Annotated in this window: 49 protein-coding genes and 1 pseudogene; 18 read left to right on the top strand and 32 right to left on the bottom strand. The window is 63.0% G+C overall.

All coding sequences use genetic code 11. The features are described 5' to 3' along the window. Positions 1-128: 128 nt before the first annotated feature. Positions 129-1,178 (bottom strand): threonine aldolase family protein, encoded by a 1,050-nt coding sequence (locus NKH97_RS25600; protein ID WP_352799045.1) that lies wholly within the window; start codon positions 1,176-1,178, stop codon positions 129-131. 494 nt (positions 1,179-1,672) lie between these two features. On the opposite strand from NKH97_RS25600, the gene gltB reads away from it, so the two are divergent. Next, entirely contained in the window at positions 1,673-6,409 is a 4,737-nt protein-coding gene (gene gltB, locus NKH97_RS25605; protein WP_352775020.1) for a glutamate synthase large subunit, read from the top strand. 140 nt (positions 6,410-6,549) lie between these two features. Beyond that, entirely contained in the window at positions 6,550-8,004 is a 1,455-nt protein-coding gene (locus tag NKH97_RS25610) for a glutamate synthase subunit beta (RefSeq protein WP_128303125.1), read from the top strand. A gap of 161 nt (positions 8,005-8,165) precedes the next feature. Here NKH97_RS25610 and NKH97_RS25615 read toward each other — a convergent pair whose 3' ends face one another. After that, positions 8,166-9,380, bottom strand: coding sequence for an SGNH/GDSL hydrolase family protein (locus NKH97_RS25615; RefSeq protein ID WP_352799046.1), 1,215 nt, complete (start codon positions 9,378-9,380; stop codon positions 8,166-8,168). A 126-nt stretch (positions 9,381-9,506) separates the two neighbouring features. After that, positions 9,507-10,727, bottom strand: a complete 1,221-nt coding sequence (locus tag NKH97_RS25620; protein WP_352794850.1) for a lytic murein transglycosylase — start codon at positions 10,725-10,727, stop codon at positions 9,507-9,509. Positions 10,728-10,936: 209 nt separating this feature from the next. On the opposite strand from NKH97_RS25620, the gene galU reads away from it, so the two are divergent. Beyond that, on the top strand, positions 10,937-11,842 hold the full coding sequence (gene galU, locus NKH97_RS25625) for a UTP--glucose-1-phosphate uridylyltransferase GalU (RefSeq protein ID WP_352799047.1): 906 nt from the start codon (positions 10,937-10,939) through the stop codon (positions 11,840-11,842). 40 nt (positions 11,843-11,882) lie between these two features. Here galU and NKH97_RS25630 read toward each other — a convergent pair whose 3' ends face one another. Next, positions 11,883-13,673 carry an outer membrane beta-barrel protein gene (locus NKH97_RS25630; protein WP_352799048.1) on the bottom strand — a complete coding sequence of 597 codons (1,791 nt, stop codon included), beginning with the start codon at positions 13,671-13,673 and terminating at the stop codon, positions 11,883-11,885. 250 nt (positions 13,674-13,923) lie between these two features. Between NKH97_RS25630 and NKH97_RS25635 the strand changes: the two genes are divergently transcribed. Next, positions 13,924-14,925, top strand: a complete 1,002-nt coding sequence (locus tag NKH97_RS25635) for a KpsF/GutQ family sugar-phosphate isomerase (protein ID WP_352799049.1) — start codon at positions 13,924-13,926, stop codon at positions 14,923-14,925. A 65-nt stretch (positions 14,926-14,990) separates the two neighbouring features. Here NKH97_RS25635 and NKH97_RS25640 read toward each other — a convergent pair whose 3' ends face one another. From NKH97_RS25640 to NKH97_RS25675, 8 genes are all read right to left on the bottom strand, one after another. Further along, positions 14,991-15,455: an NfeD family protein gene (locus NKH97_RS25640; RefSeq protein ID WP_352632051.1), complete on the bottom strand. Its 465-nt coding sequence runs from the start codon at positions 15,453-15,455 to the stop codon at positions 14,991-14,993. Between the two features lie 11 nt (positions 15,456-15,466). Further along, positions 15,467-16,417, bottom strand: coding sequence for an SPFH domain-containing protein (locus tag NKH97_RS25645; RefSeq protein WP_128303119.1), 951 nt, complete (start codon positions 16,415-16,417; stop codon positions 15,467-15,469). 121 nt (positions 16,418-16,538) lie between these two features. Then, positions 16,539-17,750, bottom strand: a complete 1,212-nt coding sequence (locus NKH97_RS25650) for an NAD(P)/FAD-dependent oxidoreductase (RefSeq protein WP_128303118.1) — start codon at positions 17,748-17,750, stop codon at positions 16,539-16,541. A 52-nt stretch (positions 17,751-17,802) separates the two neighbouring features. Further along, positions 17,803-18,867 carry a ferrochelatase gene (hemH, locus tag NKH97_RS25655; protein WP_023810064.1) on the bottom strand — a complete coding sequence of 355 codons (1,065 nt, stop codon included), beginning with the start codon at positions 18,865-18,867 and terminating at the stop codon, positions 17,803-17,805. A 236-nt stretch (positions 18,868-19,103) separates the two neighbouring features. Further along, on the bottom strand, positions 19,104-21,089 hold the full coding sequence (locus NKH97_RS25660) for a 5'-nucleotidase C-terminal domain-containing protein (protein WP_352799050.1): 1,986 nt from the start codon (positions 21,087-21,089) through the stop codon (positions 19,104-19,106). A 187-nt stretch (positions 21,090-21,276) separates the two neighbouring features. Then, positions 21,277-21,654 carry an outer membrane lipoprotein Omp10 gene (gene omp10, locus NKH97_RS25665; protein ID WP_127259982.1) on the bottom strand — a complete coding sequence of 126 codons (378 nt, stop codon included), beginning with the start codon at positions 21,652-21,654 and terminating at the stop codon, positions 21,277-21,279. Between the two features lie 183 nt (positions 21,655-21,837). Continuing rightward, positions 21,838-23,283, bottom strand: a complete 1,446-nt coding sequence (locus tag NKH97_RS25670) for a homospermidine synthase (RefSeq protein WP_352799051.1) — start codon at positions 23,281-23,283, stop codon at positions 21,838-21,840. A 219-nt stretch (positions 23,284-23,502) separates the two neighbouring features. After that, positions 23,503-24,534, bottom strand: coding sequence for a LacI family DNA-binding transcriptional regulator (locus NKH97_RS25675; RefSeq protein ID WP_164892874.1), 1,032 nt, complete (start codon positions 24,532-24,534; stop codon positions 23,503-23,505). Between the two features lie 213 nt (positions 24,535-24,747). Here NKH97_RS25675 and NKH97_RS25680 point away from each other — a divergent pair, with 213 nt between their 5' ends. Both NKH97_RS25680 and NKH97_RS25685 read left to right on the top strand, forming a co-directional pair. After that, positions 24,748-25,077, top strand: a complete 330-nt coding sequence (locus tag NKH97_RS25680) for a MoaF-related domain-containing protein (RefSeq protein ID WP_023810059.1) — start codon at positions 24,748-24,750, stop codon at positions 25,075-25,077. A 90-nt stretch (positions 25,078-25,167) separates the two neighbouring features. Then, positions 25,168-25,611, top strand: a complete 444-nt coding sequence (locus tag NKH97_RS25685) for a hypothetical protein (RefSeq protein ID WP_031212814.1) — start codon at positions 25,168-25,170, stop codon at positions 25,609-25,611. On the opposite strand, the gene NKH97_RS25690 is transcribed toward NKH97_RS25685, so the two are convergent. From NKH97_RS25690 to NKH97_RS25710, 5 genes are all read right to left on the bottom strand, one after another. Beyond that, entirely contained in the window at positions 25,608-26,528 is a 921-nt protein-coding gene (locus NKH97_RS25690) for a heme-dependent oxidative N-demethylase family protein (protein ID WP_352799052.1), read from the bottom strand. The genes NKH97_RS25685 and NKH97_RS25690 overlap by 4 nt on opposite strands. Before the next feature lie 3 nt (positions 26,529-26,531). Next, the gene (locus NKH97_RS25695) at positions 26,532-27,194 is read right to left on the bottom strand and encodes an aminotransferase class IV family protein (protein WP_352799053.1); all 663 of its coding nucleotides are present in this window, start codon (positions 27,192-27,194) and stop codon (positions 26,532-26,534) included. Then, complete coding sequence (locus NKH97_RS25700) at positions 27,143-28,288, bottom strand: aminodeoxychorismate synthase component I (protein ID WP_352799054.1); 1,146 nt, start codon at positions 28,286-28,288, stop codon at positions 27,143-27,145. Before NKH97_RS25700 ends, NKH97_RS25695 begins: the two co-directional genes overlap by 52 nt. A 181-nt stretch (positions 28,289-28,469) precedes the next feature. After that, the gene (locus tag NKH97_RS25705; RefSeq protein WP_352799055.1) at positions 28,470-29,228 is read right to left on the bottom strand and encodes a helix-hairpin-helix domain-containing protein; all 759 of its coding nucleotides are present in this window, start codon (positions 29,226-29,228) and stop codon (positions 28,470-28,472) included. A gap of 361 nt (positions 29,229-29,589) precedes the next feature. Next, positions 29,590-31,422 carry a M3 family oligoendopeptidase gene (locus NKH97_RS25710; protein WP_127290769.1) on the bottom strand — a complete coding sequence of 611 codons (1,833 nt, stop codon included), beginning with the start codon at positions 31,420-31,422 and terminating at the stop codon, positions 29,590-29,592. A 177-nt stretch (positions 31,423-31,599) separates the two neighbouring features. Between NKH97_RS25710 and NKH97_RS25715 the strand changes: the two genes are divergently transcribed. The 3 genes from NKH97_RS25715 (at position 31,600) to NKH97_RS25725 (ending at position 35,727) form a co-directional block, all read left to right on the top strand. Continuing rightward, on the top strand, positions 31,600-33,135 hold the full coding sequence (locus NKH97_RS25715) for a sigma-54-dependent transcriptional regulator (protein WP_352799056.1): 1,536 nt from the start codon (positions 31,600-31,602) through the stop codon (positions 33,133-33,135). 408 nt (positions 33,136-33,543) lie between these two features. Further along, complete coding sequence (locus tag NKH97_RS25720; protein ID WP_128303108.1) at positions 33,544-35,370, top strand: peptidoglycan L,D-endopeptidase MepK; 1,827 nt, start codon at positions 33,544-33,546, stop codon at positions 35,368-35,370. 165 nt (positions 35,371-35,535) lie between these two features. Continuing rightward, entirely contained in the window at positions 35,536-35,727 is a 192-nt protein-coding gene (locus NKH97_RS25725; RefSeq protein ID WP_352799057.1) for a hypothetical protein, read from the top strand. A 73-nt stretch (positions 35,728-35,800) separates the two neighbouring features. Here the strand turns inward: NKH97_RS25725 and NKH97_RS25730 are convergent, their stop codons facing one another. Beyond that, positions 35,801-36,439 (bottom strand): 2-dehydro-3-deoxy-phosphogluconate aldolase, encoded by a 639-nt coding sequence (locus tag NKH97_RS25730; RefSeq protein ID WP_128303107.1) that lies wholly within the window; start codon positions 36,437-36,439, stop codon positions 35,801-35,803. A 308-nt stretch (positions 36,440-36,747) separates the two neighbouring features. Between NKH97_RS25730 and trhO the strand changes: the two genes are divergently transcribed. From trhO to NKH97_RS25745, 3 genes and pseudogenes are all read left to right on the top strand, one after another. Continuing rightward, a complete protein-coding gene (trhO, locus tag NKH97_RS25735) occupies positions 36,748-37,668 on the top strand; it encodes an oxygen-dependent tRNA uridine(34) hydroxylase TrhO (RefSeq protein ID WP_128303106.1) in 921 nt (306 codons plus the stop codon). 116 nt (positions 37,669-37,784) lie between these two features. After that, positions 37,785-38,521: pseudogene (locus NKH97_RS25740) on the top strand (tellurite resistance TerB family protein). Positions 38,522-38,779: 258 nt separating this feature from the next. Continuing rightward, positions 38,780-39,535: an SDR family oxidoreductase gene (locus tag NKH97_RS25745; RefSeq protein ID WP_023810046.1), complete on the top strand. Its 756-nt coding sequence runs from the start codon at positions 38,780-38,782 to the stop codon at positions 39,533-39,535. Here NKH97_RS25745 and NKH97_RS25750 read toward each other — a convergent pair whose 3' ends face one another. Beyond that, positions 39,536-39,901 carry a YciI family protein gene (locus tag NKH97_RS25750; RefSeq protein ID WP_352677079.1) on the bottom strand — a complete coding sequence of 122 codons (366 nt, stop codon included), beginning with the start codon at positions 39,899-39,901 and terminating at the stop codon, positions 39,536-39,538. Between the two features lie 150 nt (positions 39,902-40,051). Beyond that, entirely contained in the window at positions 40,052-41,236 is a 1,185-nt protein-coding gene (locus tag NKH97_RS25755; RefSeq protein ID WP_352799058.1) for a pyridoxal phosphate-dependent aminotransferase, read from the bottom strand. Between the two features lie 83 nt (positions 41,237-41,319). Here NKH97_RS25755 and NKH97_RS25760 point away from each other — a divergent pair, with 83 nt between their 5' ends. Genes NKH97_RS25760 through denD form a run of 4 tightly spaced genes read left to right on the top strand, consistent with a single transcriptional unit; the run spans position 41,320 to position 44,297 of the window. After that, the gene (locus NKH97_RS25760; protein ID WP_352799059.1) at positions 41,320-42,006 is read left to right on the top strand and encodes a GNAT family N-acetyltransferase; all 687 of its coding nucleotides are present in this window, start codon (positions 41,320-41,322) and stop codon (positions 42,004-42,006) included. Positions 42,007-42,016: 10 nt separating this feature from the next. Further along, positions 42,017-43,000, top strand: a complete 984-nt coding sequence (locus tag NKH97_RS25765; protein WP_352799060.1) for a cation diffusion facilitator family transporter — start codon at positions 42,017-42,019, stop codon at positions 42,998-43,000. A 14-nt stretch (positions 43,001-43,014) separates the two neighbouring features. Continuing rightward, entirely contained in the window at positions 43,015-43,299 is a 285-nt protein-coding gene (locus tag NKH97_RS25770) for a hypothetical protein (RefSeq protein ID WP_502895926.1), read from the top strand. Positions 43,300-43,319: 20 nt separating this feature from the next. Then, positions 43,320-44,297: a D-erythronate dehydrogenase gene (denD, locus tag NKH97_RS25775; RefSeq protein WP_352799061.1), complete on the top strand. Its 978-nt coding sequence runs from the start codon at positions 43,320-43,322 to the stop codon at positions 44,295-44,297. 25 nt (positions 44,298-44,322) lie between these two features. Here the strand turns inward: denD and NKH97_RS25780 are convergent, their stop codons facing one another. The 4 genes from NKH97_RS25780 to NKH97_RS25795 all read right to left on the bottom strand — a co-directional run bounded on the left by NKH97_RS25780 (position 44,323) and on the right by NKH97_RS25795 (position 48,347). Beyond that, the gene (locus NKH97_RS25780; RefSeq protein WP_128303099.1) at positions 44,323-45,501 is read right to left on the bottom strand and encodes a nickel/cobalt transporter; all 1,179 of its coding nucleotides are present in this window, start codon (positions 45,499-45,501) and stop codon (positions 44,323-44,325) included. After that, a complete protein-coding gene (locus NKH97_RS25785) occupies positions 45,498-46,166 on the bottom strand; it encodes a DUF1007 family protein (protein WP_023810039.1) in 669 nt (222 codons plus the stop codon). Before NKH97_RS25785 ends, NKH97_RS25780 begins: the two co-directional genes overlap by 4 nt. Before the next feature lie 82 nt (positions 46,167-46,248). Beyond that, on the bottom strand, positions 46,249-47,148 hold the full coding sequence (locus NKH97_RS25790; protein ID WP_023810038.1) for a LysR family transcriptional regulator: 900 nt from the start codon (positions 47,146-47,148) through the stop codon (positions 46,249-46,251). 2 nt (positions 47,149-47,150) lie between these two features. Continuing rightward, positions 47,151-48,347, bottom strand: coding sequence for an amidase (locus NKH97_RS25795; protein WP_023810037.1), 1,197 nt, complete (start codon positions 48,345-48,347; stop codon positions 47,151-47,153). Between the two features lie 540 nt (positions 48,348-48,887). Between NKH97_RS25795 and odc2 the strand changes: the two genes are divergently transcribed. Then, a complete protein-coding gene (gene odc2 / locus NKH97_RS25800) occupies positions 48,888-50,021 on the top strand; it encodes an ornithine/lysine decarboxylase (RefSeq protein WP_352799062.1) in 1,134 nt (377 codons plus the stop codon). Positions 50,022-50,191: 170 nt separating this feature from the next. Next, entirely contained in the window at positions 50,192-50,761 is a 570-nt protein-coding gene (locus tag NKH97_RS25805) for a GNAT family N-acetyltransferase (protein WP_352799066.1), read from the top strand. A gap of 96 nt (positions 50,762-50,857) precedes the next feature. On the opposite strand, the gene NKH97_RS25810 is transcribed toward NKH97_RS25805, so the two are convergent. The 8 genes from NKH97_RS25810 to NKH97_RS25845 form a co-directional block, all read right to left on the bottom strand. Beyond that, positions 50,858-51,142 carry an SCP2 sterol-binding domain-containing protein gene (locus NKH97_RS25810; protein WP_013529756.1) on the bottom strand — a complete coding sequence of 95 codons (285 nt, stop codon included), beginning with the start codon at positions 51,140-51,142 and terminating at the stop codon, positions 50,858-50,860. A gap of 197 nt (positions 51,143-51,339) precedes the next feature. Next, complete coding sequence (locus tag NKH97_RS25815; protein ID WP_023810033.1) at positions 51,340-51,855, bottom strand: hypothetical protein; 516 nt, start codon at positions 51,853-51,855, stop codon at positions 51,340-51,342. Positions 51,856-51,952: 97 nt separating this feature from the next. Then, positions 51,953-52,378, bottom strand: a complete 426-nt coding sequence (locus tag NKH97_RS25820) for a hypothetical protein (protein WP_127290460.1) — start codon at positions 52,376-52,378, stop codon at positions 51,953-51,955. A gap of 12 nt (positions 52,379-52,390) precedes the next feature. Then, the gene (locus tag NKH97_RS25825) at positions 52,391-53,002 is read right to left on the bottom strand and encodes a rod-binding protein (protein ID WP_352441887.1); all 612 of its coding nucleotides are present in this window, start codon (positions 53,000-53,002) and stop codon (positions 52,391-52,393) included. A gap of 129 nt (positions 53,003-53,131) precedes the next feature. Beyond that, positions 53,132-54,025 carry a carbohydrate ABC transporter permease gene (locus NKH97_RS25830; protein WP_023810030.1) on the bottom strand — a complete coding sequence of 298 codons (894 nt, stop codon included), beginning with the start codon at positions 54,023-54,025 and terminating at the stop codon, positions 53,132-53,134. Position 54,026: 1 nt separating this feature from the next. Beyond that, positions 54,027-54,878, bottom strand: coding sequence for a carbohydrate ABC transporter permease (locus tag NKH97_RS25835; RefSeq protein ID WP_372337954.1), 852 nt, complete (start codon positions 54,876-54,878; stop codon positions 54,027-54,029). 193 nt (positions 54,879-55,071) lie between these two features. Next, positions 55,072-56,397: an ABC transporter substrate-binding protein gene (locus NKH97_RS25840; protein WP_352677083.1), complete on the bottom strand. Its 1,326-nt coding sequence runs from the start codon at positions 56,395-56,397 to the stop codon at positions 55,072-55,074. 37 nt (positions 56,398-56,434) lie between these two features. Continuing rightward, positions 56,435-57,520, bottom strand: a complete 1,086-nt coding sequence (locus NKH97_RS25845; protein WP_352722611.1) for an ABC transporter ATP-binding protein — start codon at positions 57,518-57,520, stop codon at positions 56,435-56,437. Positions 57,521-57,671 lie beyond the last annotated feature (151 nt).

Consider the following 57,671-nt stretch of genomic DNA (forward strand, 5'->3'; position numbering starts at 1 on the left):
CCTTCGCCCGTCCGCCCCCACCCCCACCCCCTCCCCCCCCCACCCCCCCCACAACCACACCCCCCCCCCCCCCGCCGCCCCGCCGCCCCGCCCCCCCCCCGCTTTTTTGTTGTCGGGGATATCCGTTATCAGGCGATCAGCTGGCCAAAACGGTCGACTTCATCGGCTGTCGTCGCAAAGCTGGTGACGAAGCGGTAGAGCAACTCGTCCTCACCGATGTGGCCGTCAAAGCCATGCGGCTTGTGCCAGTCGTAGAAGGCGGCCCCCGCGGCCTGCAGCCCCTCGGCCTCGGCTTTCTTGATCACCGCGAAAACCTCGTTCGCCTGCGGCAGCCATGCCAGCTTGGCCGTGGCCGAATCCTCGATCGCGGCGGCAAGGCGTGCGGCCATAGCGTTGGCGTGGCGGGCGGTGTCCAGCCACAGTCCATCCTTGAAATAGGCCTCGAACTGCGCCGCCACGAAGCGCGATTTCGAAAACAGCTGGGCGGCGCGCTTGCGCAGGAAGGCCAATTCCCTGGTACGATCAAGATCGAACAGCACGACCGCCTCGGCGCACCAGCAGCCGTTCTTGGTGCCGCCGAAGGAGAGGATGTCGACGCCGCGTCTCCAGGTCATTTCGGCCGGTGTCGTCTCGAGTGCGACCAACGCATTGGCAAAGCGGGCGCCATCCATGTGCAGGGGCACCGAATATTGTTTGGCGATCGCGGAGATCGTCTCGATCTCATCCAGGCCGTAGATGGTGCCGACCTCGGTCGACTGGGTGATCGAAACGGCCATCGGTCGTCCCCAATGGACGATTTCCGGTGCGAAACGGCCGATGGTCCTTTCCAGATTGTGCGGATCGATCTTGCCCAGCGCGCCATCGATCTCATGCAGGCGAGAGCCGCCGGAAAAATACACCGGCGCGCCGCATTCGTCCTCGATGACATGCGATTCGCGATGAGCAAAGGAAATGCCGCCCGGCTTGTTGTAAGCGGTGAGCGCCAGCGAATTGGCGGCCGTGCCGGTGGCGACGAAGAACACCGCGACCTCTCGTTCGAAAATCTCGCTGAAGCGCTGGTAGACTGCCCGGTCGAGCGCACCGTCGCCATAGGCGGTGGAAAAGCCGCCGGCATTGGCCGACAGGCCGGCGGCAATATTGGGATGGGCGCCTGCCCAATTGTCGGAAGCGAAGAACATGCATCTGCCTATGTCTTGGGAGATCGGGGCTTTGGGGAAATCAGCCTGAAGTTGACCGGTTTCGCGAGCGGACCGCAAGGGGCCAGGCGCCGGAAAAATGGTAAAGCCAGCCAACCGACAAAGCCCAGGTCGAAGACTGAAGCTTACGTTTTTCCTCAACTTCACGACATTTTCTGTCGCGGAAAGCCCAAGTTTTTTGTGAATCGGTCTTGTGTGCGTCCCAGATTTCTGCGATAAAAATTTAGGACAGTAGTGCTGTCTTATTTTGTCGCACAAAACGAGCTGGATTGGCGTATCATTTGGGCCTCTCCGGCTGTTGCCGCGAGCGACAGGTGGACAGCCAGACTCTGGCCTGTACGATTACCAGATGCGATCCATGCGGAAAGCCGCCTGGTTCGGCAAGGATTTCGCAAGACGTGCCACAAGGATCAGGGTGAGCCAAGCGCTTGCCGAGGCAAACCAGCGCCTGAATGGCTGGGAATGGAGGACAGGAGATGACGGACATGACGCACTCTGCGACGAACGGCCAGGCCGCGCAGACGAAAGCGGCAACCGTCAAAACCATGTCCCGGACCGATATTGGCCGAACCGCCAACGGCCTTTCCGCCCAGGGCCTTTACGATCCTCGCAACGAGCATGACGCCTGCGGCGTCGGCTTCATCGTCAATATGAAGGGCGTGAAGTCGCATCAGATCGTCAAGGACGGGCTGGCTGTGCTCGAAAACCTGACGCATCGCGGCGCCGTTGGCGCCGATCCGCTGGTCGGCGATGGCGCCGGCGTGCTGGTGCAGCTTCCCGACCAATTCTTCCGTGAGGAGATGGCGGCCCAGGGCATCGACCTGCCGCCGGCCGGCCAGTACGGCGTTGGACACTGGTTCATGCCGCAGGACGCGGCCCTTCGCGCCCATATCGAGGACATCATTGCCGAATCGGCGCAATCCGAGGGGCTTCCGCTCATCGGTTTCCGTGACGTGCCCGTCGACAATTCGTCGCTGTCGAAGGCGCCTGACATCGTGGCATCCGAGCCGTTCCATCGGCAGATATTCATCGGCCGCACGCCAGACATTACCGATGACGAGGAATACGAGGCCAGGCTCTATCTGCTGCGCAAGGTGATATCGGGCCGCATCTACGCCGAGAACGACAACAAGGACATCGGCGCCTATTGCGTGTCGCTGTCGGCGCGCACCATCGTCTACAAGGGCATGTTCCTGGCCTACCAGGTCGGCGCCTATTACAAGGACCTGATCGATCCGCGCTTCGAGACCGCGCTGATCCTCGTCCACCAGCGCTTCTCGACCAACACCTTCCCGTCTTGGAAGCTGGCGCATCCCTACCGCATGGTCGCCCACAATGGCGAGATCAACACCGTGCGCGGCAACAACAACTGGATGGCTGCGCGCCAGGCGTCGGTCGATTCCGAACTGTTCGGCAACAACATCTCGAAGCTGTGGCCGATTTCCTATGACGGCCAGTCCGACACCGCCTGCTTCGACAATGCGCTCGAGTTCCTGTTCCAGGGCGGGTACAGGCTCAGCCACGCCATGATGATGCTGATCCCGGAAGCCTGGGCCGGCAACAAGCTCATGGATGCCGATCGCAAGGCCTTCTACGAATACCATGCGGCACTGATGGAGCCGTGGGACGGGCCGGCGGCGGTGGTTTTCACCGATGGACGCCAGATCGGCGCCACGCTCGACCGCAATGGCCTGCGCCCGGCACGCTACATCGTCACCGACGACGACCGCGTCATCATGGCCTCGGAAGCCGGCGTGCTGCCGGTGCCCGAGGAGAAGATCGTCAAGAAGTGGCGGCTGCAGCCAGGCCGGATGCTGCTGATCGACCTGGAGAAGGGGCGTATCGTCTCCGACGAGGAGCTCAAGTCGGAGATCGCGACCAAGCATCCCTACAAGACCTGGCTCGCCAACACACAGCTCATCCTCGAAGATTTGAAGCCGGTCGAGCCGCGCGCGCTGCGCAAGGATGTCAGCCTGCTCGATCGCCAGCAGGCGTTCGGCTACAGCCAGGAAGACACCAAGCTTTTGATGTCGCCGATGGCGACAACAGGCCAGGAGGCGGTGGGCTCGATGGGCACCGACACGCCGATCTCGGCGATGTCGGACAAGTCGAAGCTGCTCTACACCTATTTCAAGCAGAATTTCGCCCAGGTCACCAATCCGCCGATCGACCCGATCCGCGAGGAGCTGGTGATGAGCCTGGTGTCCTTCATCGGGCCACGGCCCAACATCTTCGACCTGGTCGGCAATTCGCGCCGCAAGCGGCTTGAGGTGCGCCAGCCGATCCTGACCAATGGCGATCTCGAAAAAATCCGTTCCATCGGCCACACCGAGGACCGCTTCGACACCAAGACGATCGACATCACCTATGGCTCGGCCGAAGGGGCCGCGGGCATGCAGGGCGCCATCGACCGGTTGTGCGAGCGGGCGGAGGCGGCGGTCGCCGGCGGCTACAACATCATCATCCTGTCCGACCGCCAGGTCGGGCCGGACCGCATCGCCATACCGGCGCTGCTGGCTACGGCTGCGGTCCATCATCACCTCATCCGCAAGGGGCTGCGCACCTCGGTCGGGCTCGTCGTCGAATCCGGCGAGCCGCGCGAAGTGCATCATTTCTGCTGCCTTGCCGGCTATGGCGCCGAGGCGATCAACCCTTACCTTGCCTTCGACACGCTGCTCGACATGCACAAGCGCGGGGAACTGCCGAAGGAGGTGGACGCCTACGAAGTCGTCACGCGCTACATCAAGTCGATCGGCAAGGGCATCCTCAAGGTGATGTCCAAGATGGGCATCTCGACCTATCAGTCCTATTGCGGCGCGCAGATTTTCGACGCCATCGGCCTGAAGACCGATTTCGTGCAGCAATATTTCACCGGCACCGCGACGCTGATCGAAGGCGTCGGGCTGGACGAGATCGCGGCCGAGACGCTAAGCCGCCACAATGACGGTTTCGGCAACGACCCCGTGCTGCGCAACAGCCTCGAGGTCGGCGGCGAGTACATGTACCGCATGCGCGGCGAGGCCCATATCTGGTCGCCCGACGCTGTCGCCACCTTGCAGCACGCCGTGCGCCAGGGATCGTGGGAAACGTTCAAGGACTATTCCGCCCAGATCGACAGCGAGACGGCCCGCGCCCAGACCATTCGCGGCCTGTTCAAGATCAAGCTGGCCGGAGAAACCGGCCGCAAGAAAGCGGCGCTCGACGACGTCATGTCAGCGGCCGACATCGTCAAGCGGTTCTCGACCGGGGCGATGTCGTTCGGTTCGATCTCGCGCGAAGCGCACACGACGCTGGCGCGCGCGATGAACCAGATCGGCGGCAAGTCGAACACCGGCGAGGGCGGCGAAGAGGCCGACCGCTATCTGCCGCTGCCCGGCGGCGGCAAGAACCCCGAACGCTCGGCGATCAAGCAGATCGCCTCGGGGCGTTTCGGCGTCACGGCCGAATACCTCGTCAATTCCGACATGATGCAGATCAAGGTGGCGCAGGGCGCCAAGCCCGGCGAGGGCGGCCAGTTGCCCGGCCACAAGGTCGACGCGACCATCGCCAAGGTCCGGCATTCGACGCCGGGCGTCGGCCTGATCTCGCCGCCGCCGCATCACGACATTTATTCGATCGAGGATCTGGCACAGCTGATCTACGATCTGAAGAACGTCAATCCGGCGGCCGACGTGTCGGTCAAGCTGGTGTCGGAAGTCGGCGTCGGCACGGTTGCGGCGGGCGTTGCCAAGGCACGCGCCGACCACATCACCATTTCGGGCTATGACGGCGGCACGGGCGCCTCGCCGCTGACCTCGCTCAAGCATGCCGGCAGCCCTTGGGAAATGGGCCTTGCCGAGACGCACCAGACGCTGGTGCTGAACGGCTTGCGGTCGCGCGTCGCGCTGCAGGTCGACGGCGGCTTGCGCACCGGGCGCGACGTGATCATCGGCGCGCTGCTCGGCGCCGATGAATTCGGCTTCTCGACCGCGCCGTTGATCGCGGCCGGCTGCATCATGATGCGCAAGTGCCATCTCAACACCTGCCCGGTCGGCGTCGCGACGCAGGATCCGGTGCTGCGCAAGCGCTTCAAGGGCACGCCCGAGCATGTCATCAACTTCTTCTTCTATGTCGCGGAAGAGGTGAGGGAGCTGCTCGCCGAGATGGGCTACACCCATCTCGACCAGATCATCGGCGACACCGATCTTCTGGAGAAGCGCGACCTGATCGTGCACTGGAAGGCACGCGGGCTCGATTTCTCGAAGATGTTCTTCAAGCCGGATGCGCCGCATGAGGCGGTGCACTGGACCGAGCGGCAGAAGCACCCGATCGACGACGTGCTCGACCGCAAGCTGATCGAGTTGGCCAAGCCGGCGCTTGAGAGCAAGCTGCCGGTCAAGATCGAGGTCGACATCCGCAATGTCGACCGCTCGACGGGCGCCATGCTGTCGGGTGAAGTGGCCAAGCGCTTCAAGCACAAGGGCCTGCGCGAGGACACGATCCAGGTGAAGCTGACCGGCACTGCCGGCCAGTCCTTCGGCGCCTTCCTGGCGCGCGGCATCTCGTTCGAGCTTGTCGGCGCCGGCAACGACTATGTCGGCAAGGGCCTGTCGGGCGGCCGCATCGTCATCCGGCCGCCGGAAGGGGCCAAGATCGTCGCGGCTGAGTCCATCATCGTCGGCAATACGGTGCTCTATGGCGCAACCGAGGGCGAGGCCTACTTCGCCGGCGTCGCAGGCGAGCGTTTCGCCGTGCGCAATTCGGGCGTCGCCGCCGTCGTCGAAGGCGTTGGCGACCATGGCTGCGAGTACATGACCGGCGGCATCGTCGTCGTCATAGGCAAGACCGGCCGCAACTTCGCCGCCGGCATGTCGGGCGGCGTCGCCTATGTGCTCGATGAGGCAGGCGACTTCGCCGAGCGCTGCAACATGGCGATGGTCGAGCTGGAGCCGGTTCCCGAAGAAGACGATTTGATGGAGAGGCTGCTGCACCATGGCGGCGACCTCGACCACAAGGGCCGCGTCGACGTGTCCGGCGACATGACCAGCCATGACGAGGAGCGGCTTTACCAGCTGATTTCCAACCATGTGCATTACACCGGGTCGGTGCGTGGCCGCGAGATCCTCGACGACTGGACGACTTTCCGGCCGAAGTTCCGCAAGATCATGCCGGTCGAATATCGCCGTGCCCTGATCGAGATGGAACGCATGCGCATGGGCGTCGCGGCGGAATAGGCTTGCAATTGCCGGGGAGCCCAGGCTTCCCGGCCCATCTTCATCGACAGTTTGACCTCCGGCGCAAGGTTGCCATGGCTGCCTCAAGGGGTTAACGGGTGCGGCGAAAACCGTACCATCTGGACAGCAGGAACTGGACTATGGGCAAGGTAACAGGCTTTCTCGAAATCGACCGGCAGGTGCACAAGTACCAGCCGGCCTCCGATCGCATCCGGCATTTCCGCGAATTCACGCTGCCGATGTCGGACAAGGAGGTCGAGAAACAGGCCGCGCGCTGCATGGATTGTGGCATTCCGTTCTGCCACGGGCCGACCGGCTGCCCGATCCACAACCAGATTCCGGACTGGAACGATCTCGTCTACAATGGCGATTGGGACAACGCGATCCGCAACCTGCATTCGACCAACAATTTCCCGGAGTTCACCGGCCGCATCTGCCCCGCGCCCTGCGAGGAAGCCTGCACGCTGAACCTGGAGGACATTCCCGTCGCCATCAAGACGGTCGAGCAGGCGATCGCCGACAAGGCCTATGAAACCGGCCATATCAGGCCCTATCCACCGGAGAAGAAAACCGGCAAGCGCGTCGCCGTCATCGGCTCCGGCCCTGCCGGCATGGCGGCCGCCCAGCAGCTTGGCCGCGCCGGACACGATGTCCATGTCTACGAGCGCGAAAGCCGGCCCGGCGGGCTGATGCGCTACGGCATTCCCGACTTCAAGATCGAGAAGCACTATATCGACCGGCGCATCGAGCAGATGCAGGGTGAGGGCGTGACATTCCATTGCGGCGTCAATGTCGGCGTCGACAAGCCGGTTGCCGAGCTGCTCGCCGAACATGATGCCGTGCTCTATTGCGGCGGCTCGGAAACGCCGCGCGCGGCCGGCATTCCCGGCGACGATCTCGGCGGCGTGCATGACGCGATGCCCTATCTGGTGCAGCAGAACAGGCGAGTCGGCGGCGAACCGATCCAGTCGGTGGCGTGGCCGTCGCATCCGATCATCGCCGGCGGCCAGCATGTGGTCGTCGTCGGCGGCGGCGATACAGCGTCCGACTGTGTCGGCACGGCCTTCCGCCAGGGCGCCGTGCGTGTCACCCAACTCGACATCCGCCCGCAGCCGCCGGAGAAGGAAGACAAACTTTCGGTCTGGCCCTACTGGGCGACCAAGATGCGCACCTCGTCCTCGCAGGCCGAAGGCGCGGAGCGCGAATTCCAGGTGGCGACGCTCGAATTCATCGGCGAGGAAGGCCAACTGACCGGCGTCAAGTGCTGCGAGGTCGATGACAAGCGCAAGCCGATCGCCGGTACCGAATTCGTCATTCGTGCCGATCTCGCTTTCATCGCCATCGGCTTTGCCGGGCCGGCCGCGGCCGGTGTGGCGAGAGAATTGGACGGGCAGATGAAGATCGCCACCGACAGCCGCCGTTCCAGGAATGTCGAGGCCAATGACCGCGACTACAGGACCAGCGTGGACAGGCTCTATGCGGCCGGCGACGTGCGTCGTGGCCAGTCGCTGGTCGTCTGGGCGATCCGCGAGGGCCGCCAGGCGGCACGCTCGATCGACGAGGCGTTGGTGGGGTCGAGCGTCCTCCCGCGCTGAGCCCGTTTGGAAACTCTACTCCTGCGGCCATCTGAAGGCGTTTTCTGCGCTTCCGGTGCTCGCGTACTCAAATGTACGCTCCGCTCCGGTTCTCGAAAACACCATCATATGACTCGCAGGAGCGAGTTTCGAAACGGCCTCGGAGCCGGTGCGAAGCGATACTAACGATTGATCGCGGTCGTGGTGTCGGTTGCGGCTGCAGCCTTCGGCGGCCAGGAGAAATCGTCGGCGCGGCCGGGCGATGCAATCGGTGCCTTGCCCTCGACCACAAGCTTTTCACCGGGCAGGTCCGGACTTGCCTTCGCCGGCGGGGCCGCGCCAAGCAGCTCGGAGCCGCCATCGAGTGCCGGATCGCTGAGCAGCATCGGCGCGGTGCGGTCGATGACGATGGGTGCCGCGGCCGGCGCCGGCGCCTCGACAGGGGCGCCCGCCGGAGCGGACGGCGTAACCACGCTTCCCGGCGCGGTCAGGCCGAGGATCTTCAGCAGCGGTTTTTCGGTATAGAAGGCGAGCTTGCGCTTGCCCGCCCTCGAGACGTTGATGCCGTCATCGGCGCGCAGCCGCACCGGCTGGCCGTTGATGTCGGGGCCGCTGGTGACGAAAGCACCGTTCTCATCGACGAAGCCGTCCCAGACGTCGACGAATTCACCGCCATGGCTTTCAGCGGCCTGATGGTAGATGTCGTTGAAGGCCAGCATGTCGGAGGTCATCTTCGGCACCCGGAACGCCGGCATGCCGACCCATAGGAAAGGTACCTTTGCCTCCGCCATAGCTTTGCCGAACGCCTCGGTCCGGCGCTCATATTCCTTGGTCCAGGTTTCAGAGCGGGGTTGTTCGCGCACGTCACCCACCTTCATCTGCTGGCGGTCGTTGGAACCCAGCATGACGATCACGGCGGCAGGTTTTTCGGTCTCGATCAGCGATTTGATCTGTTCGGGCCAGTTGTAGAAGTCGTCGCGTACGAAGCCGGACGAGCCATTGCTGCGAACGACGATCCTGACGCCGGTATTCTCGGCAAAGGCGGTGTCGAGGCCTTCGGCGAGGCCGGCCGCCATGAAGTCGCCGACCACCAGGACGGTGCGGGCGTCCGGTGCCTTGTCGACCACCGGGATTTCCGGTTCCGCGGGCGGGCGAGGGGCGCGGGGTTTTTTCGCCTTGGGCCTGGGCCTCGGCTTCTGGATGTCCTGCGGCGGCTCGATGCGCTCGCTGCGGCGCGGAAACAGAAGGTCGCGCAACGACCAGCCGCGGTTTTGCTGCTCCTGCGCCATGGCGGGCGCATGAAAGGCGCCAGCCACACCGACGGTGAGCACGATCACGGCCAGGATGAGCACCGGCATGCGACGAACAAGCCCTGCGATGCGCGCAGCCGAAGCCAATCGTTTCCTCCATCCCTTGGCGCAGCCCTTTTTGAAAAGTCGTACGTTTCAAACGGACTTTGCGCCAACCAGATTGCTACAGCGTCCTTTGCGCGGCCGGAAGGCCGCGCGGCACCGCAGGCGGCTCTATTTCTGCCGGAGCCACTTCAGCACTTCCATGCTCGGGTAACCGTCCTGGGTCAAGCCGGCCTTGGCCTGGAAGGCCAAGATGGCTGATTTCGAGCCGTCGCCGATCTTGCCGTCGAACTTGCCGTCATAAAGGCCATGTTGGGAAAGCCGCTGCTGCAGCTCCTGCCTTTCCTCGAAAGTGAGCTTGGTGAAAGGCCGCTTCCAGTCCTGCACGAGACCGCTGGAGCCGGCGATTTCGTCGGCAAGAAGGCCGACGGCCAGCGCATATTTGTCGGCGTTATTGTAGGCTTTGATGACCGTGAAATTCTTGATCATCAGGAAGGCCGGCCCGTTGCGGCCGTCCGGCACCTTCAGCGTCGCCTTGTCGGAGCCGTTCTTGAACGGCTTGCCATTGGCCCTGACCACGCCGAGCGCCTGCCACTGCGACAGCGTCTTGGAACCGCCGGGAAGTTTGCCGGCCGGCAAGGCAACCTCGTAGCCCCAGGTTTTGCCGGCCTGCCAGCCATTCTTCTTCAACAGATTGGCTGATGTCGCCAGCGCATCGGGAATCGAATTCCAGATGTCGCGTTTGCCGTTGCCGTCTATGTCGACGGCATAGTGGAGATAGCTGGTCGGGATGAACTGGGTATGGCCCATGGCGCCGGCCCAGGATCCGCTCAGATGGCTTTCGTCGATATCGCCGGTCTGCAGGATCTTCAGCGCGGCGATCAGCTGGGTGCGGGCGAATTTCGCCCGCTTGGGATCGGCATAGGCTAAGGTCGCCAGCGAGCGCACGACGTTGCGCATGATGTCGTCGCGCTTGAGGATCTCGCCATAGTTCGATTCCATCGACCAGATGGCCAGCAGGATGTAGCGGTTGACACCGAACCTGGCCTCGATCCGGTCCAGCCACGGCTTCCATTTCCTGGCCATCTGCTGGCCGACGGCGACCGACTGGTCATGGACGCGGTTGTCGAAATAGTCCCAGGCAGGGGCCGTGAATTCAGGCTGCGTACGCGCCTTTTCCAGCACCACCGGATCTATATCCCTGATGTTCCTGAAGGCCTGGTCGTAGAGGGCGCCGGAAACGCCGCTCTGCACGGCGGTGGCGCGGAAGCCGGCGACCCACTGCCGGAAACCGGCATCGGCGAAAGCGGGGCCAGGCATCAGCAGAGCGAGCGATAGGCTGGCTGCCGCTATGACGCTGGTAAAACGTTTTGCGGCATTGCGAACGGACATCTTTTCCTCCTTCTCTGTCTCAGGAAAGACCATTCATCGCCGAACCAGGTTAGGAATTAGTTTACCATAGGCGCCACCGGGAACGAAAAGACGCTTCGAAGCTTTACCGGTGGACATTCCTCTTAGTTGCCCAGTAGTCCCCAATTCCGGCGTGAAAATGTCTTGGAACGGGGATTGCGGAGCTGGCCCTCAAACGGATAATTGAAAGCATGAAGAGAGTTCGCAAGGCAGTCTTCCCGGTCGCTGGTCTCGGCACACGGTTTCTCCCGGCCACCAAGGCTGTCCCCAAGGAAATGCTGACCGTCGTCGACCGGCCGGTGATCCAGTATGTGGTGGATGAGGCGCGCGAGGCCGGCATCGAGCATTTCATCTTCGTCACCGGCCGCAACAAGGCCGTCATCGAGGACCATTTCGACATCCAGTTCGAACTCTATGACACGCTGGCCCAGCGCGGCAAAGACGACCAGCTCGCCCGCCTGCAACGGCTGCAGCCGGCGCCGGGGCAGACCAGTTTCACACGCCAGCAGGTACCGATGGGACTTGGTCACGCCGTCTGGTGCGCCCGCGAGCTCGTCGGCGACGAGCCCTTCGCGCTTTTGCTGCCCGACATGATCATGCAGTCGGAGAAGAGCTGCACGAAGGCAATGGTCGAGCTCTACGAGGAGACCGGCAACAACATCATCGCGGTGCAGGAATGCGCTCCCGCCGTAACCCACAAATACGGCATCGTCGGCCGCGGCGAGGACACGCATCACGGTTTCCGCATCACCGAGATGGTGGAAAAGCCGAAGGCCGGCACCGCGCCGTCCAATCTTTACATCAACGGCCGCTACATCCTGCAGCCGGAGATATTCAAGATCCTCGAAGGCCAGGAAAAAGGCGCCGGCAACGAGATCCAGCTCACCGACGCCATGCTGAAGCTGGAAAAGCAGCAGCCTTTCTACGGCTACCACTATCGAGGCCGCACGTTCGACTGCGGATCGCCGGAAGGCTTCGTCGAGGCCAACGTCGCCTTCGCGCTGTGGCGCAGCGACATGAACGAGAACATGGCCGGCGTCATCCGCACGCTTCTCGACGAGCTGAAGCCGTCTGAGCGCCGCGGCGCTGCGTTTTAAGGTATTCTAGCGAGCGGCCGGATGTCGTTGGTGCGGCCGTTCAGCGCTGCACCTTGACGCCGAGGAAGATGCTGTTGGCGGTGTAGTCCCGGCCCGGCAGATTGCTGGTCAGCTTCTCGGTCCTCACTCTTGTGGTCAGGCCGGCGTAGCGGTTCAGCCACCAGGTCAGTCCGGCCTCGGCGCTCAATACCCTGTCATGGCCGTCGATGCCGATGTAATCACGCCAGTCGAGGCCCAGAGCCGCGTTGGCGGTGAGGTTGGCGCGAATCTGGCGTTCGCCTGTCAGGCGACCGGAATAGAGGATGTCGCCGCTTTCGCCCGATGTGGTCGTGGGCTCGACGGTAGTCCGCCCGGTCAGGCCGATCGTTGTGCCGCGCTCGGGTGACCATTTGAGGTCGGCGTTGACGGTGGCACCGGAGATCGCATCAAGATTTTTGTCGTCGATCGCTTCCCTGAGCCAGCCGGCCGAGAATTCGCCCGACAGCTTCTCACCCATATCGAGTGCAAGGCCAGCGCGGGCGCCGAGCCGCGTCGACGAGCGCTCGAAGCCTTCATTATCGATGCGTTGATCATAGGTCCGGCGGCCGACCTCGATTTCGGTGAAAGGGGTCAGGGCAGGGGAGATCTCGTAGCCGGTGCGCAACGTCGCCGTGTAGAGCGTGGAGTCCTGATCCTTCTGCGACAGCGAGGTGCCGTCCGAGAGCTTGGCGTCGCCGTAGAAGTCGTGCGAGACCGCGCCGGTCAACGTGTACTGCATCTTGCCGAGATGCTTTTCGACGGCGAGGCTGCCATCGATGGTCTGCCGCAGCGGCTGCTTGCTGACGCCCGCGATGGCGTCCGGCGATGATGCCGATTCCGGCACGGCCTCGTAGCCGAGCTTGGCGATGGCGCGCAACTCATTGTCGAGGTCGACATTGAGCTGGCCTTCGATGTGCCCTTGCTCGTCGTGAACCGGGTAACCCGAGACGGTCTCGCGAAAAAGGCCATAGCCGTCGATCGTGGCTGAGTTCTCGCGCCAGTCGGAGGCGGCGGAAAAGCGCAGCGCCGTCTCGGACAGCAGCGCCGACGTGCCGGCACTGCTCGAATCGCCGTTCGATGTGGCGGTCAGGCCCTGTTCGATCGTCGGCCGGATGACGAAGGAACCCCATTTGACGCCGGTGGCGGCGAATGGATCATCCTCCGGTTTCTTCTTCTGGCCTTCGATGGCGTCCGTGCGCTCCGCTCCTGGGTCAAGCTTCTGCCTGTCGGCACTGTCGATGGTGAGGGCGCGGCGGTTGGCCGTGTCCGCATCGGTCTCTGCACCATCGGCAGCGTCCGTCGTGGAGGCCGTCGTGGAAGCGGTGATGTCGGAGGCGCCGGCCGTCGATTTCTTCTTCTTTTTCGATTTGTCGGCAGCCTTGTCCTTGGCCTGGTCAGCCGCATTCTGCCTGGCGGTCGATGAGCGGCGGCGAGGCTTGGGCGGCGCCGCAGTGTCGGCGGACGTGTCGTCAGTGGCTGCCGGCGGGTCGAAGAGGCTGCCGGTCGCGGTGGCGTCGCCAGTGTCGGCGTCGTCAGGCACGGCACCGGCGCTGGCCGGCAGATAGGTGCGGGCCGGCGCATTGTCCTGCGCTGCATTGGCCGGCTGTTGACCCTGCGCTGCCAGGGCCAGCTGTCTCGCCTTGCGCTGCTGGTCGGACAGGATCGCCGATTCCGAAACCTCTCCGCGCAGTTCGGTTTCCTGGGCATGGAGCGCAGTCGGGCGCAGCAAGGCAAACATGCTGGTTGCCAGCAGCAAGGCGCAGACCGCCTTGCCCTTTCGTCCTGTCGAATTTTCTGGCTGGGCCCCGGACATCGCCACCACTGCTTGCGCGGCGCACGCGCGCCATACTTACCGAACCGTAAATGGGGATGGTTAACGGAGGGTTGAGGCGGCGGCCCGTCAGCCGCCTGAAGCGCTGATTTCCAAAGGCATTCATACCGCGTGCGTCAAGCTTTTGGTTTTCGCCCCTGCCGTCGTCAAAAACCACCGCACACGTTCGGGCAACACGCCTTGGGCCATTTCTGTTGGACAGCGCGCCGGCAAAGCGCTAATCGCATCAGCCATGCATGCGGGATCCATGGATAAGAAACCTTCGGACAGGCAAGCCTCGATCGCTTCGGCGCTGAGGACGGTGGCGACAGAACAGGCTGGTGTAGCAGCCCTTGCCGAGGCGCTGGAGAATGGGCTGGCCGGGCCTTTCGCCCAGGCCGTCGAGATGATCTCGGGGATTGAAGGCCGGCTCATCGTCACCGGCGTCGGCAAAAGCGGCCATATCGGTTCGAAGATCGCGGCGACGCTGGCCTCGACCGGCACGCCGGCTTTCTTTGTCCATCCCGCCGAAGCCAATCACGGCGATCTCGGCATGATCGCCAGGGACGACGCCATCATCGCCATGTCGTGGTCGGGCGAAAGCAAGGAACTGATGGGCATCGTCGCCTATTCCAGGCGCTTTTCCATTCCGCTGATCGCCATCACCGCCGGAGAGACATCGGCGCTGGCGCGGGCGGCGGACGTGGTGCTGCTTTTGCCGCGCGCTCCAGAGGCCTGTCCGCACGGCCTGGCGCCAACGACATCGACGCTGCTGCAACTGGTGATGGGCGACGCGCTGGCGATCGCGCTGCTCGAAGCACGCGGCTTCACGCCGGATCATTTCCGCACCTTTCACCCGGGCGGCCAGCTCGGCGCCAACCTGACGCAGATCCGCGAGATCATGCATGTCGGCGACAGGCTGCCGCTGGTGGTTGCGGGCACCGGCATGCAGGACGCGATCCTGGAACTGTCGCGCAAGGGGTTTGGCTGCGTCGCTATCACCGACGCCGACGGCGCGCTGGTCGGCATCATCACCGATGGCGACATCCGCCGTCACATCGGCAGCAATCTGCTGGCGATGACGGTGGATCAGGTGATGACAAAAGGCCCGAAGACCGCAACGCCGGACACGCTGGTGGCAACGGCGCTGCAAACGATCAACAATTCAGCCATCACCAGCCTGATGGTGGTGGAGGGCCGGAAACCAGTCGGCCTCATCCACCTGCATGACCTGCTGCGTATCGGCGCGGCCTAAGGCGCGTCGATATTCAGGTGATGCCGGCCTGACCCGGATCTCGACACACTCTTAACGCCGCTCGTTCAGACCGCCTCGACGGTCAGTTCCAGATCCGTATCGGCCGCGCCCGTCACGCGCACTTGCGTGCCGGCCGGCAAATCCGGGCCGGAGACACGCCACAGCGTATCGCCCAGCTTGATGCGGCCGCGTCCGTCCCGGATCGGCTCGGCAAGTGTCGCCATCCTGCCGACCATTTGCGCGCCGCGCCGGTTGAGCAGCGGCTGGTCGGTCGGGTCGTTGCGGCTGCCGACCAGCTTCTTGCCGACATAGGCCGAGACCAGCGACAGCGCCAGGAAGGCGAGGACCTGGACCTGCCAGGTCCAGAAGCCGGCGTCCCAGACCAGCAGCGACACGGCGCCGATGATCAGCGCGGCGATGCCGATCCACAGCATGAAGATACCCGGTGCGATGATTTCCATCACCAGCAGGACGAAACCGAGTACCATCCAGTTCCACGGGCCGAGTTCGGAAACGATGCGGTCGATCATTGGTTTCGACCTCAGTTGTCGGTTGGGCGAACGACCGGCGGGCGCGCGGCCTGCCTTTGCGAGCCGGTCGTGCCTTCGCTGCGGAAGACTTCCTTGGCGATCTCGCCGATGCCGCCGAGCGAGCCGATCAGCGACGACGCCTCGAAGGGCATCAGCACGATCTTGCTGTTGGTCGCCGTGCCGATCCTGCCAAGCGCTTCAGTGTATTTCAGCGCTACGAAATAGTTCAGCGCCTGCACATCGCCTTTGGAGATCGCTTCCGACACGACCTGGGTGGCGCGGGCTTCCGCCTCGGCCGAACGTTCGCGCGCCTCGGCATCGCGGAAGGCGGCTTCCTTGCGGCCCTCGGCCTCGAGGATCTGCGACTGCTTGAGACCTTCGGCGGCAAGGATCTGCGCGCGCTTGTTGCGTTCCGCCGTCATTTGCCGGCCCATCGATTCGATAAGGTTGGCCGGCGGGTTGATGTCCTTGATTTCGACGCGGGTGATCTTGATGCCCCACGGATGGGCCGCTTCATCGACGACGCGCAGCAGGCGCTCGTTGATGGCGTCGCGGTTCGACAGGAGTTCATCGAGGTCCATCGAACCCATGACGGTACGGATGTTGGTCATCGTCAGGTTGAGGATAGCGTTCTGCAGGCCGGCAACCTGGTAGGCGGCCTGCGCTGCGTTGAGGATCTGGAAAAAGGCAATGCCGTCGACACCGACGATGGCGTTGTCCCGGGTGATGATTTCCTGGCTCGGGACGTCGAGCACCTGCTCCATCATGTTCATCTTGGCGCCGATGCGGTCGATGAACGGGTAAATGAAATTGAGACCCGGGCTCAGTGTCTTGGTGTAACGGCCAAAACGCTCCACCGTATAATTGTAACCTTGCGGGATTGTCCTGATGCCTTTGATCAGCAGCACCAATACCAGAAGTGCAAGTGCACCAACCGCAATATCGAAACCACTGAAATCCATTTGGCTCTCCCTCAGACGAAGGCCGCTCAAGCCATTCTCGCGCAGCCGACTTCACCAAAAACTTAAGTGTATTTCAGATGCGTTACAATCAGGTGATGATGGATTGTTTATAGGGTTGCACTCAGCGGTTGAAGGCAAACAACCTTGCATCCGTGTCATCCAGCCCGTTGATCGAAGCCGGGACAATCTCGGAAGCGATCTGCGAGAAGGTGATGCCGTTGCCGCCGTAGCCCAGCACCGCATGGATGCGCGGGTGGCGGGGAATGGCGCCGATATAAGGCAGGCCGGTGGTCGTGGTGCCGAACGAGCCGGTCCAGGCAAAATCGGGTCTGGTGTCGAGATGCGGAAATATCAGGCCGAGCTTCTCGGCGATGCGTGTGCTCTTGTCGGCGATCAGCTCGTCGCGCCGCGCTTCGTCGATAAAATCCTCGTCCTCGCCGCCGCATATGACCCGGCCGTCGACCGTCGTGCGCATATACAGATACGGCTCCGACGCTTCCCAGATGAACGCTGCGTCCGGCCAGAGCTTTCGCGGTTGCGGGCGTGTCGCAATCGCCCATGTCGAGATGATCCGGTGGGCCGCGGCCGGCACGATGTCTACAAGTTCGTAGCCGGTGGCCAGAACAACATGTCGTGCGGTTATGGTCGGGCCATCCCTGGTCGCGACGACAACAGCTTCGGCGCTGTCCTCGATCATTGTGGCTTCGACGGGGGCATAGAAGCGTGCCTTGCGCTCCAGGGATTTCAGCAGCAGCCCAGCCGTCAGCTTGCGCGGGTCGAGCGCGATGTTGCCGTGGCCGAGAATGGCGCCTTCGCGGTCGATGCCGAATTTCTCGGCTAGCTGTTGTCGGGTTAAGCAGATGGCGCCGATGCCGGCTAGCCGACGTGCCTCGGCCTCGTCGCGCAGTTCCGACGGACCAAGCATCGTGCCGGCCAGATAGAGTGATGGCATGCGGCTCAGGCCACAGTTGATGCCGAGTTCGGCAATCCGTCCGGCGAGATTGGAAACGGCGAGCCGCGAGCGTCGCCAGGCCTGCTGGGCCGAGGCTCTGCCAACCATCTTCGCGAGCGTGGAGAGAGGCTGGTCTATTTCGAATGCCACCAGTGCGGTGGTTGCGGCCGTCGAGCCCTTCAGCGGGCCGCGCCGGTCGATGCAGATCACCCGATGGCCATCGGCCGTCAGCGCCTCGGCCATCATGGCGCCGCTGATGCCCATGCCGACGATCAGCACATCCGTCTTGACATCTCGGGTCAGACTGTCCGTCGGCACCGCAGGCGCCCGATAGGCGGACCAGACGGGCCGGCCACTACTGAGGTCGAGTTTGCGGGACATCGAATTCTCCGGAGGGCGCGCCTTAACGCCTCGGAGCAGGCGTTGTTCCGGTTCAGACCCAGCCGGACAGTTCGCGCCGCACCATCGCCTCGATCACCGCCATCCCTTCCGCGCTATCGTTGAGGCAAGGGATATGGGCGAAATTCTTGCCGCCGGCATGGTGGAAGGTTTCGGCCGCCTCGCGGCCGATCTCGTCCAGCGTCTCGATGCAGTCGACGGAAAAGCCGGGATTGACGATGGCGATCGACTTGACGCCGTCCTGCGCGAGTTTCTCGACCGTCTTGTCGGTATAGGGCTGCAGCCATTCCTGCGCCCCGAAGCGCGACTGGAAGGTGATGATCAGTTTCTTGTCATCCCAGCCAAGCCGTTCGCGCAGCAGCCGCGTCGTCTTCTGGCAATGGCAATGATAGGGGTCGCCCTTCTCGAAATAGGGTTTTGGAATGCCGTGATAGGAGGTGATGACCACCTCCGGCTCGAAGTCCAGCGTCGCCAGATGCCGTTCAATCGAGCGCGCCAGCGCTTCGATGTAGACCGGTTCGTCATAGTAGGGCGGCACGCTGCGGACGGCCGGTGCGCGGCGCATTTTCATCAGCGCGCGAAACAGCTGGTCGTTGGCTGTTGCCGTGGTCGTCGCTGAATATTGCGGATAGAGCGGGAAGGAAAGAATGCGGTCGCAGCCCTGGTCGACCAGACGCTGGGCAATGCTGGCGGTTGAAGGGTTGCCGTAGCGCATCGCCCAGTCGACGACGACATCAGGCAGGTCGCTCAGCGCTTCGGCCAGCTTTTCGGCCTGGGCGCGGGTATAGGTGCGCAGCGGCGACTCGTTCTTTTCCCGGTTCCAGATCCGTGCGTAGTTGGCGCCCGACTTCTTGGGCCGCGTGGTGAGCACAAGGCCATAGAGGATCGGATACCAGATTGCCCTGTTGAGCTCGATGACGCGCGGGTCGGACAGGAATTCACGGAGATACCGCCACATCGGCTTGAAATCGGTGCCGTCGGGCGTACCCAGATTGACCAGCATGACGCCTATCCTGCCCGCCTTGACCGGCGGATGCCCAGCGGGCAACGGGCCGAGCGCCTTTGCGGCCTTGGGTTCGGCAGGGGTGGGAAGCGTCATAAGGGTTCTCCGGAAGACGCGAACCTAACCATCTTGCGCGCGCATTCAATGCAGCGTCTGGCCGCACCTTAAAGCGGATTGTCTGAATGGATTCAGACGACCCGCTTTAAGTCTTTGTTTTTATGCATGTCGTTCTCCCAAAACCGAGTTCACTTTTGGGCGACATGCATTAGCCCGAAAACAGGACGCCCGTCCGGTTTTCGGGGGGGCGGCGTCATTCAGGCATCTAAGCGAGGCTATTTCGGCGGGATGGTCAGCGTTGCGCCGACCGGAAGCCGGCGCGGCTCATAGCCCTTGTTGGCGCCCGAAATGACCTTCCATTTGGCGCCGTCGCCATAGGCCTTCTTGGCCAGATCCCAATAGGTGTCGCCGGCAACGATGACATGGCTGGCTTCGGCCGGCGCCGCGTCGGCCGGCTTTGCCGGCTCGGCCGGTGCCGGCGCGGCTGGTGGCGCTGGTGGGGGAGGCGCTCCCTCGGTCGATACGGCCGGTGGTGTGTTGGCGATATCGCCCGAGTTGGCCGGCAATTCAGGCATTGCAGGTGCCGCTTCAGCAGGCTTGGCGGCTTCAGCCGGATCGGTTGCCGGGGCCGCAGGCGCCGCAGCGACGGTCGCGGCTATTTCGGTGATGCGGCCGTCGAGCTCCGGCGTGTAGGGTCGGTGGGCACCGAGATAGTCGGCAACCACCTGTTCGAGGCCGGGGCCGTAATCGTAGGCATTCTTGGCCTTGTCGGCGAAGACCTTGTAGCCGTCGCCGCCCTGGCGGACATAGTTGTTGGTTGCGACCAGATAGTCCTTGTCCGGCTTGATCGGCGTCCAGGCGCCGCCTTCCATGACTTCCACCGACTTGACGCGGCCGGCATTGGGCGCGACGGATTTGTCGAAGGAATATTTCAGGCCGGCGACCTGCGGGAAGCGCCCGGCGCCGTCCTCGACCTGGCTGAGGCCGCCCTCGAGGCCAGCCACCAGGTCCTTGCCGGAAATCTGGAAGGTCGCCAGCGTGTTCTGGAACGGCAGCACGGTCAGCACCTCGCCCATGGTGACGGTGCCCTTGTCGATCGAGGCGCGCAGGCCGCCGCCATTGGAGATGACGATCTCGACGCCCTGTCCCTTGACGCGGTCGAGGATGGCGTCGGAGACGAGATTGCCCATCGCGCATTCACGGGTGCGGCAGCTCTCACGACTGCCGTCGATGACGTCGGTGGTTTCCGCCACTTCCTTGTTCTTCAACGCCTCGATCGGCGCTCCAAGCTCCTTGATACGGGCGAGCACGGCCGGGTCGGGGGTGATCGACTTGTCGAGATAGATCGGGTCGCCGCTGGCCGATTTGACGACGCCATTGTCGTCGAACACCACCTTGAACTCGCCGAGATATTTCGAGTAGGACGCCGCCTGCACCACCGGCACCTTGTAGCCGTCCGGATTGTCGACCATCGTCGGGTAAGGGCCTTCCGCCTTCGGATCGGTGTTCGACAGCAGGGAATGGCTGTGGCCGCCGACGACGACATCGACGCCCGGGATCTTGGCAATCACGTCGCGCTCGCGCCTGTAGCCGATATGGGTCACGGCGATGATCTTGTTGACGCCTTCGCCCTTGAGCTTTTCGACTTCGGCGGTGATCGACTTGACGTCGTCCTCTATTGCGACGTTGGGTCCGGGGGAGGCGAGGTCCGGCGTGTCGTTGGTGATCGCGCCGATGATGCCGATCTTCTGGCCGTCGACCTCGACGACGATCGATGGCTTGACGCGGTCGCCGAGCTTGGATTGCGCGTTGGCCTTCACATTGGCGCCCAGCACCGGGAACTTGATCATGTCGAGGAACGGCGCCAGGGCCGCCTCGCCGTCGTCGAATTCATGGTTGCCGAGGGCCATGGCATCGAACTTCATGTCGTTGAGGAATTCGCCTTCGACCTTGCCCTTGTAGGTCGTGTAGAACAGCGATCCCTGGAAATTGTCCCCGGCGCTGAGCAGCAGCACGTTCTGGCCTTCCAGCTTCTTGCGCTCCTGGGCGATCGCGGTGATCAGCCGGCCCGCGCCACCGATGCACTCGCCCTTGGTCTCCTCGTCCGCCGAGCAGGTCGATTCATACTTGTTGTTGCCTTCGATGCGGCTGTGCCAGTCGTTGATATGCAGGATGTTCAGCGTGTAGTCGGCAAAGGACGCGCCGGCCGACAGGCCGAGTACTGAGGCTGACAGGGCTGCAATGGCGGCAAGCTTCTTCATCTTCGTCTCCCGGAAAGCTGATCAGAGGCCATTAGCGCCGTTGCTTGACTGGAACATAACAGCCGGCGCTTCGGCCATGTTCCCATCGCGTTCCGGATGACGCAAGCGGAATCCGGAACCCTTTGCCGGCATAAAAAAGGACGGCGGCCAACCGGCCGCCGTCCTTGGAAAACCAATAGTCGTGGGTTCAGACGCGCCTTGTCAGCACGAAATTCTGACCGCTGGAGCTGGTGCAGTTGAGCTGGCTTGTCGACACCATCAGGCAGTTGAAGCTGACCGCGGTCTGGCGGATCAGCGAGGTGCCGTTGATCTGCACCGACGTGGCGCCGGTCATCGTGTAGCTGCCGTCGGCAAGCTTCTGGCCGGTGTCGGTGGCCACGGTCGTGAAGGTACCGCCGGCAAAGGTCGACAGGCCGGTGCCCTTGGCGTCGATCCACGAGCCCTCGACGCCTTTCGGCGCCGCTGCCATCGGCGGTTCATCGGGGCCGCTGGTCGCACAGGCGGCGAGCATCGTCGCAATGGCACCCGCCACGCTCATCGAAAGAATTTTGCGCGCAATGATCATGTGAAAATCCTCTCCTCTCGCATCGGCCCGAAAATCGGAATCGATTTTCGACAGGCACGAGGCGTGCATCCAAGTTTCCAGAGCGACGTGCGTCCAGATGAACACGTATCGCTGTGGTCCGCATCCCTTCAATCGCCCGATTTCCGGGCGATTGCAAGGCAGTGAGGCAGGTAGGCGGTGCTGCTATCGCACAAGGATGTTGCGGAACTGCCACGGGTCGTTGCGGTCGAGGTCTTCCGGGAACAGGCCGGGACGGTTATCGAGCGGCGTCCAGTCGGTGTAGTAGCCCTTGACCGGTCCGAGATACTGGGACTGCACTTCCAGGCACCGCCTGTAGTCCATCTCGTCGGCTTCGACGATGCCAGCCTCGGGGTTTTCCAGCGCCCAGACCATGCCCGAGAGCACTGCCGAGGTGACCTGCATGCCGGTGGCGTTCTGATAGGGCGCCAGCTTGCGGGCCTCGGCGAGCGACAGCTGCGAGCCGTACCAGTAGGCATTCTTGTCGTGGCCGTAGAGCAGCACGCCGAGTTCGTCGACGCCGTCGATCAACTCGTTCTCGTCGAGCACATGATGCACCGGCTGAGGCTTGCCGGCGGCGCCGAACATCTCGTCAAGCGACAGCATCGCGTCGTTGCAGGGATGGTAGGCATAGTGGCAGGTCGGGCGGTAATGCACCTTGCCCTTCTTCGAACGCACGGTGAAGAAATCGGCGATCGAGATCGCCTCATTGTGCGTCACCAGCAGGCCGTATTGCGCGCCGGGCGTCGGGCACCACGAGCGCACGCGCGTGTTGGCGCCCGGCTGCTCCAGATAGATGGCGGCCTTCGAGCCTTGCTTGTGCTTCTTGGCGTTCTTCGGCATCCACGTCTCATGCGTGCCCCAGCCGAGTTCGGCAGGCTGCAGGCCCTCGGAGATGAAGCCTTCGACCGACCAGGTGTTCCAGAACACATTCATCGGCTTCGGCTTCTTGGTGCGCTGGGTGTCGCGTTCGGCGATGTGGATGCCCTTGACGCCGGCCTTCTTCATCAGCTTGGCCCAGCCCTCGCGGTCGTTCTGCGCGGGCTCCGAGAATTCCAGGCCAAGATCGGTGGCGAGATTGACCAACGCCTGCTTGACGAACCACGAGACCATGCCTGGATTGGCGCCGCAGGTGGAGACCGCCGTAGCGCCGCCGGGCTTGTCGTGCTTTTCCTTGAGCAGCGACTCTCGCAGCGCGTAATTGGTGCGGCTGGCGTTGTCCGCCTTGGCGTCGAAATAGAAGCCGAGCCACGGCTCGACGACGGTGTCGATGTAGAGCACACCAAGCTTGCGGCAGAGCCGCATCAGATCCACCGAGCCGGTATCGACCGACAGGTTGATGCAAAAGCCCTGGCCGCCGCCATTGGTCAGAAGCGGGGTCAAGAGCTTCTTGTAGTTCTTCTCGGTCACCGCTTCCTGGACGAAGGCGATGCCGCGCTCGTCGAGCAGCTTGCGGTCGGTGTCGCGCGGGTCGATGACCGTCATGCGCGACTTGTCGAACTTGAAATGGCGTTCGATCAGCGGCAGCGTTCCCCGGCCGATCGAGCCGAAGCCGATCATCACGACGGGGCCGCTGATCTCACCGTAAACGGGCCAGTTTTCATTCGCCATTTTATCGAGCACTCCTTCAAAACCCAGGAAACTGGGAAAACACGCGCAAAACCGGGAATTTCTGCCCGGCGGCCATGCGCTACATCATAGATCATTGTCACAAACCAGCGAAAAGCGCCAACCAGCGGCTACGCTGCGTTGGCTACGTGGTTAAGGCCGAAACCGTGGATGAGTGGCTCTATCCGAGCCTGAGCTTGCCCATTCGCCAAGCGCACCGGTTTAACGGATTTTTGCCCTCGGCGCGGCTGTGGACGCCCGAACCACCAGTTCCACGGGCAGAACGACTTGGCGGGGCGGTTGATTGTCAAGAACCATGCGGGCGGCGAGCCTGCCTTTTCCGATCACGTCTTGCGCGACAGTCGTCAACGGAGGCGTGGTGCGTGCGGATTCGGCAGTGCCATCGAAGCCGATAACCGACACATGGCGCGGCACCTCTATGCCACGACGAACCGCCTCGTCGAGTATTGTGATCGCTTGCCAATCCGACATGGTCAGGATTGCGGTTGCTTCGGGCACATTGTCGAATACCACCGCCCCAGCAGATGGATCGCCCGGCGTCGTCTCGATGATCGGAACATCGTCGATCGACAAGTTCGCCTCCGCCAAACCCTGTTTGAAACCGTCGAGCCTTTCGTCGTCGAGTGAGAAGCCGGCTAGAAGCGGGCGCTCTGCCTGTCCGGGCATGTGCACGATCGGAGGGCCTGGAGTCCTCCGTATGGAAAGGATGGCAAAATGCCGGTGCCCTAACCCGGTCAGATGCCGGACGGCGGCGACCGCGCCACTTCTGCCGTCGATCTTTATCGAATTGATGTCGGGACCTGCGTCATTTTCGAGAATGACGAAGGGCAGGCGCCGTCGTTGTGCCGATGTTATGAGACCGATGTCCCCGCTGTGACCAAGGATGAAGCCGTCAACGAGGGCCTCGCGGATGCTGGCGAAGCGGGTATTGTCGGTGCCGTTTACAAGGCTGAGCGTCGTTCCGGCCTCGTCGCAGGCGAGCGAAACGCCCAGCACCAACTCGCGGCCATAGGGGCTTCTCATCACCTCGGCGATGGCGTAGGCGCCAGGTGGCATGAACCCGATGGCATTGAACTTGCCATCCCGCAGCAATCGTCCTTTCGGGTCGGGGCCGCCAAATCCGAGCGCTCTCGCGGCCGCTTCAACACGTTGGCGCAATTCAGGCCTGACCAGTTCCGGCCGGTTGAAGACGTTGGAAACAGTGCCCCGGGAGACACCGGCAGCCTTGCCCACATCGGCTAGCGTTGGCATTGTGATTCACCCATTTCCCTTCAGTTAGACCATTTTTTGGAGCGCTCCAAGAATTTCGTTGACTCGAAAGTGAAAAAGGGGGATCGTATCACTTGGAGCGCTCCAAATAAACATATCTGCTATATTTCGCGTCTGAAACAACGGAGATTGTCAAAAGGCTTGGTCACAGCGGCGGCCATGCCCAAGGAGAGAGTCATGGCAGAAACCAATGTTTTTCCAGCCTCGCTTGTCGGTAAGTCTTTCGACTGCGTTTTCGGCCCGTTCGTACCCCGGCTGACGTTTTTCTCGCCGGAGGAATTGCATGTGCAGGCGTCGATCGGTGCCACCGAAATTGACGAGATGGTCAAGATCGACATGACCAGCGTACGCCCGAACCTCGTTCTCATGAGCTGGACGGAGCAGAGCGGCAACTTCATCGTGCAGTTGCAGGATCATGAAAACGGGATCGTCCATAATTATGCGCGTCTGGCCGATGGGCAGCTCTTCTGTGCCCAAGGTGCCATTCAATCCGTTGCGGTGGCGTGACACTGCCGCGTCTTGGCCCGGCCGACCGCGTGCGGCCGGACTCCGATCTGCTGAAGTGCCTGTCATTCCCTAATGGAGGAGGAAAGTGCGATGGAACTCGCTTACGACAGTCATCTGCTTGCCCGAATTCTGTTGAGCGTCGCGACCGTGGGCTACGGTGTGGTGACGATCAAAGCCGACCTCAACGCCACCCACGCCACCAATCCGCTGTGGACCCCGCACGCCCGGTTTCACGTCGTTTGGCAGGTGCTGAGCTACACCGGAGTTGCGCTGATTGCGCTGGGGCTTATCTGGATCGAGGGGCCACTCGAAGCCGAGCGGCTCTATCTCGCAGGGGGATTGGGCGTCGCTATGTACGGAGCGTTCTTCGTGGCAATGCTCTCACGACCGATTTATGGCGGCGTGCTCTACGACGAGAACGGCTATCTGCCATTCCGACCGCCGTTCGGACCGGCGGGTTGGCGGTGGGATGTCAACGTCACCGTCTTTAGCGCGATGTCCGCGATCCTGCTGCTGGGCCTAGCCGCGATTTAGGACAGCGCCAGCGCCCCGAGCCGGTCGACTAGCCGATCGCGGTCTGATGTCAGGCCCTTGTAGTCGAGCTGCGCGAGATCGAGCGCCTTGAGCTGGGCGGCGAAAGACGCCGCGAGCTTCGCCCGATCAGGGTGCCTGGCCAGCACGGCGAGCGGGTCGAGATGGATGCGGATGGTGAACAGGATATCGCGTGAAACAGGCAGTTTGCGCAGGGTTTGCCGCTCGACGCGGATGAAGGCATGGGCGTCGATGTCGCCATCGGGGAAGCGCGACGGCCTGTTGGTGGCGCGGTCGATGCGCTGCAGGTCGGAAAGCGGATGGTAGAGCGCGTTGTCGGCCTGGATCGACCAGTTGTAGCGCTCGACGGCCTGCCCCTGGAGGCCATCGAACATCCGGTTGATGAGTTCTGCCGGACGCGTGCCCGGGCCGAAACCCGGCACTGGCGCGTGGATGTCGTGCAGCGGCTTGCCGAATTTTTCCAGGAGCGACCAGGACGAGGGAAAGCACAGCGAGCCGGCAACGAGACGCCAGCCATTGTCGCCGCGGCGCATCAGGATCAGGTCCTCCTGGATGAGCTGTGAGGCCTTGGCCAGCGGAGCCTCGGCGAGGGAAGCAGGCAGACGGCGCGCCGCGCCCACCACCTCGACGCCTGATCCGATGCACCGATAGATTTCTGGAAACCTGTCCAACAGATGCGCACTGAGCAAGTCGAGCACCTCCTGCTGAGCGTCCCGCGTGCCGTCCTCCTCGACAAAAACCCGCTCGGGGATTTCGGCATAGAGCCGGTACTTCTCGGCGAGATACGGCACCAGATGGTCGTCGATCTCGATCCAGTCCGCCGGATCGAGCGGCTTCAGCCCGATGCTGAAGAGTTTCGACGAGCCGTCATAGGGCGTGTGGGTGGGCAAAGAGGTCATGCTTCAGATCAGTCTCGCAGGGATTAGTCCGCGCAGCGAATTGCCGACAAAAAGTGCTTTGGCCGACTTCAGGTCGCTGTAGCTGTAGACGGCTTCACGGGCGCGGCCTTCATCCAGAAGCTGCGCGCGCAATACACCAGGCAGCAGGCCGCAGTCGAGCCGGGGTGTGGCCAGCACGCCGTCGCCGAGATCGGCAAAGACATTGGTGATCGTGCCTTCACAGATCTCGCCGCGCTCGTTGGCCATAAGCACCTCGTCGGCCTGGGTGACGAGATATTCGGCGCGGGCATGCGTGTAGAGCTGTCGTCGGCTGGTCTTGTGGCGCAGCAGCGTGTCGTTCGAATCGAGCCTCGTCCGCGCCAGCCGCAGCGTCCAGACCTTGTCGGCGGCGAGCGGTTCATAAGGCTGCGCCGAGGCCGCCACCTCACCATCGTGCGACAGGACGAGCCGCGTGCGCATGGCAACGCCGGAACCGCCGACCGCGCTGCTCAGCGCCTCGCCGACCGTGCCTGGATCACAGCGGAAGCCGAGCTCCGCCGCCGAGCCGTAGAGGCGCGCAAGATGACGATCGAAGCGCAGGAAGCCCGGGCCGGGTTCCCAGCGCATGGTCTCGATCAACTGAAAGTCGGCGGTGTTCCCGTCGCGAAGCGCGCTTTCAGCAGACACTCCTGATACTCCTCCTGCGCCGTCGAATCGAAGACGACGCCGCCTCCGACATTGTAGACGGCCTTGCCGCCCGAAAAGAGCGAGATGGTGCGGATCGCCACCGAAAAGCGCATCGGGCCGCCGGGCGCGATCCAGCCTATGGCGCCGCAATAGGCATCGCGGGGCGTGCCTTCCAGATCGCGCAGGATCTCCATGGCACGGATCTTAGGCGCGCCGGTAATCGAACCGCAAGGAAACAGCGCCGCGAAAATCTGGCGGATAGAGAGACCCGGCAGCAGTTTGGCCCTGACGTCGCTTACCATCTGATGCACGGTCGGGTAGGTCTCGATGCGGAACAGCGCCGGCACGTCTAGCGTGCCGACCTCGCTGATCAGCGAGATATCGTTGCGCAGAAGATCGACGATCATCCGGTTTTCGGCCTGGTTCTTCTCGTCATTGCGCAGGAAGATCTTCTGCCGTTCGTCCTCGGCTTTGGTGGCGCCGCGCGGTGCCGTTCCCTTCATCGGATGCGTCTCGATCATGCCCTCGGCGTCGATCTCGAAGAACAGTTCAGGCGAGCGCGACAGCACGATGGGTTCACCGAGCGCGATCAGCGCGCCATATTTCACCGGTTGACGTTCCGTCAATGCATTGAAGGCGGCCAGCGGCTCGCCTGACCATTGCGCATGCACGGGAAAGGTCAAATTGCCCTGGTAGCAATCACCTTGCCGGATGTGCTGGTGCAGCTGCGAGAAGCGTTTTTCATAGTCCTCGGGCGACCACGTCGCACGGGCGTCGAAGATCGGGCCATTGGTGGCTGTGGTGTCGCGCGGCGGCACCGCCTCTTCGGCCGGGGCATCGAAAACCCCAAGGCACACGAGCGGGGAGCGGCGTCCGTTCGGCAGCAGGGGAACGAGCTTGGGTTCGAGCAGGTAGCCCGCCTCATACGAGAAATAGCCGGCAAGCCATTTGCCTGCATCATGCGCGGCTTGTGCTGCTTCCAGAGCCGGCCCGAAATCCTCTGCTTCGTGCGCCACGATGATATCGGCCGGCCGGTCGAAAACGAGCTGGCGCGCGCTTTTGTCATTGCGAAAAATTGCGGCGGGCAGGGACATGGGCACCGAATGCTGCGGTCAATGAAGCATCAACCGCTCTATATGGGGTGCCGCCCGCGCGCAATCGAGGGAACGGCACGCTGCCTCTCAAAGCCGACCTTTGGGCCAACTCAGGAACCTAGAGCAAACGGCGGCGCCGATATGGCGCCGCCGCTTGCAATCTTCAGGTCTCGCCTGGCGATCAGCTGTTGCTGGAGGTTCCGGCTGTTGGAAACTGCTTGGCGAATTCCTTCTCGTTGCCGGCTGCGAGCAGCTTGGCCTGCTCGATCCAGCGTTCGCGCGCGATGCGGCCGTCGAAATTCATGACGTCCTCGATCCGTTTGACATCGGCGGCTGTCCAGGACGCGATCTGGGCGAAGCTGGTGACGCCTTGCGCCTTGAGCAGCTTCTCGTTGACCGGACCGATACCGATCAGCCGGCGCAGATTGTCGGGCTTGCTGGATGCTGGGCCGGCTGCTGGCTTGGCTGTTGTTGCAGGCTTGCTCGTCGCGGATTTGGCTGGAGCCGAGGCTTTGGTGGCGGCGGGTTTCGCCGCCGCCTTGGCAGAGACCGCCTTGGCAGAGACCGGCTTGGCAGAGACCGCTTTCGCAGCGGCGGCCGGTTTAACCGGCGCGGGCTTTGTGGCGGAGGATTTGGCCGGCGCGGGGGTCGACATCAGGGCCGCCGGCGCCTGGCTTGCCGGCTTTGCCGCGCTGCTTCCGGCGGCAGGCGCGGCCGGCGCGTCGCGCAGCCGGCGCTCGAGGTCGGCGCGGGTCTTGCCGCATGCATCGAGTTCGCCGGTCAGGCGGTCGCTGTCGGTGCGAAGCCTGTCGCGTTCGCTGCGTGTACGGTCGAGGTCGCCGCGCAAGCTGTCGAGTTCACCGCGCAGGCGCCCCCAAAGGAACCAACCGACCAACACGCCTATCAGGAACGCCAGGACCACGTAGAAAAAAGTGCCCATTGTCTCTCTCCAGTCAGATCCGTCTGCCGTGGGTCATGACCTTCGGCGAAGGACTACTCTTGGTGGTTCCGCGGTAAGCAGAACAGCCGGCTTCGGTTCGAGCTGCGGCGATCGGCTTTGCTTGCCCATGGCCAACGGCCGTTGTCGCGTTCGCCTGAGCGCCACGGTTGGCTGAGATTTCTCCTCGCCGATCCGCATGCGCTCCGGCTGAGCTTGGAGCGAAGGCTATCATAGAGCTTGTGGAAAGCTATCGGAAAACTTCGGTGGAGAGTACTTCAAGAACAGATATTTAGGGCGATAGTAGAGCTGTTCCAACATGCATTCCGGCTAAACTGTCAGAGCGACGCCTGAGGGACGCGGTTCAAGCGTCGAGCGCCTCCAGCTCGTCGATCAGGCCACTGATGACGCCAAGTCCGATCTGCCAGAAGGCGGGATCGGTGGCGTCGAGCCCGAAGGGCGCCAGAAGCTCGGAATGATGTTTGGTGCCCCCGGCGCGCAGCATCTCGAAATACTTGTCCTGAAAGCCGCGCTCGGCGTTCTGGTAGACCGCGTAGAGCGAGTTCACCAGGCAGTCACCGAAAGCATAGGCATAGACATAGAAGGGCGAATGGATGAAGTGCGGGATGTAGGTCCAGAACACCTCGTAGCCTTCGCGCAGTTTGATGGCGGGACCCAGACTTTCGGCCTGCACTTCGAGCCAGAACTGACCGAGCCTGTCGGAGGTCAGTTCGCCGTTCTTGCGTTCGGCATGCACCTTGCGCTCGAATTCATAGAAGGCGATCTGGCGCACGACCGTGTTGATCATGTCCTCGACCTTCTGGGCGAGCATGGCCTTGCGCTCGCGCCGGTCGGTGGTCTGGTCGAGCAGCGAGCGGAAGGTCAGCATCTCGCCGAAGACCGATGCCGTCTCGGCCAGCGTCAGCGGCGTCGAGGCCATCAGTGCGCCCTGGCCGCCGGCCAGCACCTGATGCACCCCATGGCCAAGCTCGTGCGCCAGCGTCATCACATCGCGCGGCTTGCCCATGTAGTTGAGCAGGACATAGGGATGCGCCGACGGCACGGTCGGATGCGCGAAGGCGCCAGGCGACTTGCCGGGCCGCACCGGCGCGTCGATCCAGTTGCGGTCGAAGAAGGTTCGCGCGATCTCGGCCATGTCGGGCGAAAAGCGCTGATAGGCGGACAGCACCGTGTTCCTGGCCTCGTCCCAGCCGATGATCGCCTGGGGCGTATCCGGCAACGGCGCGTTGCGGTCCCAGTGGTTCATCACCTCCATGCCCAGCCAGCGTGCCTTCATCGCGTAATAGCGGTGCGACAGGCGCGGATAGGCATCGCGAACGGCGGAAGCCAGGGCGTCCACCACGCTGCGCTCGACGCGGTTGGCGAGATGGCGAGAATCGGCGATGTCCTCGAAGCCGCGCCAGCGGTCGGATATTTCCTTGTCCTTGGCCAGCGTGTTGGTAATCAGCGTGAAGGTGCGCAAATTTTTGCGGAAGGTCGTGGCCAGCGCCTCGGACGCCCGGCGGCGCACCCCGCCGTCGGCGTCCTGCAAACGGTTCAGCGCCGGCTCCAGCGTCAGTTCCTCGCCGTCGATGTCGAAGCGAAGGTCGGTCATCGTCTCGTCGAACAGGCGGTTCCAGGCGCCGCGTCCGGTGATCGACTTTTCGTGGAAGAGCTGCTCGACGCGGTCCTCGAGCTGGTAGGGCTTGTCCTTGCGCAGATCGAGCACCCACGGCCGGTAGTGACCGAAGGCGGGATCGCCGACGAGCGCGCCTTCGATCGACGCATCGTCGATCAGGTTGAGTTCGAGCGCGAAGAACAGAAGGTGCGCGCTGGCGTCGGTCATCTTCTCCTGGACGTCGCCATAGAGCTTGGCGCGCTGGGGATCAGCGGTGTTTCCGGCATAAACCAGACCCGCATAGGAGACGATGCGGCCGATCAGTTCCTCCAGCGCCTCGTAGGCGACAAGCGCCTCGCCCAACCTGCCGGCGCTGCCGCGCTCGGCCTCGGCGGCCAGCGTGCCTTTCCAGCGGTTCTCGAAGCTGGTCGCATCAGTGGCGGCCTTGGCGATGTCGCGCTTCAGTTCTGGCGCGTCCATGCCGGCATAGAGGTCGGCAAGGTTCCATTCCGGCAGGTCGCCCAGCTCGGCCGCGCCCTGACCGGACGCCGGCGCCGCAAGCCGCCGAGCAGAGACCATGTTGCCAGAATCCTTATGCATTGCCGACACCTTCCGTGGCCAAGGTTCAAGGAGAAACGAGAAGCCGGTCAAATCCTAAGGAATTCATTCACCGGGTTTTTTGAAACCTTATTTAGAACCCTGTGCCAAGATGGTCCACAGGGCAGGATTCCTCGGGCGGGCATAGTCGTATCAGTCATGACAGGTTCCATACTCATAGTCGATGACGATCCGGTGCAACGCCGGCTGCTCGAAGCGGCGGTGACGCGGTTCGGCTACAGCGCAATCGTTGTCGACGGCGGCGCGGCCGCTCTCGATATCCTCGATGGACCCGGCGCCCGCGAGGTGTCGGTGGTTATCCTCGATCTGGTCATGCCCGGTCTCGATGGTATCGGCGTGCTGAAGGCGATGCGCGAGCGCGACATCAACGTGCCGGCCATCGTGCAGACCGCGCAGGGCGGCATCGAGACCGTGGTTTCGGCGATGCGTCATGGCGCCTTCGATTTCGTCGTCAAGCCGGCGTCTCCCGACAGGCTGCAGGCGTCGATCGGCAATGCGCTCAAGGTCGAGGCCGTCGAGGGCGAGGTCAAACGCACGTCGCGCCGGCGCGGCGGCCTCCTGACCTTCAAGGACATGATCACGCACAGCCCGGCCATGGACAGGGTGATCCGCCTTGGCCAGAAAGCGGCGGCATCCAACATCCCGATCCTGATCGAAGGCGAGTCCGGCGTCGGCAAGGAACTGGTGGCGCGCGCCATCCAGGGCAGTGGCGACCGCCGTTCGAAACCCTTCGTCACGGTCAATTGCGGCGCCATCCCCGACAATCTGGTCGAATCGATCCTGTTCGGCCATGAGAAGGGCTCGTTCACCGGCGCCACCGACAAGCACACGGGCAAGTTCGTCGAAGCGCATTCGGGCACACTGTTCCTCGACGAGATCGGCGACCTGCCGCTCGACGTGCAGGTCAAGCTGTTGCGCGCGGTCCAGGACGGCGAGGTCGACCCGGTCGGCGGCCGCTCGACCGTCAGGGTCGACATCAGGCTGATTTCGGCGACGCACCGCAACCTCCTGCAGCAGGTCAAGGACGGCAAGTTCCGCGAGGATCTGTTCTATCGGCTGAACGTCTATCCGATCTTCGTGCCGCCGCTGCGCGACCGCCGCGACGACATCCCGTATCTGGTCACCCATTTCATGGAGAAGGTGGCGCCGGCCGACCCGCACCGTCGCCTGCAAGGTATTTCGGCGGCAGCGCTCGCCGTGCTGCAGGCCTATGACTGGCCCGGAAACATCCGGCAGCTCGAAAATGCCGTCTTCCGGGCCTCCGTGCTTTGCGAAGGCGATGTGCTTTCCGCCGAGGACTTCCCGCAGATACGGGCGCAAGTGGAAGGCACCGTCAACCTGGATATGGACGGCGACGCGCCGTCGCCGTCCCTGTCTTTGGAGGGGCGCGATGACGAAGCCTTGCCCGGCGAGGGCGGCCCAGCAATCGCGTTCGATCCGCCGGCAAGGCTGCAGCCTCGCTTCGGCACGTTGCGGGCGCTCGACGAGCGCGGCAATGTGCGGGCACTTGCCGATGTCGAACTCGAGATGATCAAGCTTGCCATCGATCACTACAACGGACAGATGAGCGAAGTCGCCCGCCGACTCGGGATCGGTCGCTCGACGCTCTATCGCAAGCTCAAGGAACACGGCATCGATCCGGAGACAGGCCGCGTGGACCGACTCGCTTCTTAGGGCGATGCCAGGCTGAGCTTCGGCCCGGAATCCGGCTTTGCCACAAGGCCGGCGCCAGCTTGCAATGCTATAACAGCCCTTGTATCGCCGTTTCAGCGGCATTGTGGCTGTGTCATGGACAGCTCTGTTCACGCATTAAGGCTAACGGTAACAGATCGTGTTCGGGGCGAAGGCGAAAATCTGATCTAAACCAGCGGTTTACCAAGAAACCTTGTGAACAATTTTTGACGGGATATCGCCACGGTGTTACCGCATTTCGGCTTCAATAAGCGATGATTAACCATTAGGATCGATATTCGGGTGTGCTAATGCCACATCCGTTTGGACAAATCCGGGGACAAACGGCAGCCTGCAAGGCCTTTTGATTTGAACAGAATCGAACGACACACAAACAGGCGGCACCATCATTTGAGCGTCTGGCCGAAGTGGCTGGCAGTGTTGGTTGTCGCTTTTGGTTTTGTTGCCGCGGCTGCGAGCGGAGCCAGCGCCGAAACACGGTCGCTGAAGCTTTATCATCTCCACACCCATGAGAAGGCCGAGATCGTCTACAAGCGCAACGGCCGCTACGTTCCCGAGGGTCTCAGGAAGATCAACATCATTTTGCGCGACTGGCGTCGCAACGAGCCGACCAAGATGGATCCGCGTCTGCTGGATCTGGTCTGGGAAGCGTATCGGGAAGCAGGTGCCACGGACTACATCCAGGTCATCTGCGGCTATCGCTCGCCGTCGACGAACTCGATGCTGCGCGGCCGCAGCAGGGGCGTCGCCGAGAAGAGCCAGCACATGCTCGGCAAGGCGATGGATTTTTACATCCCCGGCGTGCCGCTGAAGAAGCTGCGCAACATCGGTCTCAAGATGCAGGGCGGCGGCGTCGGCTACTATCCGTCATCCGGTTCGCCGTTCGTCCACATGGATGTCGGCAATGTGCGCCATTGGCCGGGTATCAGCCGGCAGGAACTGGTCAGCCTGTTCCCCAATGGCAAGACGCTGCATGTGCCGAGCGACGGCAGGCCGCTGCCCGGCTTTGAGCAGGCGCTCGCCTCCTACAAGGCGCGCAAGGGTTCAGGCTCGCCGGCCATCGAGATGGCCAGTGCTGGCGGCAGCAGCAAGAAGTCAGGTGGCTTCCTGTCGGCTTTCTTTGGCGGCGGCGGCGACGACGAGGCCGACGACAGCGCCGATGTCCAGACCGCTTCGGCCGCCCCCCCGCCCAAGGCGAGAAACCTGAAGCCGGCAGCAGCAGCCAAGACCAGCAACCTCCCGGGCATTGCCATCGTGGCGCCGGAGAATGCGCGGCGCGCCGAGATTCCGCAGGTGACCGAGCAGCAGGCTCCGGAGCCGGAAGAGGACACGCCGGAGACGATCATCGCGGCATTGCCGGCCCGAAGCATTCCGCTGCCGGATTTCGCACCGCGGCCGAAAGCCGATGTCGGCGCTCAGCAGCCTGAGAACGTTCCTTTTGCGATGGCGGAGGCGACAGCCACCACCGAGCAGGCCGTGGCGACCGCGCATGCGCCGGCGAGCGTTCCTTTCGGCTTGGCCGATGCAACGGCTTCGGCTAATCCGGCCCAGATCGCGGTCAACAACATACCGTTGCCGACATGGCGTCCCGACAATTCGCTGCCGGCCGCTCTGGCTGCGCCGCCCAGCAAGGATGTGCTGATGGCGCTGGCCGAGACGGCTGATCAAGGCAAGACCGCGACCGATGCGTTCTCGGTGCTGCCGACGGCGCGGCCCGAGATGGCCAGGCCGGATGCGGTCAAGGCCGTGCTCGACGAGGCCAATGCACAGGTCGGTGCGGCCGATTACCAGCTTGCTTCCTTGTCCGGATCCGAGCCGCGTTCGGCGTTCAACGATCCGGGCACCAACGCCGCATCGCCGCGCGATGCTGTCGTTGCCCGTCCGGCCGGTTCCGATCCGGCCGCCGCGATCGGCGCCGGCGTCAAGACGACCCGCAAGGAATCGAGAGCCACCGCCCGCGACCTGAAGCCAGGCCCCAAGGCCATGGTGGTTGCAGCCGCACCGCAGGCCGCCCGCTGGGCATTGACCAGCGGCGAGCATGTCGCCACCGTTTCAAGCGCGACGACGGCGCCGGGCTACGCCTACAGCATCGTGCACACGCCGCCGAGCGAGGTCTACACGGCCGGCTTCCAGCCGAGCAGCCAGGTGGCCGATGCCAATCGCTTCACCGGCAACGCCGTCAAGTTCATGTCGGTGGCCCGCTTCCAGACCAAGTGACGGCAAATCAATCGACAAAGCCGCGCCGGGCAACCAGCGCGGCTTTTTGCTGTTCAGCGAACCGGGCCAGCCTGCACGGTCACGCGCGGCTGAACTTCTCGTGAAGCCGGAACGGTCGGCCTATTCCCCGGGTTAATATAGGTTCGTTCAAACCCGGGGAGATCCATGAAGAACATCCTATTGGCATCGGTCATCGCATTGGCAACCGCTTCGGCGGCCATCGCCCCTACGCAGGCCGAGACCACTGCCGTCAAGACTCATGACCATATGCACATGAAGAAGCATTGCCGGACCAAGGTGGTCACAAGCTGGAAGCATCACCACAGGGTGGTTGAAAAGGTTCGGGTCTGTAGCTGATCCGGTTCGGAGCCGATTTGGCAAACCCGGTCGACGCGAGTCGGCCGGGTTTTTTCGTGCCGTGGCCGAAGCCTTATTTCGCAAGCTTGCTCGCCGCGCGCGCCAGGGCTTCGATCTCGTCCCACTTGCCGGCCTTGACGAGGTCGTCGGGCGCCACCCAGGAACCGCCGACGCAGACCACGTTGGGCAGGCTTAGATAGTCAGCCGCGTTCTTGGCCGAGATGCCGCCGGTCGGGCAGAATTTCACATCGGCGAGCGGTGAGGCGAAGGCCTTCAGCGAAGCGATGCCGCCCGACTGCTCGGCCGGGAAGAATTTCAGGAAGCGCAAGCCGGCTTCCCGCGCGGCCATGATCTCGCCGGGTGTGATGGCGCCGGGCAGCAGCGGAACATCGCTGCCGGCGGCTGCCGCCAGAAGCTCGCGGGTGATGCCGGGGCTGACGATGAACCGAGAGCCTGCGGCGGCTGCCTCTTCGAACTGGCCCGCATCGAGGATGGTGCCGGCGCCGACGATGGCGTCCTCGACTTCACCGGCCACCCGTCGGATCGCTTCCAGTGCGTCGGCGGTCCTCAGCGTGATCTCGATAGCCGGCAGGCCGCCGCGTGCCAGCGCGCGTGCCAGCGGCACCGCATTGGCGACATCAGAGATCTTCAGCACCGGGATGACGGGCTGGCCGTTGAGGAGCGACAGGAGTTTTTCGGTCTTGCTAGGCATGTGTCTCTCCGTGGCGTGGGACAATTCAACCGGTTAGCAGAAGGCCGTTTTCCTGTCCACGAAACCGGCCGTGTCGCGATGTCACGCGTCGCCCATGCTCGCCAGGCTTAGCTCACAAAGGCGGCTGCCAGCTCGGCGGTGTCGGCAGTTTTGTGCCGACAGTTTTCCAGGATAGGAATTTTTTCTTGACTCCCTGATCTCAGCTATGGTACAAATTCGCCTATGGTGCAGATTTGCGCCAGTGACCTCCGAACAGGATGCTTGCTCTGCCTTGAATCGGCTTTCGTGAGCGTTTAGTGGCTTCGGCAATGACATCACTTCCACCCTTCCGCGTCGCAGCGCTCTACCGGTTTGCCCGGCTCGACGCTTTCGAAGAACTGCGCGCGCCGCTCGCCGCCTTCTGCTGCGGGCGCGGCATCAAGGGCACGCTGCTTCTGGCGCATGAAGGCATCAACGGCACCGTCGCCGGCAGCGAGACGGCAATTGCCGAACTGATCCTGTACCTTGAAGCCATCGAAGGGCTGGCTGGCCTCGAGGTCAAGTACAGCGCAGCCGCGGACATGCCGTTCCACCGCATGAAGGTGCGGCTGAAGCGCGAGATCGTTACCATGGGTGTCGACGACATCGATCCTTCGAAAAGTGCCGGCACCTATGTCGCGCCGGCCGACTGGAACGCGCTGATTTCGCAGCCCAGCACTGTCATCATCGACACGCGCAACGCCTACGAGGTGTCGATCGGCACATTCAGGGGTGCGATCGACCCGGCCACCGCAAGCTTTCGCGAGTTCCCGGCCTGGGTGGAGGCGCACCGGGGGGAGTTCGAAGGCCGCAAGGTGGCGATGTTCTGCACCGGCGGCATACGCTGCGAAAAGGCAACCGCCTATGTCAAATCGCTCGGCTTCGAGGATGTCTTTCATCTCAAGGGCGGCATCCTCAAATACCTTGAAGAGGTTCCGGCTGAACAGAGCCTCTGGCAAGGCGAGTGCTTCGTCTTCGACGAGCGGGTTTCGGTGTCGCACGGCCTCGCCGAGGGCGAAGCGGAACTGTGCCGGGCCTGCCGCCGCCCGCTGACGCCGGGCGACCTGACGTCGCCCAAATTCGCCGCCGGTATTTCCTGCCCCCATTGCTTCGATGCGCGTTCGGACGAGGACCGCCAGCGTTATGCCGAGCGCCAGCGCCAGGTCGAGCTTGCGCAGGCGCGGGGCAGAGAGCCGCATATCGGCTCCTGATCCAGGCATCGAGCTGCTGCAAAGCGGCCGCCGTCATTGCAATGTCAAGTTTCGGGACTTACGTCTTCGACGTTCGAAACCTGCCCGTTCGGCCGGGCAAATCCTGGAGGCACTGAATGTTCGATCCCAAGAAGCTTCTCGACGATCTGCTCGGCTCGCAAATCCCCGGCACCAGCGGCACCGTTCGCGACAAGGCGGGGCAGGCCGTGCAGATGGCCAAGGACAATCCGCTGGCCGCCGGCGCACTGGCCGCCGTGCTACTTGGAACTGGTGCCGGTCGTAACGTAACGGGCGCCGCGGTGAAGCTTGGCGGACTGGCTGCCATCGGCGGTCTCGCCTACAAGGCCTACCAGAACTACAAGGCCGGCAACGCACCCGCCGAAGCACCGGCGGCCGGCGAACCGGAATTGCTGCCGCCGCCCAAGGACACCGCCTTCCACCCGTCGCAGGCGCCGCAAGGCGAGGACGAATTCACGCTGACCCTGATACGGGCGATGATCTCGGCGGCGAAGGCCGATGGCCATATCGACGATGAAGAGCGCCAGAAGATCGCCGGCAAGCTCAGCCTGGCCGGCATAGACTCCGATGCCGAAAAGTTCCTGATGGCGGAGCTGGCAAGCCCGCTCGACCTCGACACGCTGGTGGCGGCGCCAAGACCGACGCGCAGAAGCTCGAACTCTACACGGCATCGCGCCTGACCATCGATCCCGACACCCGCGCCGAGCGTGGCTATCTCGACCTGCTTGCAGGCCGGCTCGGCCTGCCGGACGCGCTGGTCGACCATGTCGAGGCAACGGTTTCGGCGGCCAAGGTGCCGGCCAAGGCAGGGACATCACCCAATCCGCGCTGGTAGGCCAAAACGGCACAGGAGGCACTTTCCGGGTTAACCTCTCGTTAACCCAGCAAGCGCATCATTCAACACAGTCGGATCGGCTTTTCCTCCTCCCAAGCCCGGTTCAGATCAGGGGCGGTCGCCAATGGCCGCCCTTTTTGTCGGCCCGATCGGATGGACACGCTTGCCATCGCCGCCGTCATTTGCGATGCCTTCCTTTTTCGAGCCAAAACCCGAAAATCAGTCGAGCAAGCGCAGCTCTGCCGGAGGACAACAGCCATGACCGAGCAAAGAACCGCCATCGTCACCGGGGCCGGCACGGGCATCGGCAAGAGCGTCGCCACGGCGCTGCTCAAGAACGGCTGGAACACGGTATTTTGCGGGCGCCGCAAGTCGGTGCTGGACGCTGCGGTCGCCGAGGCCGGCCGCACCGACGCCAAGGCCTTGGCGGTAGCCTGCGATATCAGCAAGGCAGGCGAGGTCGACGATCTGTTCGAGACCGTGGCGGCGGCCTTCGGCCGTGTCGACCTGCTCTTCAACAATGCCGGCATGGGCTACAAATCGGCGCCGATCGACGAGATACCGGTCGAAGTGTGGAACGATATCGTCGGCGTCAATCTCACCGGTTCGTTCCTGTGTGCCCGTGCCGCCTTTGGCGCCATGCGCAAGCAGAAGCCGATGGGTGGCCGCATCATCAACAACGGTTCGGTGTCGGCCTATGCGCCGCGCCCGGGCTCGGTGCCCTACACGGCGACCAAGCATGCCATCACCGGGCTGACCAAGACGCTGGCGCTCGACGGCCGGCCCTATGACATCGCCTGCGGCCAGATCGATATCGGCAATGCGCTGACCGATATGGCGCAGCCGATGACGGTCGGCGTGCCGCAGGCCAACGGCTCGATATCAGCCGAAGCGGTGATGGATGTTCAGCGCGTCGCCGACGCCGTCGTCCACATGGCCAGCCTGCCGCTCGAGGCCAACGTGCTGTTCATGACCGTCATGGCGACCAAGATGCCGTTTGTCGGGCGTGGGTAGTTATTCTCCCGGTAGCTCTGCGCCGGGCAGATAGAGCGCGATAGGACGGATCTCGTAGACGGCGGTCGTATTGACGCGACGAAAGTCGCGCGCGATAGCGATGGCATCGTCCCGCGTCGGGCAGTCGACGACATAGAGGCCGAGAAGCTGTTCCTTGGTTTCGGCGAAGGGGCCGTCGACGATCATGCCGTCGCGCAAGGTGCAGGCCGATTGTGTCGCGTCAAGCCGCGCCGACGGGCCAAGGCTGCCGTCGGCATAGAGCCCTTCATGGATCTTGAGCAAGTCAGCCATCAGCGCCGTATCTTCCTGCGGCGTCAGCGCTTTGATTGCGTCTTCCACATGATAGGCAAGGATTGCATAGAACATCCGATGTCACCCCACTTCGATCCTGATCCGAGGACCGTAGCCGTTCTCGACATGCACGCCCAGTCTTGGCCGCGCGCCTCCGGACGGCTCATGACACCGTGATGCCACAGCCGCAAATTGTCCGGAAGAGGACAGCGGCCGCTTTCAAGCTTACTTCGCCAGGAAGGCCCCGATCCGTTCCAGCGCCCGCAAGATGTTCTCCTCGGAATTGGCATAGGAGAGCCTGATATAGCCTTCGCCGAGAATGCCGAAATCGGGACCGCCGATCAGCGCCACGCCGGCCTCGTCGAGCAGCGCCGAGGCGAGCTTCTTGGCCTTCCAGCCGGTCTTCGAGACGTTGGGGAAAGCGTAGAACGCGCCCTTGGGCGTGATGCAGGAAATGTCAGGCAGGGCGTTCAGTCCCTCGACGACGATCTTCCGGCGGCGGTCGAAGGCGCGCATCATATTGGCGACATCGTCCTGCGGGCCGTCGATTGCCGCGATGCCGGCGAATTGGCTCGGCGCGTTGACGCAGGACCAGCAGTTGACAGCCAGCTTGCGCACCTTGTCGTAGAGATGGGCGCCCTTGTCGCCATTCGGCCAGATCGACCAACCCATGCGCCAGCCGGTCATCGCCCAGGTTTTCGACCAGCCATTGAGCACGATCAGCCGGTCGCGGATCTCGGGAAAGCCGAGCAGCGAGCAATGCGTCTCGCCATCATAGGTCATGACGTCGTAGATCTCGTCGGAGAGGATGGCGACGTGCGGATGCGCCTCCAACCCCTTGACCAGTTTCTCGATCTCGGCACGCGGCGTGACGCCGCCGGTCGGATTGGCCGGCGAGTTGAGGATCAGCAGCCTGGTCTTCGAGGTGATCAGCGCCAGCGTCTCCTCGGCCGAGAAGGCAAAGCCGTTCTCCTCGCGCATCGGCACCGGAATAGGCGCCGCACCCGTGAATTCGATCATCGAGCGATAGATGGGGAAGCCTGGATCGGGATAGAGGATTTCGGCGCCAGGTTCGCCGAACATCAGGATCGCCGCGAACATGGTCGGCTTGCCGCCGGGCAGGATCATCACCGTTTCGGGCGATACTTCGACACCGGTGGTGGTCAGCGTGCGCCGCACCACCGCCTCGCGCGTCGCCAGCAAGCCATTGGCCGGCGTGTAGCCGTGATGGCCGTCGCGCAGCGCCTTGATCGCCGCCTCGACGATGTGCTGCGGCGTCTTGAAGTCGGGCTGGCCGATGCCGAGATTGACGATGTCGCGGCCTTGTTGGGCAAGTGCTGTGGCCCTCGCGAGCACGGCAAAGGCGTTTTCCTCGCCAAGGCGGTCGAAGGCCGAAATCGTGTGGAGCATTTTTCCCGTCCGTGTGGTTCTTGCTGTTGGGTCGCGTTTTTGTGAGCTTCGGCTGGCAAAAGTCAAACGGATTGGAGCTTTCGGTGTCGGAAAATCTCAGGGATTGGCAACCGCGCCCGCGGCCCGAACGCAAGACCATCGACGGAAGCACTGTCCGGCTTGAGCCGCTGAGTGCTGCAAAACACGGCGACGGCCTCTATGAAGCATCCTCCGTGTCCGACATCGACGGCCGCTTCGCCTGGTTGCCCGATTATCCGCCGGAGACCCGCGCCGCCTTCCAGCCATGGCTGGACAAGGTCGAGGCCAGCGAGGATCCGCTGTTCTTCACCGTCATCGACAAAGCCAGCGGCAAGGTCGCCGGACGCCAGACGCTGATGCGCATCGATCCGGCTTACGGCGTCATCGAGATCGGCAACATCTATTGGGGACCGCTCATCTCGCGCAAGCCGGGAGCAACCGAAGCGCAGTTCCTGTTCATGAAATACATCTTCGACGAACTCGGCTACCGCCGCTACGAATGGAAGTGCAACAACCGCAACGAGCCGTCGAAGCGGGCGGCCGAACGGTTCGGCTTCAAGTTCGAGGGCATTTTCCGCCAGCATCTGATCGTCAAGGGTGAAAACCGCGATACCGCGTGGTATTCGATCATCGACAAGGAGTGGCCGGCCTTGAGCAAAGCCTATGAGGCGTGGCTCGATCCGGCCAATTTCGATGGCGACGGCCAGCAGAAGCGACGGCTCGAGGATTGTCGCGCGGAATTCGGCGCTTAGGAGTTCGCCATTGGCACATACAAACGATCACAGCGGGCATGATCACACTGGGCATGATCACAGCCCCGGTCATGTGCATGGCTCGACCGACAAGAAACGCGTTCTGATCGCAGCCTGCCTGACCGGCGGCTTCATGGTCGCCGAAGCGCTTGGCGGCATCCTCACCGGATCGCTGGCGCTGCTGGCCGATGCCGGCCACATGCTCGCCGACTCGATCGCGCTCGGCCTTGCCTGGTATGCCTTCCATCTGGCTGGCCGCCCGGCGACCGTTCGTCTCACCTATGGCTTCGGGCGGGTCAAAACGCTGGTGGCCTATACCAACGGCATCGCCATCTTCGTCATCGCCCTGTGGATCGTCTACGAAGCCTGGGAGCGCCTGCAGGCGCCGGCACCGGTGCTTGGCGGGCCAATGCTGGCGGTGGCGATCCTCGGCCTGCTGGTCAACATCGGCTCGTTCTTCGTGCTGCATGGCGGCGACCGCGAGAGCCTGAACATGCGCGGCGCCATCCTGCATGTGCTTGGCGACCTGCTCGGCTCGGCTGCGGCCATCGCGGCGGCGCTGGTCATCCTGGCGACGGGCTGGACGCCGATCGACCCGATCCTGTCGGTCCTGGTCTCGCTGCTGATCCTGTACACGGCGTGGTCGCTGATGCGAGAAGCCGCTCATGTCCTGCTCGAGGGCGTGCCGCCAAGCCTCGACCGCGATCTGATCGCCAGGGATATCGAGGCGACGATCCAGGGCGTGCGCGAAGTGCACCACATGCATGTCTGGTCGCTCGACGGGACCAGCAACATGGCGACGCTGCATGCCTGTCTCGACGAGGGCGTCGATGCGCATCAGGCGGTGAGTGCCGTCAAGAAGCGGCTTGCCAGCGAGCACGGCATCAGCCATGCCACCGTGGAACCGGAATTCGGCCAGTGCGCCGACGACGGCGACGAGCACGAGCATGGGCACGAGCATGAAGCGGCAGCCTATCACGACCACCATCACTAGGACCGGATCGATCGATGTCGATCGTCCTGCCTCGGGAGTTGCAAAACCTTGAAAACCAGCTTGACGAACGCCCGCTGCCCTGGTGCGGCATGATGGACCGCGACACCAGGAATGCTCTTATCGCCGCAGTGTGGATCATGCTTCTGTTCGGTATCGGCGCCTACTATCTGCCGACCGTAATGCTGGCACTCGGCAGCCTTTCGACCGTGCTGGCCGGCGCCTTCGGCGTCGTCTTCGTGCTGGCGTTCTTCTCGGTGTTCTGGCTGCGCGCCCGCAACCAGCGCAAAAAACCAAGGTAAATAGGCAAGGGATTTTCGATATGCGCATTCTGATCACTGGCGCCGCGGGCATGGTCGGCCGCAAGCTCATCGCCCGGCTGGCCAAGGACGGGACGCTGCGCGGCGGCAAGATCACCGCGCTCGATTTACACGATATCGTGCCGCCGCAGGCCCCGAGCCTGGATGGCGTCAGCGTCACGCTGCACACCGGCGATCTCGCCGAAGCGGGTGCCGCTGAGCGCCTGGTCGCATCGCGTCCCGATGTCGTCTTTCATCTCGCGGGCATCGTATCGGGCGAGGCGGAAGCCAATTTCGATCTCGGCTACCGCGTCAATCTCGATGGCACGCGCGCCCTGTTCGATGCCATCCGGCTGGCGGGCTTTGCGCCGCGCGTCGTCTTCACCTCGTCGATCGCGGTGTTCGGCGCGCCGTTCCCGGATGTCATTCCCGATGACTTCCATCCGACGCCGCTGACCTCCTACGGCACCCAGAAGCAGATGAGCGAAGCGCTGCTGGCCGACTATTCCAGGCGCGGTTTCTTCGACGGCATCGGCATCAGGCTGCCGACCATCTGCGTGCGGCCGGGCAAGCCGAACAAGGCGGCGTCCGGCTTCTTCTCAGGCATCATCCGCGAGCCGTTGAGCGGCCAGGAGGCGATCCTGCCGGTGCCGCGCTCGGTCGTGCACACGCATGCCAGCCCGCGCTCGGCGGTCAACTTCCTGATCCATGCGGCAGGGATCGACAGCAGCGCCGTCGGGCCACGCCGCAACCTGACGATGCCTGGCGTCGCCGTCACCGTCGGCGAGCAGATCGAGGCGCTGGAACGCATCGCCGGGCCGAAGGCGGTAAGCCTGATCCGCGAGGAGCCGGATGACACGATCTGGGCGATCGTCAAGGGCTGGCCAACACGGTTCGAGGCGCGGCGGTCAAGGGAACTGGGCTTCAGCGCCGAAAGGAGCTTTGACGAGATCATCCGCGCTCATATCGAAGATGAACTCGGCGGCAAGATCGCGGGTTAAACTCCGAGCCTCGCTGCGTCGGGCATCATCCGCCTGCCGCCAGGCTTGCCGACAGCAGCAGCAGTCCGAACAGGAACACGAAGGCGGCGCCGCCGATCTCAACGATCGAGTGGATGCGGTTGCCCATGCGGCCGTCGCCGGCGAAATAGACCGCCCAGTTCTTGGCGGTCACCGCCAGTGTCGCCAGTGCCGATACGGTGATCGCCGTTCCCAGCGACATCGCCAGCACCGACAGCAAACCGCCGAGCCAGAGCCCGTTGAGCAGGGCGAAGCTGAGCACGATCAGCGCGCCGGAGCAGGGGCGGATGCCGACCGCCGCCACCGCCGTCCACGCCGTGCGCCAGTCGAAGCGATCGCCCGACAGCAGCGCCGGATCGGGTGCGTGCGAATGGCCGCAGGTGTCGCAGACTTCGCCCGCCGCGTGATCGTGGTGTTCATGATCGTGTTCGGCATGATCGTGATGATCGTGCGAAGGGCCGTGCACATGGTCATGCGCGTGTAGCGCGTGCGCATGAGCATGCGCCGAATGGCTGTGAGCTGCATGGGAGTGACCGGCATGCGAATGACCCCCATGAGAATGACCGGCGTGAGAATGGCCGGCGTGAGCCGCCGACAGGCTGTAGGCCGGTCCTCTGCCAAACAGGCGCAGGATGGAAGGGCCGAGCTTGCGCCACAGGAGCCAGGCGCCGAACAGGGTGACGAAGACAAAGCTCATGATCTCCATGAACCAGGCTGCGTCCGTCATCGAGACGGAGGTGCCGCGCAGGACGAAGTAGGCGACTCCCATCACCGCGACCGCGGTCAGGCCCTGCAGCAGCGCCGAGACGAAGGACAAGAGGATGCCGCGCCGCAACGCCACCTCATTGGCCACCATGTAGGACGAGATCACCGCCTTGCCGTGGCCGGGGCCGGCGGCATGGAAAATACCGTAGGCGAAGGACAGGCCGACGAGTACCCAGATCTTGCTGCCGTCCTGGCGCATCGCCTTCATCGCCGTCGCCAGCGCGCGGTAGAATTCTTGCTGCCTGAGATTGATCCACATCAGGATGTGGGCGAACGGGCCGGTGGTGGGCGCCATGCCGTCATTGACGCCGATGCCGAGCGAACTCTGGGCATGAGCGGCGTCGGCGAAATGCATCATGGCGACAGTGAGGGCCAACAGGCCGAACGCCAAACGCAGGGACGGTTTCGTCACCGGCTTCATCCTTCTGGCTGACAGGTCAGTTCGAGCTTGGTGGCGAAGATCTTGCTCATATCGGTGCCGGTCGGGTCATTGAAAAAGGCATCGGTGAGGGTCTTCTGGTTTTCCTTGATGGCCTCGTCCGGGTCTGGACGGACCACCTTGCTGGTGCAGTTCGAGGGCAGGCCTTCAACCGTGATGTTGGAGTCCTCGGTGAAGTCGATCGCCGTGTAGAATGTCGGATCGTAGACGCCGATATCGATCTTGCCGTGGAGCTTGATCGGCACCTTAGGTTCGGACTCGAAAAGGATGATCAGCTGATCGTTGTCGAAATTGGCCATCAGATGCGGCGGCGGCGTCATCGCCACATCCTTGCCGTCGACGGTGACGAGCTGGAAGTAATTGAACTCGGCCAGCGAGGCATGAACGGTGTCGGCGACTTCCTTCAGCTCCTTGTCGTCGAGCTTCAGGTCGGAGTTCTTGTCGAACTCCATCATCACGGTCGAGGAAAACAGATCGTCGAAGCGCCAGAGATGACGCAGAGCCTTCACGCTTTGGTGATCCGGGGAGAGAATCACATCGAGGCGGGCCTCGGCGAAGACATGCGGATGCACGTAAGCGGGTCCAGTGGCGGCAAAAGTAGCCGCCAAGGCCGAAGCCAGCATGATTGCGTGCCGTTTCAGATTCATTCTCGGTCCATAGGCCTCGGAAGAGTTGCCGAGAGTTACCAGAAAGGGGGCGAAATTGGGACCACGAGACTATTGACGCCGGTCAGCCAGCCTCGCGCGTCCTGAACCACTGCACCAAAAAGTCGACGAAGACGCGGACTTTCGCCGGCAGATAGCGACGGTGCGGGTAGACGGCGAAGATGCCGCCGCCCGACAGGATACGGTCATCCATCACCGCCACCAGCCGGCCGCTCGCGAGGTCGGGCGCGGCGATGAAATCCGGCAGGACGGTAAATCCGAGACCCGCCACGGCCGCGGCTCTCGCCGTCATCGGGCTGTTGACCTCGACCGGACCGGACACCGAAACGCTCACCGGATCGCCATTGTCGCCCTTGAACGGCCAGTTGTTCAGTCCGCGGCCATTGGTGTCGACGATGCAAGGCATGCGGCTGAGATCCTGCGGCCTTGTCGGCATGCCATGCTTGGCGATCAGTTCGGGGGAGGCGCAGAGCTTTATCGAAAACGGCGCCAGCCGCCTGGCGATCAGCGACGAGTTCTCCAGCCGCGAGATGCGCACCGCAAGATCGAAGCCCTCCTCGACCAGATCGACGAAGCGGTCGTCGAGCTGGATGTCGAGGACGATGTCGGGATGCTGCTTGGCGAAGTCGATCAGGGACTGGCCGATCGGCGCATCGGCGAAGGTGCGCGGCGCCGACAGCTTGATCCGGCCGCGCACGTCACCGGAGGATTCACGCACCGCGTCGGCCAGGCTGTCGACCTCGCGCACGATCTCCGAGGCGCGCCGGTAATAGGTGTGGCCGGCCTCTGTCATCGAGAACTGGCGCGTGGTGCGGTTGAGCAGCAAAGCGCCGAGTTCGTCCTCCAACTCGCGCACATATTTCGACAGCAAGGCCTTGGAACGGCCGATCTTGCGCGCCGCCGCCGAAAAGCCCTCGGCCTCGACCACGTCGATGAAGGCACGCATGCGCGTCAGTGTGTCCATGGTCAGGCCTTTCGTGCCGCGTCGAGAAGTTTCCGGCCGAGCCGTATCAGGGCAATGTCGCTGCCGGAAGGGCCAAGCAGCGACAGGCCGAACGGGGCGCCGGCGACCGAGCCGACGGGCAGTGTGATCTGTGGAAAACCGGACAGGCCGGCCAGGCACAGAAGTTGGAGCGCCCGTTCGCGATAGGCCTGGAACTGCTCCGGCGTGCTGTCCACGTAAGGTGCCGGACCAGGCACCGTCGGCAGGACAAGGAAGCCGTTCTTGCCGAGCAGGGCGCTCAGTTCGCCGCGAAAGGTCAGACGTCGCACCTTCTCGGCCTGGGCTGTCTTGTCGTCGACGGCGCGGCCAAAGCCGAAACGCTCCTCGACGCCGGGGCCAAGGCCGCGCTCGCCGCTGGTGATCCATTCGCCATGCACCGCCCAGGCCTCCCTGGCCTGCAGCCGGCGAAAGCACCAGTAGAGTTCATCGGGAGATGAGGAGAAGCGCACTCCCGGCGTCATCGGCGCGCCGAAGACCTTGCCCGCCAGCCCCTTCATTTCACCATATTCGGCAAGCGCCGGGCGGGCGACCAATCCATCCAGCCAATCCAGTGCCAGCGGCCGGTCCAACACATGCTGGTGCGGATCGCGGCCGAGCAGCAGCTTGCCGACGGTTTCGTAGGTCTCGATGTCGTCGGCGAACCAGCCGAACGTGTCGAGGCTCGGCGCCAGCTTCATGGTGCCGTCGAGCGGAATGCGGCCATGCGTGGTGCGCAGCCCGATCAGTCCGCAAAAGCTCGCCGGGGCGCGGATCGAGCCGCCGGTGTCGGAGCCGGTGGCGATATCGGCCAGCCTGCCCGCCACCGCCGCCGCCGATCCCGATGAGGAGCCGCCTGTGACGCGGTCGGGTGCCGCCGGGTTCACCGGAAACGAGAAATGCGCATTCTGGCCGAACAGCGCGAAGGCAAGCTCGTCGGTCTGCGTCTTGCCGACGAAGCGTGCGCCGGCATCGAGGATCATCTGCACGGCGGGTGCGGTGCGCGAGGCTGCGTGGCTTTCGGCGAATTTTTGCAAATTGCCGCAACCGGTGCGGTAGCCGGCGACGTCGTAGATGTCCTTGACGGCCAGCCGCAGGCCGGCCAGCGGGCCTAGCTGGGCATGTGCCACTGGCATCTGGCGAAGATCGAGAAAGGCGTTGAGAGGGCCGTGCGTGCCTGTCATCGTTCGATATCCGGATACGGTTGCCGCAACATTGTTCGACGCCAGAAATTTTACAACCTGCGATACGATTTTTATTGATTGTGAAAGTCTTCGCCCTTATATCGCGCTTGCCCAAAGTCGCACGTGCCTGTGGGTGTCCGCCGATCCTCGAATGGTGAGGGAAATCGGTAAGGTAACTGGAGCTAACCCCTCCAGTCGGTCTAGCGGCCAACCGCCAGCCCGAGGACACCTTGAAGCAACGACGGTGCGGGCCTTTCTGGTGTTCTGCCGGTTGTCCAAAAACCGGGGTTACTGAAGAGGCACACCTTCATTGCCGGCAGTGCGGACGGGTCTCCCATCCAAGCCAAGGCAGACAAAGCGAACCGAGGCCGGGCAAGGCCAAGGTTCACCGCCGCGAGACGGCGCTTCATGGTTCCGGGGTCTCCACCGGCTGGTTCCATGAATTTCCGTCCCGCCTTTGTCCACCGCGAGTTCGCGAGGCCGACAGCCCGCGTCCCGCAGCCTTATTGCGCGCCGAAAGGCGCTGATGGAGAGACCCCGATGGCCACCCAGCGCATTCTTGACTTTCTCGCCACCCGACGTCCGACCGGCCCCTGCCTCGTCGTCGACCTCGATGTCGTGCGCGACAATTTCCGCGCCTTCGAGAAGGTGCTGCCTGATTCCAAGATCTACTATGCTGTGAAAGCAAACCCGGCGCCGGAAATCCTGCGCCTGCTTGCTGCGATGGGCTCGTCCTTCGACACCGCTTCCGTTGCCGAAGTCGAGATGGCGATGGACGCTGGTGCGCCGGCGGACCGCATCTCCTTCGGCAACACCATCAAGAAGGAGCGTGACATCGCACGCGCCTACCAGCTCGGCATCCGCCTGTTCGCGGTCGACTGCGTCGAAGAGGTCGAGAAGATCGCCCGCGTCGCTCCAGGCGCGCGCGTGTTCTGCCGCGTGCTGACCGATGGCGAGGGCGCCGAATGGCCGCTGTCGCGCAAGTTCGGCTGCGTGCCGGCGATGGCCGTCGACGTGCTGCGCCATGCCAAGGGGCTCGGCCTCGACGCCTATGGCGTATCGTTCCATGTCGGCTCGCAGCAGACCGACCTGACCGCCTGGGACCGTGCGCTGGCCGACGCCAAGGTGGTGTTCGCGACGCTCGCCGAAGAAGGCATCGTCTTGAAGATGGTCAATATGGGTGGTGGTTTCCCGACGCGCTATCTGCGTGACGTGCCGGCCGCCCAGGCCTATGGCCAGGCGATCTTCTCGGCGCTGCGCAAGCATTTCGGCAACGCGCTTCCCGAGACCATCATCGAGCCGGGCCGTGGCATGGTCGGCAATGCCGGCGTCATCAAGTCGGAAGTCGTGCTGATCTCGAAGAAAGCGGCCAACGACAATGTGCGCTGGGTGTTCCTCGACATCGGCAAGTTCGGCGGCCTGGCCGAGACGATGGACGAGGCGATCCGCTACCCGATCGTCACCGCGCATGACGGCACGGAGACAGCACCTTGCGTGCTCGCCGGCCCGACCTGCGATTCGGCCGACGTGATGTACGAGAAGACGCCCTATCCGCTGCCTTTGTCGCTGACGATCGGCGACGAGGTGCTGATCGAAGGCACCGGCGCCTACACGACCACCTACTCGGCGGTCGCCTTCAACGGCTTCGAGCCTCTCCGATCCTACGTGATCTGACGGCGCTTCCTCAGCGCATTTTCGGACGGCGAACCGGACACAACTTCGCCTGAAAATGCGCTGAGAGAGCCGATCAGATCATCCCAGGTGGGCGCCTGTCGTCCACCCGGGCTCGCCTGTGGAACAGATCTCCGCTCGCCAGGATTGCGGAAATGGAAATGTCATTTGAAATGGAAATGCCAGTTGAAATTGGGGGCCACGCACCGGCCTTTGGGATGGTCGCCGAAACCGCCGCCGATGTTGCGGCGCGCGAGGCGTTGCTCGATCGGGCCATGGGGCCGAAGCGCAGGAAAAAGTCGTCGGAGAAGTTGCGGCGTGGCCGGCGGCCCTCGGAAGGGCTGGCCTTCGTCGCCCGCGATGCTTCGGGCGGCGTGGCCGGCACCGTGCGGCTGTGGGATGTCAGGCTGGGCGAGGGCGGTGCGGCCGCGCTGCTGCTTGGCCCGCTTGCCGTCGACCCGTCGCTCAAGAATGCCGGCATCGGCTCGGCGCTGATGCGCCATGCCATCGCCGAAGCGGCGCGTCTCGGCCATGCCGCTATCCTTTTGGTCGGCGATGCGCCCTATTACGCGCGCTTCGGCTTCTCGGCCGAGAAGACCGGTTCACTTGCCATGCCAGGACCCTATGAGCGGCACCGCCTGCTGGCGCTGGAACTGGGGGAAGGCGCGCTTGACGGCGTGCACGGCACGCTGAAGGCGGCCGGTCGCAAGCTGAAGGCGCAGGAATTGATATCGGCGGCCTGACACGAAGCCGCCAGCATTTCATGCAAAAACGCCGCCCGAAAAAGGCGGCGTTTTTTCGCAATTGGTGGGTGCCGCCGCCTGGGCGGCTGGATGCCTTCAGCCGATCAGCTGGCTGAGCGCCATAGCGACGGTCATGTCGCCTTCGACCTTTATCTTGCCGGTCATGAACGCCATTGTCGGGTTCAGGTCGCCAGCGATCAGCGAATCCAGATCGTCGAGCGAGAGCTTGATGGTGCAGTCGGTGGGTGCATCGGTGTTCGAAACAGTCGCGCCGTCGATGACGATGACGCCGTCGCTGCCGGTGTCGAATTTCACGGAACGATCGAACCCGCTACTGGCCACCCGCGACTTGATCTTCTCGGCAATCTCCTGAACGCTCACGCTGTTCTCCTTGTCTGGTTGCATCTGTCTCGCAACGGCGCTTCGATCCAGCCGAAGCCCATGCCGCGGTTTCGCGATCACGGTCGCTGCCGCATATAGCTTTGGGTTGACGTTTACGTCAACGCGGATTCGGGTGGCTGGTTCCTGCCCTTGCGGCAGGCGAGGCTCGATGTGACCGGGCCTGTGAGCAGGGCAACTCAGTGTTCCTTGAACGCCTTGGTCATTTCGGTCGCCGTTTCGCTTTTCTTGCGGCGCAGCCAGTTGTCGCGGATTTCGTCCTTCGACAGGAAATTGACCTGGTCGATCAGAACTTCATGCACCAAAGGCGCGCCGACACGCGCGTTGACGGTATCGCGGATTGCGGCGCGGAAGGCATCGAGATCGATGGTCGCCTTGTTGGTGAAGTCGATCTGCGGATTGGAATAGAGGTAGGAATAGACCTGGTCGGTGATCAGCGCTTCGGCCGGAATGGACAGCTTCTTTATCTGCTCGGGTTCGACGGTGTAGACGAGCTTGGTCAGGAAATAGCCGCCGATCTCAGAATCGCGGATCAGCGGCACCGAAATGATGTCGGTCTTGACGTAGTCGAGACCGCCCAGCATCGGCTTCGGCGTTTCGCCGACACCGCGCTCGCCGGCCGCCTGAAACGAATAGAACACGGCGCCGAGGGTTGCGGCGCAAATCCAGACGGCGATGGCGATGACCTTGATCATCGACTCTTGTCAGTCCCTTGATCAGTCCCTTGCGAAGGCGACGCGGCACTGCGCCGTTGCTTCGGCAGGATCTCCGAAGTGTCGCTCGTGTTCGGCATCATGCCTTCATCCAGCCGAACTCGCCGGCGGAGTAGGTGCCGTCGGTCTCGGCGCGCTGGATGGCATGCCGCAGCAGGCTGGCGACTTCGTTGACCGCGCTGAGATGCGCGAGGATCGCCGCTTCGTTCTTCGCCAGCTTCTGGCGCAGCCGGGTCAGGCCCTCGCGGTGCTGTTCGAGGAATTCGGCTTCGCTGCCGCCCTTCATGGCGCGGGTCAACTCGTAGAGGTAGCGGCTCTTGCGGGCGTTCGATGCCTTGAGATCATAGTTGGTCGCGTTGCGGATGCCGGCGGTCTCTTCCTCGACCACTTCCTCGATGCGACCGATGATGGCGGCGAGGTTGCCAGGCCGCGCGAACGGGATCGGCGCTTCCGACGCGGTCGTGCGTGCTGGCAGGTTGGAGGTGGATTCCGAAAAGTCGGCCATGGCGTTTCCCGTTTAGATCTTGATATTTGTTTTTATGGTCGTCTCGTCACCGGTCATCGACCCCGCAGCCTTGCGCTGCAATTGGTGGACCAGCGAGGTCGACAGGCTGTTTTGCTGGTCGATCTCGGTCTTTTCCAACCCGCCCGAAACCGGACCGACCGGAACCACGCGCTTGCCTTCGAGATAGTGGTCGGCAAGCATCGACTTGGCGATGCCGATGCCACCGCGTTCGGCCATCACGTCCGCGACCCGCTCGGCAAGCTGCGATTTCCACATGTCGCCGGCCAGGCCCTTGCCGTAGACGCCCTCGGTATCCTTTGGCAGCATGTTCTGGATGAAGGTCTGCAGCACCATCGCCTCGAACTTCTTGAATTTGTTGGCCGGGTCGGTTGCAGCGGCGGCCTTGTCGGCGGTGGCGCGCGACAGGATCGAGCCGGCATCGACCGAAGCGGCGGTGTCGAGTGAAAACGTGCCCGCAGCGCCGCCGGCCCGCTTTGCCAGCGCGGCGCGGGCGGTCTCGATATCCGCCGGGTCGACGGCTCGGGCCACATCCATAACGATGTCGCTGGGTGGAGAAATCGCCAAGAAAGTCCGCCTTTTACCGGTTTTCCTTAGCCAGACCATGCCTCAACAAGCTTGTGGCAGGCTTGCGGGAAGGAGAGGGAGCGGAAGTGCGGGGATCGGATCGAAGCTGCCGGCTTGGCGCCATGCGTTGTCGGGCAGTTTTTTCCATCGTCGATTTCCGCCTCAGCTTCACTCCTTGACCGCGCCCGTCATCGAGGAGACGTAGTGCTCGACAAAGAATGAATAGAGCACCACCACCGGCAGGGAGCCGATCAGCGCGCCTGCCATCAGGGCTCCCCATTCATAGACGTCCGAACGTACGAGCTCGGTAAGCACGCCGACCGGCACGGTCTTGTTTTCGGACGACTGGATAAAAGTCAAAGCGTAGATGAATTCGTTCCATGACAGGGTGAAAGCGAAGATGCCGGCGGAAATCAGGCCAGGCACCGACAGCGGCAGAACTATCTTGGTCAGGATTTGCCAGCGGCTGGCGCCGTCGATCAGCGCGCATTCTTCCAGTTCGAAAGGGATCGAGCGGAAGTAGCCCATCAAGAGCCACGTGCAGAATGGAATGAGGAACGTCGGATAGGTGAGGATCAGCGCGAACGGCGTATCGTAAAGGCCGAGGTTGAAAACCATCACCGACAGGGGAATGAACAGAATCGAGGGCGGCACGAGATAGGCCAGGAAGATCGCCAAGCCGACCTGCCGCGCCCCGGAAAACCTCAAGCGTTCGATCGCATAGGCAGCGAAAACCGCCGCCAGCAGCGACAGGAAAGTTGCGGCGGTCGAGATGATGATCGTGTTGAGAAGCCAGCCCGGATAGGATGTGTCGAAGAGCAGATACCGAATATGCTCGAGTGTCGGATGGACGACCCAGAACGGATTGAAATTGGCATAATCCGTCATCTCGAGATTGGGTTTCACCGCCGTGATCGTCATCCAGTAGAACGGGAACAGCAGCACGATGACGAAGATCAGGAGCGGCAGATAAACGGTCACCACGCGCCGGGGCAGGCTCTGGAGATAGCCCATGCCGCCTTCATCCGTGTTCGGACGATTGTTCGTTTCGATCGCGGCCATGTCAGTCTCCACCGCCCTGCTGCCATTTACGACGTTGCAAGCCGAAATAGCTGAAAAGGATCGCCGCTAGCAGGAATGGGATCATCGCCACCGCGATTGCGGCTCCCTCGCCAAGCTGGCCGCCGGAAATGCCGCGCTGGAACGAGAGCGTCGCCATCAGATGGGTGGCATTCACCGGCCCGCCGCGAGTCAGCACATAGATCAGCTGGAAATCGGTGAAGGTGAACAGGACCGAAAAGGTCATGGTGATGGCGATGATCGGCGTCAGCAGCGGCAGCGTCACATAGCGGAACAACTGCCAACGGCTGGCGCCGTCGAGCGTCGCGGCCTCGTAAAGCGATTGGGGAATCGTCTGCAGGCCGGCCAGCAGCGTGATGGCCACGAAAGGAATGCCGCGCCAGACATTGGCAGCGATCACCGAGGCGCGTGCGTTCTCCGGATCGCCAAGGAAATTGATGCGGTGATCGATCAGTCCCATTTCCATAAGCGCCCACGACAGGATGGAGAACTGCGAATCGTAGATCCACCAGAAGGCGATGGCCGAGAGCACCGTCGGCACCACCCACGGCAGCAGGACAATCGCGCGGAAGAACGATTTGAAGGGAAGGTTCTGGTTGAGGAGGAGCGCTAGCCAGAGGCCGAGCGCGAATTTCAGGATCGAAGCGCTGATCGTATAGAGCAAGGTGTTGAAGACGGAGAGCCAGAAGACGGCGTCGCTCCACAGATATTCATAGTTTTCGATGCCGATGAAGATGCCGGGGCGGCCGATGCGGGCATCGGTGAAGCCGAGCCAGACGCCGAGCCCCAGCGGATAGGTCAGGAAGACAAGCAGCAGTGCAGCCGCCGGAAGCATGAAGCCGAAGCCAAGTGCGTTCCGGCTTTCGCTCCAGCGCGACAGAATCCGTGAGAAGATCGAAGGTCGCGGCTGGATGGCAGCTGACGGCACGGCCATGGGTTGGCTCCTGCTGAGGTCTCATTGATAGGCCGGATCGGCCGCGACGCAATCCGAAGCCAGCCGGGCAGCCGCGCTGCCCGGCTGAGCCGGCTCAAACGCGATAATAGCGATTTGCCCGCTTCTCGGCCTCTTCCATTGCCTCTTGCGGCGTCGCCTGGCCGGTCACCGCTTTGGCGAACATGTCGACCAGCACGTAGTCGGCCATGGTTGCCGCCGAGGCATAGCCGAGCGGCCCGGCATAGCCGTTAGGCCGCAGAGTAGCCGAAGCCTTGGCGTAAGCGGCGTTGTTGGGATCGGCGGTCCATACGGGGTTGTTGTCGAATGCCTTCAGTGTCTGGCAGCAATATCCGGCCGAGGAGGTGATCCAGTCCTTCATTTGCGGTTCCTCGAACATGAACTGCAAATACGCCTTAGCCGCGTTGGGGTAGGGCGTGTAATTGAAGATGACAGCCGTGGTCACCTGGAACAATTCGACGGATTTGCCGACAGGACCGATGGGCAGGTTGGTCGTGCGTATGTCCTTGGCGATTTCAGCCAGCTTTGGATCTTTGTCCTTGTTGATCTTGGCCGTGTTGTAGGCGGAAATTCCATTGGCGATCACCCCCAGTTCGCCGGCCAGGAAGGCGCGGTTGTTGTTGACGTCGAGCCAGCTTTCGGTGCCTGGAATGAAGGTCTTGTAGAGCTCCTGCGCGTATTCGATCGCCTTGAGGGTCTCGGGGCTGTTGATCGTTACCTTGCCACTCTCGTCGACCATCTGGCCGCCATGGCTCCACAGCAGCCAATGAGCATAGTTGTTGCCGTCGCCGACGCCATGGCCATGCGTGAAGCCGGCCGGATGTCCCTTCGCTTGCAAGGCCTTGCAAAGTTCCAGGAAGCCTTTCGTATCCTTGGGAAACTCCGAAAAGCCGGCCTCTTTCACCCAGCTTTCCCGATAGACGATGGCATTGCCGATCGTGGCCAGGGGCAGGCCGACGAACTTCCCGGCGCGTGTCGCATATTGCTTAGGTCCCTCGTGCCAGCCACCGTATTTCGCGCCTAGATACTCACCCAGTTCGCTCACGTCGTGCAGCTTGTCGGGATATTGGTGCGGGTCATCGAACCAGACGAACATCAGGTCGGGGCCGGACCCGACATTGGCGGCGACCGCCGCCTTGGGACGAATGTCCTCCCAGCTTTCCTTGTCGACGCGAACCTCGACACCGGTCGCTTCGATGAAGCGCTTGGTGTTGGCCAGCCATTGGTCCTCGTCGCCCTGGACGAAAGGCGACCAGCGCAGCAGTCTAAGCTTGGCGCCATCCTCGGGTTTGTATTTCAGTCCGTCCTGGGCAAGGGCCGGAGAGCTGATGAACCGACTTCCCAAGGCACCCGCCGCCGCGCCGGCGGTGGTGCGGATCACGTCGCGTCTGGTGAACTTCATGCTCGTTTCCTCCTGTTTGTTGTCCTTGCCTATGGTCCTACTGATCGGTACGTGTTTGGAATCTCTGTCCGGTTTCTGCGTGAAAGAGATGAATGAGGCTGGGCTCGGCCGTAAGCCGGATGGTTTCGCCCGGCGTGAAGGAATGTCGTTCCCGGAAATTCGCGACGATCTCTTCGCCGCCGGCTGTCCTGCCGATGAGCTGCACTTCGGACCCGGTTGGTTCAACCACCGCGACGGTGACCGGAATGCCCTGCTCGTCGGACAGCCGCAAATGCTCGGGCCTTATTCCCAGCACCACAGGCTCGCCGTTGCGGATGGAAAGTGCCGAGGCCAACGGCACTGAAATCCCCCCGGCGCCGCGGAACGAGGGTGAGCCGTCGGAAGCGATCTCGCCCCTCAGCAAATTCATGGCCGGCGAGCCGATAAAGCTGGCGACAAAAAGATTGTTCGGCCGGTCATAAAGTTCCAGCGGCGGCCCTATCTGCTCGACGATGCCGTCATGCATGACCACGATCTTGTCAGCCATAGTCATGGCTTCGATCTGATCGTGAGTGACGTAGACTGTCGTGGTCTTGAGGCGCTGGTGCAGTTCCTTGATCTCGGCGCGCATCTGCACCCTGAGTTTGGCGTCGAGATTGGACAGCGGTTCGTCGAAGAGAAACACCGCCGGATCACGCACGATCGCGCGGCCCATTGCGACGCGCTGGCGCTGGCCGCCGGAAAGCTGCCGAGGATAGCGCGCCAGCAACGGCACCAGCCCAAGGATTTCGGCTGCGCGGCGCACGCCGGCATCGCTCTCCGGCTTGGAAACTCCTTTGAGCATCAGCGAGAACGCCATGTTCTCGGCGACGGTCATGTGTGGATAGAGCGCATAGTTCTGGAAGACCATGGCGACGTCGCGCTCCTTGGGCGCAACGTTGTTGACGACACGTTCGCCAATCGCGATCTGGCCGCGTGAAATCTTTTCCAGGCCGGCGATCATTCTGAGAAGGGTTGATTTTCCGCAGCCCGACGGTCCGACCAGAGTGACGAACTCGCCGTCCTCGATGTTCACGCTGACCCCGTGCAGGATCTCGACAGCGCCGAATGATTTATAGACTTCGCCAATTGCGACAGACGCCATCGGTCCTCCCAACAATTCCTGCGACGTCGTCGAAGGAACAAACGCTTCCGCCAGCGACAGCCCTGGCTCCTCCCAGGCTCACGCTAGGCCAAACGGTAGCGCTACCAAACCGGGCTGTAAAGCGTTTACGGGAAGGCCGAACCTTGGAGGG

Origin of the sequence: Mesorhizobium sp. M0870, assembly GCF_040319775.1 — a bacterium.
Taxonomy (GTDB): Bacteria; Pseudomonadota; Alphaproteobacteria; order Rhizobiales; family Rhizobiaceae; genus Mesorhizobium.

Bases quoted from the DNA above. Each gene is read 5' to 3' on its own strand.
- NKH97_RS25690 (WP_352799052.1), bottom strand. From the start codon at position 26,528: ATGACCTCTTTGCCCACCCACACGCCCTATGACGGCTCGTCGAAACTC.
- NKH97_RS25770 (WP_502895926.1), top strand. From the start codon at position 43,015: ATGTCGATCGTCCTGCCTCGGGAGTTGCAAAACCTTGAAAACCAGCTT.
- NKH97_RS25670 (WP_352799051.1), bottom strand. From the start codon at position 23,283: ATGGCGAATGAAAACTGGCCCGTTTACGGTGAGATCAGCGGCCCCGTC.
- NKH97_RS25710 (WP_127290769.1), bottom strand. From the start codon at position 31,422: ATGGTCTCTGCTCGGCGGCTTGCGGCGCCGGCGTCCGGTCAGGGCGCG.
- NKH97_RS25745 (WP_023810046.1), top strand. From the start codon at position 38,780: ATGACCGAGCAAAGAACCGCCATCGTCACCGGGGCCGGCACGGGCATC.
- NKH97_RS25680 (WP_023810059.1), top strand. From the start codon at position 24,748: ATGGCAGAAACCAATGTTTTTCCAGCCTCGCTTGTCGGTAAGTCTTTC.
- NKH97_RS25620 (WP_352794850.1), bottom strand. From the start codon at position 10,727: ATGTCCGTTCGCAATGCCGCAAAACGTTTTACCAGCGTCATAGCGGCA.
- NKH97_RS25750 (WP_352677079.1), bottom strand. From the start codon at position 39,901: ATGTTCTATGCAATCCTTGCCTATCATGTGGAAGACGCAATCAAAGCG.
- hemH (WP_023810064.1), bottom strand. From the start codon at position 18,867: ATGACGCTTCCCACCCCTGCCGAACCCAAGGCCGCAAAGGCGCTCGGC.
- trhO (WP_128303106.1), top strand. From the start codon at position 36,748: ATGACATCACTTCCACCCTTCCGCGTCGCAGCGCTCTACCGGTTTGCC.
- NKH97_RS25845 (WP_352722611.1), bottom strand. From the start codon at position 57,520: ATGGCGTCTGTCGCAATTGGCGAAGTCTATAAATCATTCGGCGCTGTC.
- NKH97_RS25600 (WP_352799045.1), bottom strand. From the start codon at position 1,178: ATGTTCTTCGCTTCCGACAATTGGGCAGGCGCCCATCCCAATATTGCC.
- NKH97_RS25635 (WP_352799049.1), top strand. From the start codon at position 13,924: ATGCATGCGGGATCCATGGATAAGAAACCTTCGGACAGGCAAGCCTCG.
- NKH97_RS25610 (WP_128303125.1), top strand. From the start codon at position 6,550: ATGGGCAAGGTAACAGGCTTTCTCGAAATCGACCGGCAGGTGCACAAG.
- NKH97_RS25840 (WP_352677083.1), bottom strand. From the start codon at position 56,397: ATGAAGTTCACCAGACGCGACGTGATCCGCACCACCGCCGGCGCGGCG.
- NKH97_RS25780 (WP_128303099.1), bottom strand. From the start codon at position 45,501: ATGAAGCCGGTGACGAAACCGTCCCTGCGTTTGGCGTTCGGCCTGTTG.
- NKH97_RS25835 (WP_372337954.1), bottom strand. From the start codon at position 54,878: ATGCTTCCGGCGGCTGCACTGCTGCTTGTCTTCCTGACCTATCCGCTG.
- NKH97_RS25830 (WP_023810030.1), bottom strand. From the start codon at position 54,025: ATGGCCGCGATCGAAACGAACAATCGTCCGAACACGGATGAAGGCGGC.
- NKH97_RS25660 (WP_352799050.1), bottom strand. From the start codon at position 21,089: ATGAAGAAGCTTGCCGCCATTGCAGCCCTGTCAGCCTCAGTACTCGGC.
- NKH97_RS25650 (WP_128303118.1), bottom strand. From the start codon at position 17,750: ATGTCCCGCAAACTCGACCTCAGTAGTGGCCGGCCCGTCTGGTCCGCC.
- NKH97_RS25755 (WP_352799058.1), bottom strand. From the start codon at position 41,236: ATGCTCCACACGATTTCGGCCTTCGACCGCCTTGGCGAGGAAAACGCC.
- NKH97_RS25645 (WP_128303119.1), bottom strand. From the start codon at position 16,417: ATGGATTTCAGTGGTTTCGATATTGCGGTTGGTGCACTTGCACTTCTG.
- NKH97_RS25820 (WP_127290460.1), bottom strand. From the start codon at position 52,378: ATGGCCGACTTTTCGGAATCCACCTCCAACCTGCCAGCACGCACGACC.
- NKH97_RS25685 (WP_031212814.1), top strand. From the start codon at position 25,168: ATGGAACTCGCTTACGACAGTCATCTGCTTGCCCGAATTCTGTTGAGC.
- NKH97_RS25715 (WP_352799056.1), top strand. From the start codon at position 31,600: ATGACAGGTTCCATACTCATAGTCGATGACGATCCGGTGCAACGCCGG.
- NKH97_RS25630 (WP_352799048.1), bottom strand. From the start codon at position 13,673: ATGTCCGGGGCCCAGCCAGAAAATTCGACAGGACGAAAGGGCAAGGCG.
- odc2 (WP_352799062.1), top strand. From the start codon at position 48,888: ATGGCCACCCAGCGCATTCTTGACTTTCTCGCCACCCGACGTCCGACC.
- galU (WP_352799047.1), top strand. From the start codon at position 10,937: ATGAAGAGAGTTCGCAAGGCAGTCTTCCCGGTCGCTGGTCTCGGCACA.
- NKH97_RS25700 (WP_352799054.1), bottom strand. From the start codon at position 28,288: ATGTCCCTGCCCGCCGCAATTTTTCGCAATGACAAAAGCGCGCGCCAG.
- denD (WP_352799061.1), top strand. From the start codon at position 43,320: ATGCGCATTCTGATCACTGGCGCCGCGGGCATGGTCGGCCGCAAGCTC.
- NKH97_RS25790 (WP_023810038.1), bottom strand. From the start codon at position 47,148: ATGGACACACTGACGCGCATGCGTGCCTTCATCGACGTGGTCGAGGCC.
- NKH97_RS25785 (WP_023810039.1), bottom strand. From the start codon at position 46,166: ATGAATCTGAAACGGCACGCAATCATGCTGGCTTCGGCCTTGGCGGCT.
- NKH97_RS25825 (WP_352441887.1), bottom strand. From the start codon at position 53,002: ATGGTCTGGCTAAGGAAAACCGGTAAAAGGCGGACTTTCTTGGCGATT.
- NKH97_RS25705 (WP_352799055.1), bottom strand. From the start codon at position 29,228: ATGGGCACTTTTTTCTACGTGGTCCTGGCGTTCCTGATAGGCGTGTTG.
- NKH97_RS25730 (WP_128303107.1), bottom strand. From the start codon at position 36,439: ATGCCTAGCAAGACCGAAAAACTCCTGTCGCTCCTCAACGGCCAGCCC.
- NKH97_RS25725 (WP_352799057.1), top strand. From the start codon at position 35,536: ATGAAGAACATCCTATTGGCATCGGTCATCGCATTGGCAACCGCTTCG.
- NKH97_RS25815 (WP_023810033.1), bottom strand. From the start codon at position 51,855: ATGATCAAGGTCATCGCCATCGCCGTCTGGATTTGCGCCGCAACCCTC.
- omp10 (WP_127259982.1), bottom strand. From the start codon at position 21,654: ATGATCATTGCGCGCAAAATTCTTTCGATGAGCGTGGCGGGTGCCATT.
- NKH97_RS25640 (WP_352632051.1), bottom strand. From the start codon at position 15,455: ATGATCGACCGCATCGTTTCCGAACTCGGCCCGTGGAACTGGATGGTA.
- NKH97_RS25795 (WP_023810037.1), bottom strand. From the start codon at position 48,347: ATGACAGGCACGCACGGCCCTCTCAACGCCTTTCTCGATCTTCGCCAG.
- gltB (WP_352775020.1), top strand. From the start codon at position 1,673: ATGACGGACATGACGCACTCTGCGACGAACGGCCAGGCCGCGCAGACG.
- NKH97_RS25805 (WP_352799066.1), top strand. From the start codon at position 50,192: ATGGAAATGCCAGTTGAAATTGGGGGCCACGCACCGGCCTTTGGGATG.